The 56,826-nt window shown below is 67.8% G+C and carries 49 protein-coding genes, 1 tRNA gene and 1 pseudogene; 24 read left to right on the top strand and 27 right to left on the bottom strand.

Translation table 11 applies throughout. The features are described 5' to 3' along the window. Window positions 1–69: 69 nt before the first annotated feature. A complete protein-coding gene (locus tag HNQ05_RS11640; protein ID WP_147144757.1) occupies window positions 70–1,716 on the bottom strand; it encodes a lytic transglycosylase domain-containing protein in 1,647 nt (548 codons plus the stop codon). Between the two features lie 84 nt (window positions 1,717–1,800). Between HNQ05_RS11640 and HNQ05_RS11635 the strand changes: the two genes are divergently transcribed. The 3 genes from HNQ05_RS11635 to HNQ05_RS11625 all read left to right on the top strand — a co-directional run bounded on the left by HNQ05_RS11635 (window position 1,801) and on the right by HNQ05_RS11625 (window position 4,520). Beyond that, window positions 1,801–1,874, top strand: a tRNA-Gln gene (locus HNQ05_RS11635). Window positions 1,875–1,936: 62 nt separating this feature from the next. Continuing rightward, window positions 1,937–2,323 carry a PleD family two-component system response regulator gene (locus HNQ05_RS11630; RefSeq protein ID WP_147144756.1) on the top strand — a complete coding sequence of 129 codons (387 nt, stop codon included), beginning with the start codon at window positions 1,937–1,939 and terminating at the stop codon, window positions 2,321–2,323. Window positions 2,324–2,333: 10 nt separating this feature from the next. Beyond that, complete coding sequence (locus HNQ05_RS11625; protein WP_147144755.1) at window positions 2,334–4,520, top strand: transglycosylase domain-containing protein; 2,187 nt, start codon at window positions 2,334–2,336, stop codon at window positions 4,518–4,520. A 61-nt stretch (window positions 4,521–4,581) separates the two neighbouring features. Here the strand turns inward: HNQ05_RS11625 and HNQ05_RS11620 are convergent, their stop codons facing one another. Continuing rightward, entirely contained in the window at window positions 4,582–5,022 is a 441-nt protein-coding gene (locus HNQ05_RS11620; RefSeq protein WP_013458471.1) for a Fur family transcriptional regulator, read from the bottom strand. Window positions 5,023–5,157: 135 nt separating this feature from the next. Between HNQ05_RS11620 and HNQ05_RS11615 the strand changes: the two genes are divergently transcribed. Further along, complete coding sequence (locus HNQ05_RS11615; RefSeq protein WP_147144754.1) at window positions 5,158–5,430, top strand: septum formation initiator family protein; 273 nt, start codon at window positions 5,158–5,160, stop codon at window positions 5,428–5,430. Continuing rightward, window positions 5,414–5,695, top strand: coding sequence for a hypothetical protein (locus HNQ05_RS11610; RefSeq protein ID WP_013458473.1), 282 nt, complete (start codon window positions 5,414–5,416; stop codon window positions 5,693–5,695). Before HNQ05_RS11615 ends, HNQ05_RS11610 begins: the two co-directional genes overlap by 17 nt. A 589-nt stretch (window positions 5,696–6,284) precedes the next feature. Here the strand turns inward: HNQ05_RS11610 and HNQ05_RS11605 are convergent. From HNQ05_RS11605 to HNQ05_RS11580, 6 genes are all read right to left on the bottom strand, one after another. Then, window positions 6,285–6,614 (bottom strand): hypothetical protein, encoded by a 330-nt coding sequence (locus HNQ05_RS11605; protein WP_147144753.1) that lies wholly within the window; start codon window positions 6,612–6,614, stop codon window positions 6,285–6,287. Between the two features lie 186 nt (window positions 6,615–6,800). Next, complete coding sequence (gene dnaE / locus HNQ05_RS11600) at window positions 6,801–10,469, bottom strand: DNA polymerase III subunit alpha (protein ID WP_147144752.1); 3,669 nt, start codon at window positions 10,467–10,469, stop codon at window positions 6,801–6,803. Window positions 10,470–11,452: 983 nt separating this feature from the next. Further along, window positions 11,453–12,382: a hypothetical protein gene (locus HNQ05_RS11595; protein WP_147144751.1), complete on the bottom strand. Its 930-nt coding sequence runs from the start codon at window positions 12,380–12,382 to the stop codon at window positions 11,453–11,455. A 12-nt stretch (window positions 12,383–12,394) separates the two neighbouring features. After that, entirely contained in the window at window positions 12,395–12,691 is a 297-nt protein-coding gene (locus HNQ05_RS11590; protein ID WP_147144750.1) for a hypothetical protein, read from the bottom strand. 35 nt (window positions 12,692–12,726) lie between these two features. Beyond that, on the bottom strand, window positions 12,727–13,164 hold the full coding sequence (locus tag HNQ05_RS11585) for a hypothetical protein (RefSeq protein WP_147144749.1): 438 nt from the start codon (window positions 13,162–13,164) through the stop codon (window positions 12,727–12,729). Between the two features lie 1,014 nt (window positions 13,165–14,178). Beyond that, window positions 14,179–14,976, bottom strand: coding sequence for a class I SAM-dependent methyltransferase (locus HNQ05_RS11580; protein WP_147144748.1), 798 nt, complete (start codon window positions 14,974–14,976; stop codon window positions 14,179–14,181). Window positions 14,977–15,163: 187 nt separating this feature from the next. On the opposite strand from HNQ05_RS11580, the gene HNQ05_RS11575 reads away from it, so the two are divergent. Genes HNQ05_RS11575 through phnE form a run of 3 tightly spaced genes read left to right on the top strand, consistent with a single transcriptional unit; the run spans window position 15,164 to window position 18,416 of the window. Continuing rightward, on the top strand, window positions 15,164–16,042 hold the full coding sequence (locus HNQ05_RS11575) for a phosphate/phosphite/phosphonate ABC transporter substrate-binding protein (RefSeq protein WP_013458476.1): 879 nt from the start codon (window positions 15,164–15,166) through the stop codon (window positions 16,040–16,042). A gap of 17 nt (window positions 16,043–16,059) precedes the next feature. Further along, window positions 16,060–16,809, top strand: coding sequence for a phosphonate ABC transporter ATP-binding protein (gene phnC, locus HNQ05_RS11570; protein WP_147144747.1), 750 nt, complete (start codon window positions 16,060–16,062; stop codon window positions 16,807–16,809). After that, the gene (phnE, locus tag HNQ05_RS11565; RefSeq protein WP_147144746.1) at window positions 16,806–18,416 is read left to right on the top strand and encodes a phosphonate ABC transporter, permease protein PhnE; all 1,611 of its coding nucleotides are present in this window, start codon (window positions 16,806–16,808) and stop codon (window positions 18,414–18,416) included. The genes phnC and phnE overlap by 4 nt, the downstream gene beginning before the upstream one ends. Window positions 18,417–18,460: 44 nt before the next feature. Here the strand turns inward: phnE and HNQ05_RS11560 are convergent, their stop codons facing one another. Genes HNQ05_RS11560 through HNQ05_RS11550 form a run of 3 tightly spaced genes read right to left on the bottom strand, consistent with a single transcriptional unit; the run spans window position 18,461 to window position 21,420 of the window. After that, window positions 18,461–19,156: an ATP-binding cassette domain-containing protein gene (locus HNQ05_RS11560; protein WP_183677837.1), complete on the bottom strand. Its 696-nt coding sequence runs from the start codon at window positions 19,154–19,156 to the stop codon at window positions 18,461–18,463. Next, window positions 19,156–20,424, bottom strand: a complete 1,269-nt coding sequence (locus tag HNQ05_RS11555; RefSeq protein ID WP_183677835.1) for a hypothetical protein — start codon at window positions 20,422–20,424, stop codon at window positions 19,156–19,158. The genes HNQ05_RS11560 and HNQ05_RS11555 overlap by 1 nt, the downstream gene beginning before the upstream one ends. A gap of 54 nt (window positions 20,425–20,478) precedes the next feature. After that, complete coding sequence (locus HNQ05_RS11550; protein WP_183677833.1) at window positions 20,479–21,420, bottom strand: prohibitin family protein; 942 nt, start codon at window positions 21,418–21,420, stop codon at window positions 20,479–20,481. Between the two features lie 164 nt (window positions 21,421–21,584). On the opposite strand from HNQ05_RS11550, the gene HNQ05_RS11545 reads away from it, so the two are divergent. From HNQ05_RS11545 to HNQ05_RS11535, 3 genes are all read left to right on the top strand, one after another. Next, on the top strand, window positions 21,585–23,234 hold the full coding sequence (locus tag HNQ05_RS11545; RefSeq protein WP_147144744.1) for a carboxypeptidase regulatory-like domain-containing protein: 1,650 nt from the start codon (window positions 21,585–21,587) through the stop codon (window positions 23,232–23,234). Window positions 23,235–23,237: 3 nt separating this feature from the next. Further along, window positions 23,238–25,769, top strand: coding sequence for a S8 family serine peptidase (locus HNQ05_RS11540; protein WP_147144743.1), 2,532 nt, complete (start codon window positions 23,238–23,240; stop codon window positions 25,767–25,769). Window positions 25,770–25,858: 89 nt separating this feature from the next. Further along, a complete protein-coding gene (locus tag HNQ05_RS11535; RefSeq protein ID WP_246104057.1) occupies window positions 25,859–27,382 on the top strand; it encodes a PASTA domain-containing protein in 1,524 nt (507 codons plus the stop codon). 3 nt (window positions 27,383–27,385) lie between these two features. On the opposite strand, the gene HNQ05_RS11530 is transcribed toward HNQ05_RS11535, so the two are convergent. Next, window positions 27,386–27,736 carry a DsrE family protein gene (locus HNQ05_RS11530; protein ID WP_147144741.1) on the bottom strand — a complete coding sequence of 117 codons (351 nt, stop codon included), beginning with the start codon at window positions 27,734–27,736 and terminating at the stop codon, window positions 27,386–27,388. A 56-nt stretch (window positions 27,737–27,792) separates the two neighbouring features. Here HNQ05_RS11530 and HNQ05_RS11525 point away from each other — a divergent pair, with 56 nt between their 5' ends. From HNQ05_RS11525 to HNQ05_RS11510, 4 genes are all read left to right on the top strand, one after another. Further along, the gene (locus HNQ05_RS11525) at window positions 27,793–28,461 is read left to right on the top strand and encodes an LOG family protein (RefSeq protein WP_147144740.1); all 669 of its coding nucleotides are present in this window, start codon (window positions 27,793–27,795) and stop codon (window positions 28,459–28,461) included. Further along, the gene (rnhB, locus tag HNQ05_RS11520; RefSeq protein ID WP_147144739.1) at window positions 28,454–29,047 is read left to right on the top strand and encodes a ribonuclease HII; all 594 of its coding nucleotides are present in this window, start codon (window positions 28,454–28,456) and stop codon (window positions 29,045–29,047) included. Before HNQ05_RS11525 ends, rnhB begins: the two co-directional genes overlap by 8 nt. A 65-nt stretch (window positions 29,048–29,112) precedes the next feature. Then, window positions 29,113–29,619: a DUF4384 domain-containing protein gene (locus HNQ05_RS11515; RefSeq protein WP_147144738.1), complete on the top strand. Its 507-nt coding sequence runs from the start codon at window positions 29,113–29,115 to the stop codon at window positions 29,617–29,619. A 96-nt stretch (window positions 29,620–29,715) separates the two neighbouring features. After that, window positions 29,716–30,795 carry a TRAP transporter substrate-binding protein gene (locus HNQ05_RS11510; protein WP_147144737.1) on the top strand — a complete coding sequence of 360 codons (1,080 nt, stop codon included), beginning with the start codon at window positions 29,716–29,718 and terminating at the stop codon, window positions 30,793–30,795. 77 nt (window positions 30,796–30,872) lie between these two features. On the opposite strand, the gene HNQ05_RS11505 is transcribed toward HNQ05_RS11510, so the two are convergent. The 4 genes from HNQ05_RS11505 to HNQ05_RS11490 are packed head-to-tail and all read right to left on the bottom strand — an operon-like array spanning window position 30,873 to window position 34,996. Beyond that, the gene (locus HNQ05_RS11505; RefSeq protein ID WP_147144736.1) at window positions 30,873–32,249 is read right to left on the bottom strand and encodes a TRAP transporter large permease; all 1,377 of its coding nucleotides are present in this window, start codon (window positions 32,247–32,249) and stop codon (window positions 30,873–30,875) included. Then, window positions 32,246–32,806, bottom strand: a complete 561-nt coding sequence (locus tag HNQ05_RS11500; RefSeq protein WP_147144735.1) for a TRAP transporter small permease subunit — start codon at window positions 32,804–32,806, stop codon at window positions 32,246–32,248. The genes HNQ05_RS11505 and HNQ05_RS11500 overlap by 4 nt, the downstream gene beginning before the upstream one ends. Before the next feature lie 60 nt (window positions 32,807–32,866). Beyond that, window positions 32,867–34,096: an MFS transporter gene (locus HNQ05_RS11495; RefSeq protein ID WP_147144734.1), complete on the bottom strand. Its 1,230-nt coding sequence runs from the start codon at window positions 34,094–34,096 to the stop codon at window positions 32,867–32,869. Window positions 34,097–34,126: 30 nt separating this feature from the next. Further along, window positions 34,127–34,996, bottom strand: coding sequence for a universal stress protein (locus HNQ05_RS11490; protein ID WP_147144733.1), 870 nt, complete (start codon window positions 34,994–34,996; stop codon window positions 34,127–34,129). 124 nt (window positions 34,997–35,120) lie between these two features. On the opposite strand from HNQ05_RS11490, the gene folP reads away from it, so the two are divergent. The 4 genes from folP to folK are packed head-to-tail and all read left to right on the top strand — an operon-like array spanning window position 35,121 to window position 39,464. Next, window positions 35,121–35,891 carry a dihydropteroate synthase gene (folP, locus tag HNQ05_RS11485; protein ID WP_183677841.1) on the top strand — a complete coding sequence of 257 codons (771 nt, stop codon included), beginning with the start codon at window positions 35,121–35,123 and terminating at the stop codon, window positions 35,889–35,891. Continuing rightward, on the top strand, window positions 35,892–36,257 hold the full coding sequence (folB, locus tag HNQ05_RS11480; RefSeq protein WP_147144731.1) for a dihydroneopterin aldolase: 366 nt from the start codon (window positions 35,892–35,894) through the stop codon (window positions 36,255–36,257). 52 nt (window positions 36,258–36,309) lie between these two features. Continuing rightward, complete coding sequence (locus tag HNQ05_RS11475; RefSeq protein ID WP_147144730.1) at window positions 36,310–38,952, top strand: plasma-membrane proton-efflux P-type ATPase; 2,643 nt, start codon at window positions 36,310–36,312, stop codon at window positions 38,950–38,952. Between the two features lie 14 nt (window positions 38,953–38,966). Continuing rightward, a complete protein-coding gene (gene folK / locus HNQ05_RS11470; RefSeq protein WP_147144729.1) occupies window positions 38,967–39,464 on the top strand; it encodes a 2-amino-4-hydroxy-6-hydroxymethyldihydropteridine diphosphokinase in 498 nt (165 codons plus the stop codon). On the opposite strand, the gene HNQ05_RS11465 is transcribed toward folK, so the two are convergent. From HNQ05_RS11465 to HNQ05_RS11450, 4 genes are read right to left on the bottom strand one after another with little or no spacing between them, the layout of a single operon-like run. Further along, complete coding sequence (locus HNQ05_RS11465; protein WP_183677839.1) at window positions 39,458–40,630, bottom strand: bifunctional folylpolyglutamate synthase/dihydrofolate synthase; 1,173 nt, start codon at window positions 40,628–40,630, stop codon at window positions 39,458–39,460. The two genes, folK and HNQ05_RS11465, sit on opposite strands and share 7 nt — an antisense overlap. Before the next feature lie 35 nt (window positions 40,631–40,665). Then, window positions 40,666–41,061, bottom strand: a complete 396-nt coding sequence (perR, locus tag HNQ05_RS11460) for a manganese-dependent transcriptional regulator PerR (protein ID WP_147144727.1) — start codon at window positions 41,059–41,061, stop codon at window positions 40,666–40,668. Window positions 41,062–41,114: 53 nt separating this feature from the next. Continuing rightward, on the bottom strand, window positions 41,115–42,026 hold the full coding sequence (gene hemC / locus HNQ05_RS11455; protein ID WP_147144726.1) for a hydroxymethylbilane synthase: 912 nt from the start codon (window positions 42,024–42,026) through the stop codon (window positions 41,115–41,117). 41 nt (window positions 42,027–42,067) lie between these two features. Then, window positions 42,068–42,511 carry a hypothetical protein gene (locus tag HNQ05_RS11450; RefSeq protein ID WP_147144725.1) on the bottom strand — a complete coding sequence of 148 codons (444 nt, stop codon included), beginning with the start codon at window positions 42,509–42,511 and terminating at the stop codon, window positions 42,068–42,070. Window positions 42,512–42,640: 129 nt separating this feature from the next. Between HNQ05_RS11450 and HNQ05_RS11445 the strand changes: the two genes are divergently transcribed. Beyond that, entirely contained in the window at window positions 42,641–43,159 is a 519-nt protein-coding gene (locus tag HNQ05_RS11445; RefSeq protein WP_147144724.1) for a helix-turn-helix transcriptional regulator, read from the top strand. Here HNQ05_RS11445 and HNQ05_RS11440 read toward each other — a convergent pair. The 6 genes from HNQ05_RS11440 to HNQ05_RS11415 all read right to left on the bottom strand — a co-directional run bounded on the left by HNQ05_RS11440 (window position 43,120) and on the right by HNQ05_RS11415 (window position 51,793). Then, the gene (locus HNQ05_RS11440) at window positions 43,120–43,806 is read right to left on the bottom strand and encodes an ABC transporter ATP-binding protein (protein WP_147144723.1); all 687 of its coding nucleotides are present in this window, start codon (window positions 43,804–43,806) and stop codon (window positions 43,120–43,122) included. The two genes, HNQ05_RS11445 and HNQ05_RS11440, sit on opposite strands and share 40 nt — an antisense overlap. 19 nt (window positions 43,807–43,825) lie before the next feature. After that, entirely contained in the window at window positions 43,826–46,075 is a 2,250-nt protein-coding gene (locus HNQ05_RS11435) for an ABC transporter permease (RefSeq protein WP_147144722.1), read from the bottom strand. A gap of 6 nt (window positions 46,076–46,081) precedes the next feature. Continuing rightward, window positions 46,082–47,173: a hypothetical protein gene (locus HNQ05_RS11430; RefSeq protein WP_147144721.1), complete on the bottom strand. Its 1,092-nt coding sequence runs from the start codon at window positions 47,171–47,173 to the stop codon at window positions 46,082–46,084. Window positions 47,174–47,493: 320 nt separating this feature from the next. Next, a complete protein-coding gene (locus HNQ05_RS11425) occupies window positions 47,494–48,225 on the bottom strand; it encodes a TlpA family protein disulfide reductase (RefSeq protein ID WP_147144720.1) in 732 nt (243 codons plus the stop codon). Between the two features lie 106 nt (window positions 48,226–48,331). Continuing rightward, complete coding sequence (locus tag HNQ05_RS11420) at window positions 48,332–49,465, bottom strand: hypothetical protein (protein WP_147144719.1); 1,134 nt, start codon at window positions 49,463–49,465, stop codon at window positions 48,332–48,334. Window positions 49,466–50,035: 570 nt separating this feature from the next. Then, window positions 50,036–51,793 (bottom strand): menaquinone biosynthesis decarboxylase, encoded by a 1,758-nt coding sequence (locus HNQ05_RS11415; RefSeq protein WP_147144718.1) that lies wholly within the window; start codon window positions 51,791–51,793, stop codon window positions 50,036–50,038. 153 nt (window positions 51,794–51,946) lie between these two features. Between HNQ05_RS11415 and HNQ05_RS11410 the strand changes: the two genes are divergently transcribed. From HNQ05_RS11410 to HNQ05_RS11395, 4 genes are all read left to right on the top strand, one after another. Then, a complete protein-coding gene (locus HNQ05_RS11410) occupies window positions 51,947–53,464 on the top strand; it encodes an ABC transporter substrate-binding protein (protein WP_147144717.1) in 1,518 nt (505 codons plus the stop codon). Between the two features lie 68 nt (window positions 53,465–53,532). After that, on the top strand, window positions 53,533–54,450 hold the full coding sequence (locus tag HNQ05_RS11405; protein WP_147144716.1) for an ABC transporter permease: 918 nt from the start codon (window positions 53,533–53,535) through the stop codon (window positions 54,448–54,450). Beyond that, window positions 54,447–55,271 carry an ABC transporter permease gene (locus HNQ05_RS11400; RefSeq protein ID WP_147144715.1) on the top strand — a complete coding sequence of 275 codons (825 nt, stop codon included), beginning with the start codon at window positions 54,447–54,449 and terminating at the stop codon, window positions 55,269–55,271. Before HNQ05_RS11405 ends, HNQ05_RS11400 begins: the two co-directional genes overlap by 4 nt. 293 nt (window positions 55,272–55,564) lie before the next feature. Beyond that, complete coding sequence (locus tag HNQ05_RS11395; RefSeq protein ID WP_147144714.1) at window positions 55,565–56,725, top strand: metal-dependent hydrolase family protein; 1,161 nt, start codon at window positions 55,565–55,567, stop codon at window positions 56,723–56,725. Here the strand turns inward: HNQ05_RS11395 and HNQ05_RS11390 are convergent. Then, a pseudogene (locus HNQ05_RS11390) lies at window positions 56,722–56,826 on the bottom strand (IS481 family transposase); the annotation flags it as partial. The gene HNQ05_RS11395 and the pseudogene HNQ05_RS11390 overlap by 4 nt on opposite strands.

Below are 56,826 nucleotides of genomic sequence, written 5' to 3'. Positions count from 1 at the left end.
AGCTGGGATGACGAGGGAAGCTCGTGGCGACGAGGGGGTGGAATTGAACAACGTGTTCGAGCTACACGGTTAGCGCCCGGAACCGTAGAGCGCCTTGTAGACCGCGTAGGCCCAGAGCACCCGCTCCACGTACTCGCGCGGCTCGTCGCGCGGCTGGAAGCGCAGAAAGTCCCAGACGTCGCCACCCGCCGCCGCAAGCGCCCGCCGGGTGTAGCCCGGCCCGCCGTTGTAGCCGGTGAGGGCGCAGACGAGCTGGCGGTCGCAGGCGTCGAGCAGGCGGCGCAGGTAGTAGGCGCCGTAGCGCACCGCCGCGTCGGTATCGAAGGGGTCGCCCGGGGCCTCCCCGAGCCTGCGGGCGACGTCGGCCCAGGTGGCCGCGACGAACTGCATCAACCCCTTGGCTCCAGTGGGGCTGACCGCCTCCGGGTCGAAGCGCGACTCCACCCGCATCACCGCCCAGAGCAGCTCGGGCTCGAGTCCGAAGGCCGCCGCCTCGCGCCGTACGCGCTCGGGGTAGGCCCGCGGGTAACGCAAAGGCCAGTCACAGTGCCGGGGCAGGCCCGGTAAATCGCGCGCGAGCCTGAGCGACGCCCCCCACAGGCCGTGCCGCTGCAAGACCCCGACGATCCCCCAGGCCCCCGTCGGGTCCAGCCGCGCCGCCCACCAGCGCGCCTCGCCCAGGGCCCAGGCCTCGCGCCCCTCCCTCAGCAACTGCTCGACCGTCGCCCGCCCCGGCACCGCCGCGTTCGCGGCCGCGCACGCCTCCGGCGCGGGGGGTTCGGGCCCCTCCTTACCCGCCAGCAGCGCCAGCCCCCCCTCGAGCCGCTCGTAGGCCCAGGCCTCGAGCGCCGCGTCGCCGCGCCGGCGCGCCAGCACCCACAGCCGCAAGGTCGCGTCGTCGGCGTACTTCGAACCCCCCTGCGCGAGCTCGCGGTAGCGCGGCAGGGCCTCGGCCGTCCTCCCGGAGCGCTCCAGGAGCGCCGTCGCCCGCCAGAGCGCCTCAGGGGTACGGGCTTCCAGGTAGGCGCGCACGGCGGCGTCGCTTTGGCCCAGCGCCTCAAGCGCCCGCCCCCGCCCGTAAGCGCCCTCGGCTCCGCCCGCGGCGCGGAAGGCCGCCTCCGCCTCGGCGTAGCGTTCGAGCCTGAGCAGCAAGCGACCAAGCGCCAACCACCCTTCGCGGGCCTCCCCAGCCCAGGCGCGGTAATAGGGCAGGGCCTCGGCGTAGCGGTGCAGCCCCGCCAGCGCGCGGCCGCGCCAGACAGCCTCGCCCTCCGCCGGCAACGCCTCGAGCAGGGCCTCGTAGGCGCGGCCCGCGTAGAGCGCAGCGTAGGCCCGCCGCACCCCCGCGCCCGCCAGGCGCACCAGCGCGGCCTCGGCCTCGGGCTCGGGCAGCGCCTTGCCGTAGGCCTCCGCCGCTCCGGGCGCGTCGCCCAGCACCTCGCGCAACCGTCCCACCCAGAGCCAGTCGGAGGCGGCGTTCTCGAAGCGCGCGGCGCGCTCGGCCAGCTCGAGCCGCCGGCTGGGGGAAGACGCGGCCATGCGGGCCAGCGCCCGCGCCGCCAGGATCTGCACGTACCCCGGTTCCTCGAGCAGGCGCTCGAGCCCGCGCGCGTCCTCGGCCCGCTGCGCCTGCTCGTAGGCCCGGTACGGTTCCGGCAGCTGGGCCGCTACCGGCACCAGCAGCAGCCATCCCAGCACCACGAGCCTGCGTAACATGGACCTACTATAGGGCGGGGCGGCATGAAAAAAAGCAGGGCGTTGACGCCCGCGCACGGCGTTGCCTATGATGGGCCTTGGCTTTGGGGCGTCGTCTAAGGGTAGGACAGCGGTCTTTGGAACCGCCGGTCGTGGTTCGAATCCACGCGCCCCAGCCATTCTTGTGTTTTGGCCGTATATTGTTTTATAAGGTGACGCAGCTCAGCATTGGACGGTCGGTATGGCGGACGATGAAAAACGCGGCTTGATCGTAACTTCCCACAGCGCACTCAAGGCCTACCTCGAACTGGCCCTGGAAGACGCCGGCCTGAGGCCGGACACCGTCGAAACCCTGCACGACGGCCTTGCCTACCTCAAGGAACACACCCCGAAGTTGATCGTCCTCGACGAGCTCTCCGAAGACGGCCTCGACGCCGCCGGCTTCGTCTGGCGCGTCAAGCGCGTCAAGCGCCTGAAGCACGTGCCCACGATCCAGATCGTGCACCGGGCGAGCGAACGCGAACGCATGACGATGGAGATCTCCGGAGCCGACCACATCGTCGAGCTGCCCATCAAGAACAGCCGTTTCCGCAAGCTGCTTGAAAACCTTCTCAGCATCAGCCGGTAGACTGGGCAACGTGAAGCTGCGCCGCTACCTCCTGCTCGCGTTCCTGGCCGCCTTCCTGGGCACGGCCGTAGCGGCGGCGATCGTCGTGCGCGGCTGGACGCGCGACCTGCCCAGCCTGGACGCCCTGGAAAACCTGCGCCTGACCTCGACGACCACCGTCTTCGCCCGCGACGGCACCCCCATCGCCCAGCTGGCCAGCGAGGAGGGCGGGATCACCATCACCCGCATGCTGGTCAAGCTCGAGGACGTCTCCCCCGCCGCCGTGGCCGCGATCGTGGCCTCGGAGGACCAGCGCTTCTTCCGCCACTACGGCATCGACTGGATCCGCATCGCCGGCGCGTTTTGGCAGACGCTGCGGGGCAACCTCCAGGGGGGCTCCTCGATCAGCGTCCAGGTGATCAAGAACACCCTGCTGCGCAACCTCTCGGGCGTGCGCACCCTCGAGCGCAAGTTCAAGGAGCTGCCGCTGGCGATCCAGCTCGAGCGCCTCTACTCCAAGGAAGAGATCCTGGAGATGTACCTCAACGTCTCCTTCTGGGGCGGCAACCTCTGGGGCATCCGCGCCGCCAGCGAGGCCTACTTCGGCAAGGACCCAGCGGAGCTGACCCTGGCCGAGGGCGCTTACCTGGCGGCCCTCATCCCCGGGCCCAACGCGCGCTTCCGCGACCTGCCGCGGGTGCGCCGGCGTATGAAGGCGCTGCTCGACCAGATGGTGCGGGAGGGCTGGATCACCCGGGCCATGGCCGACGCCGCCTGGCGCGAACCCATCGTTCCGGGTGGGTGGAAGGCCGAGTACGACGCGGAGGGGAACCTGGTCTCCGCCGAGCTGCTCGACCCCGGGGCCAACTCGCTGCCCGACCTGGAGGTGGAGGTCGCCCCCCACTTCGTCTACGAGATCCGCAAGGAGCTGATCCGCCGCTTCGGCCGCGCCAAGGTCTTCGGCCAGGGCGGGCTGCGCGTCTACACCACGCTCGACGTGGAGATGCAGCGCGCCGCCGAGGAGGCCGCCCAGGCCGCGGTGAAGCGCGGCCTCCCCGAGGGCGCCCAGCTGGCGCTGGTGGGGCTCGACCCCGAGACCGGCGAGGTCTACGCGCTGCTCGGGGCGCTGCCGGGCACCGAGGGCGAGTTCAACCGCGCCACCCAGCTGGGCGACGGCAAGGGGCGCAGCCCCGGCTCGTCGATCAAGCCGTTCGTCTACACCGCTGCGCTGGGTGCCGGCTGGAGCCAGGCCAGCATGGTGGAGGACAAGGAGGTCAGCTTCCCCGACCCCACCCAGCCCGACGGCGTCTGGAAACCCAAGAACTACGACGGCACCTACCTGGACCGGGCGGTCACCATCCGCTACGCCATGGACCGCTCGCTCAACGTGCCGGCCATCCTCACCGCCGACGCCCTGGGGGTTCGCCGGCTCGCGGGCGAGCTGCAGGCCGCCGGCTTCCAGGTACCCAAGAACCCGGGCCTCTCCATCGCCATCGGCGGCGGCATCGGCGCCACGCCGCTGCAGATGGCCGCCGCCTACGCCGCCTTCGTCAACGGCGGCTGGCGCGTGGAACCGCAGCTGATCCTGCGGGTGGAGGACCAGCAGGGGCACGTGCTCTACGAGGCGCGGCCGCTGCGGCAGCGTCTCTGGAACCCCGACGTGGCCTACCTCGGCTGGGACATGCTCAAGGGCTACGTCTACGACGAGGACCCCCTGGGCCGGGGCAACCTGGCCTGGCGGGCGCGCATCCCCGGCCGGGTGGTGGGCGGCAAGACGGGCACCTCGAACAACGCCCGCGACCTCTGGTTCGCCGGGGTCACCCGCGGCATGAGCGCGGTCGTCTGGGTCGGCCGCGACGACAACCAGCCCATGCAGATGAACGGGCGCGAGCCCTCCTCGTCGGTCGTCAACCCGCCCATCTGGCGGCAGTTCGTCGAGAACGCGCTGCGGGGCCGCCCCGCGGGGGAACCCGCGGCCCCCGAGGGCCTGGTGAAGGTGCGCATGGACCTGCTCAACGGCGAGGCGAACGCCGTCGGCACCCCCGCCTACTTCCGCATCGGGCACACCCCGATGCCCAGCACCCTGCCCGTCGGGGCCTCGATCCTGATCGGACTCGAGCCCGGACGCGACTGCCTCGCCGGCCCCGGGTGGCCCCCCGAGCAGCTGCGCTGGAAGGCCGTGCCTCCCGGCGAGGTCGCCCGCTACCGCTGCGACTGACCCCCGCGAACCACGAAACCGCGGCCGGCCCAAGGGCCGGCCGCTTCACGACTTGCTCGGTTTACTGGCAGTCGGGGCAGAGTCCGCGCAGCTCGACCCGGGGATCGCCCACGAACCAGCCGGTGCGCGACTCGACGGCGCGCGCCACCTTTTCGGCGTCGAATTCGGGGAGCTCGTCCTCCATCACGTCTTCGATGCGGCCGCAGCTGGTGCAGAAGAGGTGGTGGTGCTTCTTGGTGAAACCGTCGTAGCGGGTGTGCCCCTGCTGGTCCTTGAACTCCCAGAGGAGACCGGCGTCGCGCAGCACCTGCAGGTTGAGGTAGACGGTCGAGAGGCCGATCGAGTACCCCTTCTTCTTCAGGCCCTGGTAGAGCTCCTCGGGGGTCGGGTGAACGTTCTTGCGGTCCAGGTAGGCGAGAATGCGCTCGCGGGGCAGGGTGTGGCGCAATCCGACGGCCTTTAATCGGGAGCGGTAGACTTCTTTTTCTTTTGTTTTAGCCATGCTTCGTGCCTCCAATCTCGTCAATTGTAAGTATACCTTACACTGGTTCCACCTGCCAGTGTCAAGGGTGGGGCTCTCCTTAATGAATGAAGATGCAATCCCCTGCATGCAACGGGTTCCTTATAATGAACGACGATGAAGCAAGGCATCGTCGGCCGCGTCCTCTACGTTCTCTTCGCCCTGGGTACCGCCCACCTGCTGCTGCTGGCGGGCGTGGAGGCCCAGCGCGGCTGGGCGCTGCGGCAGGAGGTCCGCATCGTGGACGGCCAGCTGGAGGCGCTCGCCGCCGAGGTGGAGGCCCTGAAGAGCGAGCTGGCCCACGCCGACGACCCCGCCTACCTCGAGGCCAAGGCGCGCGCACTTGGCTACGTCTACCCGGAAGAGGTGCTGCGTGCCCCATCCCGCTGAGGTCTTCTTCGAAGACGAAACCCTGACCGAGGGCCTCACCGACGACGAGGCCCGCGACCTGCTGGCCTGGCTGGTGGGCCTCGCCGACGAGATGGAGGGCGAGGACCCGGCCTACATCGAGCAGCTCAAACGCCTGGGCCGGCACCTGGCCCGGCTGAGCGCCCGCTGGGGCGTACCCGTGGGCGACCTGATCGACCTGGTGGAGATCGCCTGGGAGGACCCCGACCAGCCGCAGGGCCGCCCGCCGCGGCCGATGCGGGCGTAAAGGCGGTACGTGGTACGTAGTACGTGGTAGGTGGTGGGCGGATCGGGGCCGGAGCGGTAAGGGGCAGTTTGAGGGTGGCCGCAGACGCTGGACGTCTGCTGCCGACATCGTGGCCCTCCTGCCCCCCTACTGACCACCACTTGCTCGCCATCCCCGACGAGGCGCAGAGTCCCGATCTCGGGGCTCTGACCGTTGTTGCTTCAGCCGCCCCCTCGTCACCCCGGGCAAGCGGCCGCAGGCCGTGCGACCCGGGGTCTTGTCTGTTGTGCTTCCTCGTCCCCTCCTCGTCATCCCCGACGAACCGGCGCAGCCTGTGAGATCGGGGATCTTGTCGTGGTCGTTCGCCTCAGGAGAAAGCGCACCGATGCGCCGCCATAATCCTCCGCTTTTCGAGCGATCGGTCCCCTTATTCGCCCCCAGCAAGATTCCGGCTCTCGGGGGCCGCGTGGCCCCCTCGTCCGGAATGACGGATACCGGCGGTACGTGGTGCGTAGTAGATAGACGTTTGACAAGGAGGAGCGGAGCGGATAAGACCGGAAGACCGCCAGCCCATTCTTCGCCTTCCCGAGGCCGCGAAGACCCGCTGCTTTCACGCCCCTCCCCTTCTTTCGCTTCCATCACCCCTTTCGCCTTCCGCACCCCACACCCTCTTTCCGTCATCCCCGACGAGGCGTGTAGCGCCGAGATCGGGGATCTTGTCTTGGCCTTTCCCCTTCTTCACCAGCTGGGTCAAGGGAGCTAGGCGATCACGACCTAAGATCTTGTCGTTATTGGTTTCTCGCTCTTTTTTCGTCATCCCCGACGAACCGGCGCAGCCGGTGAGATCGGGGATCTTAGCGTAGCCGCGTGCGACAAACGAACCGGAGCGGCCGTCACCTTCCATACTTCGAGCGACCGATTCCTTCTCCGCGCGTTTCAAGATTCAGGACCTGCCCCGGACTTGATCCGGGACCTGTCCCGGACCCGATCCAGGATCTCGCGGGCCAGTGGCCCCCTCGCCCGGAATGACGGATAACGGCGGTACGTGGTGCGTAGTAGTTAGAAGCCGGTCCGCCCCCCAGCGGCGGACCAGCGAACGGCCCGTACGCTACAGCGCTTGGCCGGTTCAGAAGGGCACCACTTCGGCCTGGCCCTCGCCCCCCAGCTTGCCCGCGAGCAGCGCCTCGCGGTCGGGCAGCGAGCGCACCTCGAGCCCCTCCAGCTTTTCCAGCTCGGCGGTCACGCCGGGATCGACGCGCACCTCGCGCGCCTCCAGCAATGCCCACCCCCCGGGCCCGCGCACCTTCAGGTAGACGGGCACCACCCCCGGGTGCTCGTCGAGCAGGCTGCGCAGGTCGAGCAGCCGCTCGTCGTCCATCAGGCTCAGGTCGAAGCCCAGCTCGAGCACCTGGGGCAGACCTTCCAGCTCCTCGTAGAGGAAGACGTCCTGCACCATCACCCGCAGGCTCTCGCCGTCGGCGTCGGGCTCCACGTCGCAGACCGCGATGACCGGCATGTCCTCCTTGACGCGGGTCATCACCCGGTCGTAGGCGCGGCCGAAGACGACGACCTCGAGCGCCCCCGAGGCGTCGGCCAGGTTGAAGCGGGCCATCATCCCGCCCGAGCGGGTGGAGCGGCGCACGATCTGCTCCACCATTCCCGCGAGCAGTACCCGCACCCGCGACTTGGAACCCGAGTTCTGCTCGTACCAGCGGGGCAGCTCGGTGACCTGGCAGGTGGCCGCCTCGGCGAGGCCGGGGTAGTGCTCGAGCGGGTGCCCGGTCACGTAGATGCCCAGGGCTTCCTTCTCGAAGCGCAGCCGGATCACCTCTTCGAGCGGCGCGGTCTCGGGCAGCGGCGGCTCGGTGAGGCCGTCGTCGAAGAGGCCGGTGAGGCCGCCCGCGGCCTTCTGCTGCTCGGCGGCGGCCCACTTGAGCAACCCCTCCATGGCGTCGAGCATCTGCCCGCGTTCACCGAAGGCGTCGAAAGCGCCGGCCTTGATGAGCGACTCGAGCGCCCGCTTGTTGACGTGGTGCAGGTCCACCCGTCTGAGGAAGTCGGGCAGGCTCCGGTAGGGGCCGCCCTTTTCCCGCTCGGCGAGGATGCTCTCCACCGCCCCCTCGCCCACGTTCTTGACCGCCGAGAGGCCGAAGAGGATCTCGCGCCCGACGACGCGGAAGTCGGCGCCGGAGCGGTTGATGTCGGGCGGCAGCACGTGGATGCCGCCGGCCTCGGCGTCGCGGATGTACTCGGCCACCTTGTCCGAGTTGCGGCGTTCCACTGTGAGCAACGCGGCCATGAACTCGACCGGGAAGTGGGCCTTGACGTAGGCCGTCTGGTACGAGATCAGCGAGTAGGCCGCGGCGTGCGACTTGTTGAAACCGTAGTTGGCAAAGGCCTCGAGCAGGTCGAAGATGCGGCTGGCCTCGTCGGGCGGAACGCCCCGCTTCTCGGCCCCGGTGATAAAGCGGTCGCGGTGGGCTTTCAGCTCCTCGACCTTCTTCTTCCCCATCGCGCGGCGCAGCAGGTCGGCTTCGCCCAGGGTGTAGCCGGCCACGGCGCTGGCGATCTGCATAATCTGCTCCTGGTAAACGGGGATGCCGTAGGTCTCGGCCAGGATGGGCTCAAGCATCTCGGCGGCGTGGGGAAACTCGGCGTAGCTCACCGGTTCCTGCCCGTGGCGGCGGCGCAGGTAGGTGGGGATGTTGTCCATCGGCCCCGGCCGGTAGAGCGAGACGATGGCGATGATGTCGTGCAGCCGCTCGGGCTTGAAGGCCTTGACCGTGTTCGTCATTCCCGTGCCCTCGAGCTGGAAGACGCCCTTGGTGTCGCCGCGGCTCAGCATCTCGAAGGTCTTGGGGTCGTCGAGGGGCAGGCGGTCGTAGTCGAGCTCCACCCCCGCGGACTCCTTGACGATGCGCCGGGCCTCGTCCAGGAACGAGAGCGTGCGCAAACCCAGGAAGTCCATCTTGAGGAGGCCCAGGGCCTCCACCGACCCCATGTCGTACTGGGTGACGACGCCGTCGCCGCGGGTATCGCGCATCAGCGGCACCAGGTCGGTCAACGGCTCGTCGGCGATCACCACGCCGGCGGCGTGCACCGAGGCGTGGCGGTTGAGCCCCTCGAGGCGCTGGGCGATATCCAAAACCTCGCGCACCGTCTCGTCCTGACGCATCGCCGCCTTCAGCTCGGGGATCTGCTCCATCGCCTGCGCCAGCGGCAGCGGCTTGCCGAAGACGGTGGGGATCAGCTTCGCCAGCTGCTCGGCGCGCTTGTACTCGAGCCCGTAGACCCGGGCCACGTCCTTGAGCGCCGCCTTGGAGGCCAGCGTCCCGAAGGTGGCGATCTGGGCCACCTTGTCCTCGCCGTAGCGCTCGCGCACGTAGTCGATCACCTCGTCGCGGCGCACGTCCGAGAAATCGGTGTCGATGTCGGGCATGCTCACCCGCGCGGGGTTTAAAAAGCGCTCGAAGAGCAGGCCGAACTCGAGCGGGTCGATGTTGGTGATCCGGATCGCGTAGGCCACCAGGCTGCCCGCGGCGCTACCGCGCCCCGGACCCACGCTGATGCCGTGGTCCTTGGCCCAGTTGATGTAGTCCTGCACGATCAGCAGGTACCCCGGAAAACCCATCTGCTCGATCGTGCCCAGCTCGTACTCGGCCCGCGCCAGCGTGGCCCAGCCGTCCCAGTCCTGGACGTTGCGCACGTCCGGGAAGAAGTCCACCCGCTCCCGCGCCTCTCGGTCCAGCCTCGCGAGCTGCAGGATCAGGTCTTCTTCGTCCTCGGCCGGTTCGATCTCCAGCCGCGTGAGGTAAGCGCGGTAGAGCGCCGGGTTCACCCGGTCGGGGTAGCGCTCCAACAGCCCCTTGAAGGTCAGCTCGCGCAGGTACTGGTTCTCGTCGCGCCCCTCGGGCAGCGGGTAGCGCGGGATGCGGTAGGTCATCTTGTCACCCACCGGCAGCTCGACGTTGCACATCGCGGCGATCTCGGCGCTGTTGCTGAAGATCTCGTCGGGCCAGTCGGGGAGCGCCTGCTTCATCTCCTCGGGCGTCTTGACGTAGAACTCGTCGCAGGGGAACTTCCAGCGGTCCTCGTCGGCCAGCGTGGCCTTCGACTGGATGGCCAGCAGCACTTCGTGGGCGCGGGCGTCCTCCTGCTTGACGTAGTGGCCGTCGTTGGTGGCCACCATGCCTAGCCCGTACTTTTGCGCGAACTCGCGCAGCACCGCGTTGACCTTCTTCTGCTCTTCGAGGCCGTGGTCCTGGATCTCGATGAAGTAGCGGTCGCCGAAGATCTCCAGGTACTCGTTCAGCCGCTCCTCGGCCAGGTCGATCCGGTCCGCCAGGATGAACTGGGGAATCTCCGCCCCCAGGCAGCCCGAAAGCGCGATGATGCCCTCGTTGTGCTCGCGCAGAATCTCGCGGTCGATGCGCGGCTTCATGTAGAAACCCTCGAGGTAGGCGCGGCTCGCGAGCCGCACCAGGTTCTGGTAGCCCACGAAGTCCTTGGCCAGCAGGGTCAGGTGAAAGTAGCCGCCGTCGAGGCCCTTGCGCATCGTGCGGTCGAAACGGCTCTCGGCGGCCACGTAGGCCTCGTAGCCGATGATCGGCTTGACCCCCGCGGCCGTGGCCTTCTTGTAGAACTGCACCGCCCCGAAGAGGTTCCCGTGGTCCGTGGTCGCGAGCGCCGGGTCTTCCGGCGTGGTCTGCTTGACCCACTGGATCAGCTCGTCCAGCTTGGCCGCGCCGTCGAGCAACGAGAACTGGGTGTGCTGGTGCAGGTGGGCGAACTTCATGGGGTCAGTTTACCGGCCCGGGGTTCGGAATGGATGACAGCCGGCCGGCCCGGCTCGCGAGCTCGCCCGCGACCGCACCGCTGCAGAGCGCGCGAACAGGCGTGCAGCGTTTGACCGGGACGGAAGCGCTTTGGCCCTCCTGGACTCCACGCCTTCCAGAAACCGCCTCGTAGGTGGGCGTTCCATCGTCACCCCAGCGAAAGCTGGGTCCAGGTCCGGGTCGGTGGTTGGGGCTGGGCGCGGCTTTGACGCCGTTGCTGCCGTTCGTCACCGCTGTTTCCTTAGGACTCCACGAGCAACGGAGCGTACGCCGGTCTGGATTCCAGCTCGCGCGAGCCTCACGGCTCGCTTGGCTGGAATGACGAAACACCGGTCTGCAGTGGCCTTCCCCGTACGGGCGGACACCCGGATCCGCCCGTACGTTGCGCAGGGTCAGGCAACGGCACCGGCTTCCGGCACGTGGCGGGCTTGCCATCGACAAGGCTGTCTTGGCTTCTCGCCCAGCATGGACCCCGGATCTCGGCGGCAAAATGCTGCCTCGTCCGGGGAATCGGTAGTTAATTGGGTGTAGGGAGTGGCGAGCAAGAAGAGTCGATCCGACGATGCCCCGGACTTGATCCGGGGCCCATGCCGCGCCATGAACCCGCGGCTCAGCCGCCGCAGAACAACGTCTCCTCCCATTAGGGGGAGCTTATTTCTGTTCCACGAACTACGCGCGACGAGCTCTTTTTTCCTCCCCCACCAGGGGAGGTGGCGGCGAAGCCGCCGGAGGGGGGTTGCTTAAGGCGGCGGAAACGATCCCCGGCCAGGGGCAACGGAGCCGCGAAAGCCAACCCAGAAGGGGGTGCTACGCTGATGGCGTCGGTTTAAACAGCGACGCCGTCCATCTTGACGGCCCCGGCGGGGCCTTGGCCTCGCGCCGGCAGGCGCTGAGGGAAAGGAGCGCCAGGGCCAGCGCCAGGGGAACGAGCCGCAAGGTTTGGTTATTTATCATGGTTGCCTCCGGTATTGGGGGTTTTTTCGATAAGCGCAGGACCCTGAACCACCCGACCAAGACTTAACTCATACCGTTGCAAATCGTAGCCGTAGCAAGAGCTTTCGAACGAGTACAGTTTTGGATTGTCGTCAAACGTACCCCCCGCCGCCTCGCAGTTGGCCCGGGCCCAGTCGCGGGGGTACTGGAAGAGGTAGAAGGCCGTGCCTTCGCGGCCGAAGCCCTTGATGGTGGTGGAGGCCCAGCCGGAGCCCTTCTGGGTGGGGTCGCCGCCCGTGACGTCGAAGTACTCATCGCAAAACCAAGGATCTTGCACATCGGGGTACGTCATCTCTTCGGGTGGAACCCAATAACAGATCTCGGTGAAGTAGTCCCCGCCTTCCACCGGCGCCACCGCGTTCCTGAGGCTGAGCTGGACCTGGGGGAGGAAGAAGTTCTGCCACTCCTCGGCGAAGGGGTGGCTCTGCTCGAAGCGGGCGGCGGCGATGAGCTTCACCTCGGGGGGCAAGGTGGGGTCGGGGAGGGGGGCGGTGAGGGGGAGGGAGGTGATCCGGAGGAGCAGGGGGACGGGGAAGGAGCCGGGCCCTACGACCACGCGGGCGACGAGGTCGGGGGTTCTCACCTGACCGCCCTCGGGGCCGACCAGCTTGACGGCGCTCCGTGCGCCCGTGGGGACGCCCGGGAAGGCGGCGTAGACCGCGGCCAGGGCCAGGAGTACGAAGCTGTGCCGCAGCATGCGCCGACCCCAGGCGCGGGTGGCGGGGAAGACGAGGGCGAGGGCAAAGACGAAGTTCACGGCCAGCAGGGCCAGGGCCAGGAAGGCATAGCCCAACCAGGAGAGGGCGACGGTGAGGAGGTAGTAGAGGAGGAAGAGGGGGAGGAGGGTTCTTAGGCTGATGTGGGAAAGAAGATGGCGCATGCTTGGGCTTCCCTATCTACACGGTGGAAGGGGATGGTCGACGTTCCAGGTAGAAAAGTGATCGGCTTCGAACTTCACGAAAAGTTCACCATAGTCGGGGTCCGCCGTAACCTGGTCTTCGTCAGATTCGGGGATCGGCTGGTAATCTGCATCAACCACAATGCCCGTACCTCGCCGCACCCAGGTGTCTTGCTCCTCGTCGTAGAGATACATCGGCACTTCATACAAGCCGTTGCCCGGGCTCACGTCGCGCAGGTAGTAGCGATGCGTGGTAGGAATGTAAAAGTACACGCTGACCGGCTCGCTCAAAGCGGTAATTTGCCGCCCGGCAGCATCCTGTGCCGTCACAAACAGAAAGCCGTTAGAGATGATTTTGTTCCCATCGGCGTCGCGGTAGTCGCCCGGAAAGAAAGGGCGGTCGAATTCTGGGTCAAAAGCCCGTGCCCAAACTTTAGAAAAGCGACGTGACGGATCGACAATTTCAACGTCACCCACACGATAATTTCAACGTCACCCACACGATCCACCCATGACGTCCCGTCGTGCACCAATTCGGATCCCGTAGGTTCGGCGAACACCAGATCGGGCACCAGGGCGAACCGGTTGTTGTTCACCGCAACTCTCTTAACCGCCCTCAACTCGATTTCGCCGTTGTTGTATACAGCACGCACCCGAAGCTTGTCTCCAGGGCCGACGCCTTCAATGTCAGCCGCATACTGACCGACCGCACCCGTTGTCGTCTGGGTCAGGAGGACGCCGTCTTCAGACAGCACCTCCACCACGACCCCTTCTGGATAGACGTCATAGTCCAGGGAATCGTCGGGGCGAACCACGACCATTCCCGATACCCGCACCGGGGCTGGGGGCTCGGATTTACACGCGCACAACAAGAAGACGCCCATTGCAGCTATACCCAATGCTATTCTCATTTGCACTGATTCTATGTGAACAGTGTTCCCGTAGTCAAGTAGATTTGCACCTTACTTATTATTAGCGGTGATAGCGGACAATCAACGATTTCGCAAGCGCGCATGCTCACCGCTACCGCTCGCGGCACTATCGTATTGAGGTTGCCGGGGCTCTTTCGCGATTCGTCGCTCCCGCATCCCGACCAGACGTACAAACCGGGGGGTGATGTGCATCGCGTGACCCAAGTTGCTCGCAATCCCCACCGGATGCCACCTTCCGGTTCTTACTCAGGAGCGGTCCGCTCTCGCAGCTTGTCCCCGAATAAACAAGAACGGAGTCCCGTCTCTTGCGGTCAAGGTAATAACCTGCGTTCACGGGCGTATTGAAGGGGTGAACCAAGTAGGATGAAGGAGCCGTATGGGACGGTGGATCTAGCGGACGCCGCCTCAACCCATCACACCTTGGGACCCGCTTTTGCCTTCCCGCACCCAGCACCCGGGACGAGTATCGCGGCGCGCTATCCGCAGTCTCACGGTTAAGGGGCAGATGCCCGCCTACGCGGGCATGACGAAAAAGCAGACCAAAAGATGCGTAAACCGTTCAACGCACTGGCCATGTCTCATCGTAGGGTTTGTTGAGTGAGGCGGGCCCGTGCGCGGCTGCAGCGCGAACAGGAGGAACGCACAAGGTGGGGCACGGGCGCGACGGTGCGCACGGTGGAAACTGGGCGGCGCTGGAGGGACCTCTATGGTCACCTCCGCATCTGCACCAAATGCAAAATCGCGACCTGGGGGCGGAAAGCCTTTCCTTCGCAGACGCTACCCGTCATGCATCGTGAACCTGCACCGCCACCTGCTCTAGCCAGACAAGGAGCGGTTCCCGCCCTACTACTCCGGCAGCCGGGTGCTGCGCAGCATGAACTTCCAGGGAATGGGGTAGGTCTGGTCGAGGTCGGGGTAGGTTTCCCGGACCCAGGTCCACAAGCGCTCGATCGAGGGGCGGAAGACCTCGGGCGGCACCTGCCAGGTGTAAGAGTAGAGGCGCTCTTCCAGGATCTCCATCGTCTGCCGCGGGGTCCGCTCCTCGACCCACTCGGCCACGGCCTGGGTCTGGGGCTCGAGCCCCAGCTGCTCCAGCGCCCGCTCTACCTCGTCGAGCCGGCGTGTGTGCGCCCCGCGCTTGAGCTCGTACCCCATCTCGGCCAGCAGCTCCCGCCAGCGTTCCTGGATGCTCCAGTCCTCGCTGGGACCGGTGGAGACGTCCCAGCCCTCGTAGAGCACGCCCCCGGGCGCCAGGACCCTGAGCGCCTCGAGCAAGGCCCGCTGCCAGTCGGGGATCAGGTGCCAAAGGTGCACCCCGATGACCGCGTGGAAGCTGTCCTTGGCGAAGGGCAGGCTGCGCGCGTCGGCCTCGACCAGGCGCACCTTGCGTGCCACCCCGGCGATCTTGTAGCGCATCACCTCGAGCATCGCCGGGCTCACGTCCACGCCCACGAACTTGTGCCCGCGCGCGATGATGGGCACGCCCACGCGGCCGGTACCCACGCCCAGCTCGAGGAAGACCGGCTCACGGAAGCGGTCCTCCACCGGCGCGATGATGGCGGTGGCGATCCGCCCCGAAACCTCGGGCGGATGGTAGCGGGTTCGGTCGTAGGCGTAGGCCACGCGGCCAAAGTTCAACGTCATCGAGCGAGCAGCACTTCCTCTCCGGGCCAGGCTTATGACAACCCCGACGTTCAAAATGTATAATATTAAGAATTAATACTTCTGTCCAGTAAACCCTCAGGTTTTGCGTAGCCCACGCGGTTTCTCCGCGGGCAATTCCCACCCGAGTGACCGTCTCCCCCCGGCGGGCGTGGTAAAGTTAGGCGCTATGAAAAGAATATGGGTCTTGCTCCTGGTCCTCTTGGGCCTCACCGGCGTGATGGCGCAGAGCGCGCTCAAGGTTCGCATCGGCTTCAACCCCACCCAGAACTCCGACCAGCTCAGCCAGGCGGCGCAGGCGATCGCCGACTTCATCGAAGACCAGCTCGGCGGCGCGGTGGAGGTGGAGGTCTTCCTCCCCACCGAGTACCGCGGCCTGGTCGAGGCCATGCGCTCGGGCAACCTCGACTTCGCCTTCTTCCCGCCCGACGGCTACGTAATCGCCTCGCGCGAGGCCGGCGCCAAGGTGCTGCTCAAGAGCGTCCGCTTCGGCAACGCCTTCTACTGGAGCGCGATCATCGTCCGCAAGGACTCGGGCTACGACACCATCGCCGACCTGGAAGGCAAGACCATCGCCTGGGTCGACCCCAACTCGGCCGCCGGCTACGTCTTCCCGCGGGCCGCGCTGCTGGCCGCGGGCATCAACCCCGACGAGTTCTTCGGTAAACAGGTCTTCGCCGGCAAGCACGACGCCGCGGTGCTGGCGGTGCTCAACAAGTCGGTGGACGCCGCGGCGGTCTTCGCCAACGACGACCAGAACAAGTCGGGCGCCTGGACCCAGTTCCTCTCGCCCGAGGAAGCGGCGCAGATCCACGCGATCTTCTACACCAAGCCCATCCCCGGCGACACCTTCTCGGTCTCCAAGGAGTTCGCCCAGCAGTACCCGCAGCTCACCGAGAAGATCAAGGCCGCGATCATGACCTGCAAGGTCAAGGAAGGCTGCGACCTGCTCAAGAACCTCTACCGCATCGACTACATGGTTCCCGCCACCGACGCCGACTACGACGTGGTGCGCGAAGCCCGCAAGCTGCTGGGTCTCGACAAGTAGGAGGCGCGAAGGGCTCCATGATCGAAGCGAAGGGTCTCGGCGTCGTCTTTCCCAATGGAACCGAGGCGCTGCGGGACATCAACGTAACCATCGATGACGGCGAGTTCGTCGCCGTCATCGGCCTTTCGGGGGCCGGCAAGTCCACCTTCCTGCGCACCCTCAACGGGCTGGTGCGCCCCACTTCGGGAACGGTGCGCGTGGGCGGGGTCGAGGTAAACCGGCTCTCGGGCCGCTCGCTCGCGCAGTTCCGCCGTACCGTGGGCTTCATCTTCCAGCAGTTCAACCTGGTCACGCGGCTGACCGCGCTCGACAACGTGCTGCATGGGCGTTTGGGCTACCTTCCGACCTGGCGCGGCATTCTGGGCCTCTACGGCGAGCGCGACTACGCGCTCGCCGCGGGCTACCTCGAAGAGGTGGGGCTCGCGGGCAAGGAGCACGTGCGGGTGGACAACCTCTCGGGGGGTCAGCAGCAGCGGGTGGCCATCGCCCGGGCGATGGCGCAGCAGCCCCAGCTGGTCCTCGCCGACGAGCCGATGGCCAGCCTGGATCCCAGGCTCTCCGACGTGATCCTGGGCCTGCTCAAGAGCTACAACGAGGCCCACGGGGTGACGGTGCTCGTCAACATCCACGTCCTTGAGCTGGCCCGTCGCTACGCCCGCAGGGTGCTCGCCTTCAACCAGGGCCAGCTCGTCTTCGACGGCCCCACCGAAACCCTGACCGACGACCTGGCCGCGCAGATCTACGCCGGCAGCCTGGAGGCGCTATGACCTGGGTCTTCCCCGCACTGGGCGTCCTCGTCGCCGTACTCACCTCCATCTCGCGCGGCTCCGCACGCCGCTACCTTTACGCTTCGGGCCTGGGGCTGCTCGTGCTCTTTTTCGCCTTTCCCTTCTCCAGCGCCCTCGGCTACCTGAGCCGCGAAGCGGTGCACCCCACCCCGGCGGGGCTGCTGCCAAGCTACCCCTGGCTGGGGCTGATCGCGCTCGCAGGGCTGGCGGCGCTGGCGCCCTGGCCGCGGCGCCTCCACGGCTGGGTGGGCGCGCTGGCGGGGCTCGTGGTGCTGGTGCTGATCTACGGCTGGCTGGCCCGCCCGGTCTTCCTGGCCCGGGTTGTGCCGCTGCCGGGCGTAATGGAGGGAGCGATCGCCCTAGGGCTGGCGGGACTTGCGGCCCTGGCCGCTCGCGGCCGCGGACGAGTGGTGAGCCTGCTGATCGCGCTGCTGGTCGGCGGGGGGAGCTACGCCTTGCTCGCGGGACCGGCGGGGCATACCTACTTCCCGCGTCTCGAGGGGTACTACAAGCTGCTCACCCCCGTCCCCGAGACGGAAACCCGGGCGCTTATCGAACGCTACAACGCGGGGCTGGAGAAGGCCAACGCCCTCAGGGCCGAGATCGGCCTCAAGAAGCTCGAGCCTGTCGGCTCGCTCGCCGACCTGCAAGGGGGGCTGCCCAAGGACCTCGCCCGCGAGGGGGTGCGGCTGGTGCGGCCTGCGAGCCTCCGCTACGGCACCCTGGCCGCACTCTTCCTGGCCGGCCTGATGCTCGCGAGCGGCTTCTTCCTGGCCCGCAAACCCGAGCTGGCCGAGGAGGGCGATCTGACCGGCGGTCTCGTGGCCGCGGGCGTCTTCGCCGTCCTCGTGCCCTCGTTCTACGCGACCGAGTTCAGCCTGACCAGGCTGGTGAAGGGCTGGCCCTTCTTCGTCAACTTCCTCGACCGCGCCTGGCCGCCGCGCCTGGCCGATCCGGCGCACAACGTCTTTCCGCTGCAGGAGGTGGCCAGCCAGATGGCGCTCACCGTCGAGATCGCGCTGGTGGGCACCTTCCTGGCCATGCTCTTCGCCGTACCCACCAGCTTCCTGGCCGCGCGCAACCTCACCCGTGGCAGCGGCCTCACGCGGGCGGTCTTCACGCTGATGCGCGCCTTCTACAACGTCGACCGCGGCGTCGACACCCTGATCCTGGCACTCGTCTTCGTGGCCGCGGTGGGGCTGGGGCCGTTCGCCGGGGTGCTGGCCATGGCCATCCACTCGATCGCCGACCTGGGTAAGCTCTACTCCGAAGCTATCGAGAACGTGGAGAAGGGGCCCATCGAGGCGCTCGAGGCCGTGGGGGCTTCGGGCACCGGGGTGGTGCGCTGGGCCATCCTGCCGCAGGTGCTGCCGCTCTTCGTGGCCTACACCCTCTACCGCTTCGAGATCAACTTCCGCGTCTCCATCGTGCTGGGCTTCGTGGGCGCGGGCGGCATCGGCTTCTTCATCCAGAACGCCATGGCCAGCGGCATGTACGACCAGATGATCATCGGCATCATCGCCATCGTCCTGGTGGTCAACCTGATCGACTTCGGCTCCTCCTGGCTGCGCAGCAAGCTGGTCTGAGCCGCGCCGCATGCGACCGCCGCGGGCCGGCCCGCGGCGGTTTCCTAGGTCCCCGCAGCGAGGGCGCGCAACACCTCGTCCACGCCGGCACGGCCCAGATCGGTCACCCTGCCCCGGACGATAACCAGTACGCGGTCCGCCAGCCGGGCCGCCAGGTGCACGTCGTGCGTGGCCAGCAGCACCGCGTGCCCACCTTCGCGCAACCCTGCCAAACGCCGCTCCAAGCGGTCGCGCATGACCGGGTCGAGGTGCGCCTCGGGCTCGTCGAGGACGTAGAGCGGAACCACCCGGCTGAAAACGAGCGCCAGCGCCAGCTTCTCCCGCATCCCCTGGGAAAGGGCGAAGGTTGGGGTTTCCAGCTCGGCGGCCCCGAGCTCCCACCGCTCCGCCTCGGAAACGAACCGATCCTCCAGCCCGGGTTGCTCCCAGAACCGTTCGGCCAGCCGCGCGGCGGTAAGGCCCGCCAGAAAGGGCGGGAAACGGCGCTCCTCGGGCAGGCAGGCCATCCGGGTCCACTGGGCGGAAGCCTGCTCGCGGTCGAACCCCTCCACCCGCACCGAACCCACGTAGTCGGCGAGGCCACAAACCGCCTCCAGGAGCGTCGTCTTTCCTGCTCCGTTCGGGCCCACCAGCGCGACGATCTCGCCGTGCGCCACCCCGAAGCTCACCGCGTGGACCCCGCGGCCCGAACGGTAGGTGCGCGAGAAGCGCTCCACCTGCAGCACCAAGCCGGCGTCCATCAACGTCCCCCAATCCACAAGACCGCGTTGCCGAACAGAAAGACCAGCGCCCCGGCGAACCAGGCCGGACGGAGTCGCGCCAGCGGTCCCGCAACGCGGTGCAGCCACCACACCACCCCGACCCAGACGGCCATCTCCACCCCACCCAGACCGGGCACGAACACGAGCGGAAGCAGCGTCAGTGCGAGCGCCCTCAGGCGCCCGGCGAGCAAGACGCCCTCCACGCGACCGTCCTCCTCCGAACCCGCCCCCAGCCAGCCGGGAAACTTGGGCGGTTCCTGCCATACCGACCACCACAGCGACGCCACCGCCCACCACGCCAGCATTCCCCCGGGCACCCGCGCCAAGCCATAGGCCTCGGCACCCAGCGCAAAAGCAAGCGCCAGCACGGCTTGAAGCAACCCAACGTCCAGACGGTAGACCAACTGCGCCAGCGCGAACGCCGCGGGCGCGTCGCGCCAGCGGGCCAGCCAGGTCGCGGGCCGCCCTACCCCCTCGACCCGGTTCTCGCGGCTCCCCAGCGCGAGCCCCAGACCCCAAAAGGCCAGCAGACCCGCCGTAAAGTGCAGCACCGCAGGGGCGCGCAGCGCCGCGGCCGCAAGGTCGGGAAGGTGCAGCCGCGCCAGGACGAGGCGCAGCAACTCGCGGACCATCTCGTGATCGGGATCGTAGAGAATCGGGCCCTGCCCTATGTACCTCGCGGCGGCGAACGCCAGACTCCAACCCACCGCGGCCGTCGCCAGGAGGGCGAAGGGGTACCCCAGCCCACCCGCCCCGCGGACACGGACCGACAGCCAAAGCGGCACCGCAATCAGGGAGACCAGCGCGGCGGGAGGCCACCCCGCTCCCCGGACCGCGCCCCAAGCGTAGGGCCCGGCAATGACCACGGCCAAGGCAAAGACGCCCAGCGCCCGGTCCAGTCCGAGCAACGCGCGCGGCGCCGGCGACGTGCGGATCACCCACCACAACGAGCGCCCCTTCAGACTTGCGCCCAGCATCCAGGTCAAGAAAACCGCATAGGTAAGAGGTAGCACGCTGGCGTCGGCGGGGTCGAACCCCTCTTCCCCCGCCAACCGCAGCATCTCCTCCACGGCCCAGGCCACGCCCGGGGCGTAGACGAAGAGCGTCGCCGCCAGCATCAGCACGGTGAGCGTGCGGTACGGGCTGTGCCGCAGCTCTTCGCGGAACAAGAGCGCATGCCATGCGGCCAGGGCGCCGAGCCAACGCGCCCGCCGCCGCAGCCGAGCCGTCACCGTAAGCTTACGCAATGAGTCCATTTTACAACCCCGGCGCCCGGGCGCCGGGGTTTGGCTTACGGCGGCCTAACGGCTGGGTGCGGCTTCTTCCAGCTTGCGCAGATCGAGCAGGAAGTTGCCGTCGGTAGGGAGCATGATCGTCTTGATGTTGGGAGCCAGCTTCTCGGCGACGGTCAGCTGGATGACCTGCGGGTAGCGCTTCAAGGCTTCGCCGCGAAGCTCGAGCGCCTTGGCCTCGCCCTCGGCCTTGAGAATGGCCGCGTCGCGCTCGGCCTGGGCCTCGATGACGCGCCGCTGAGCGGCGATCTCAGCCTGGCGCCGGCGGTTTTCCTCGATCTGCACCTGTTGTTCGGCCGTCTGTTTCTCCTCGATCACCCGCGCCACCGTGTCAGGGATGCGGATCTCGCGCAGCAGCACCGACTCGAGGATGATGTGCTTCTGCGCCAACGCCTCCCGCAGGGCCGTGGTGACCGAGCGCTCGAGGTCGCCGCGGCGGGTGCTGATCAGCTCCGCGGCGTTGAAGAGGCCGACGGCGTCGCGCACCTTGCTGCGGATCTGCGGCACGATCATCGTCTCGCGGTAGGCCGGACCCACCTCCTTGTGCAACAGCGGGGCCCTAGCCTTCTCGATGCGGTACTGCACGGTCACGTCCACCCCGATGTCCAGACCCTCCTTGCTGCGGGCCTGGATGGGGCCGAAGCCGACCCGCCGGGCGTTGGACTTCGAGAGGGTGACCTCCTGCAGGCGCGCGTCGTAGAGCACGACCTCCTGCACGAGCGGCAGGATGAAGTGCAGCCCCTCGTCGAGGGCGTCGGGCTGCACGCCCGAGAAAACGTTGAAGACGACGCCCACGTGCCCCGCGGGGACGACCACGAAGCTGCGCGAGACCACCCCGAGGAGCAACCCGGTCAGGATCAACGCGGTGCCCAGGCTGCGGCGCCCGGGCTGGGCCAGCAGCCCGATGCCCAACACCACGGCGACCAGCGCCACGATCAGCAGTATTCCCATGCGCCCACTCTACCCCAGGGGGAGCGGTTGACATTGGGATACAAAACCACGTTTAATTTGTCTTAAAGCCTTATCATCATTGCGCGGAGGTGAAAACTGAGCAACGTTGCAGCATCGACGATCGCAGGACCCTACTTGAATCGCAGGAGGAAAGAGGTGAACGCATGAGGTTGAAACTATTCATCGGAGCACTGTTGATGTTGGTACTCGCCGCCTGCGGGGAGTTCGTGACCCCGAACGCCACGATCAGCGGTTACGTGGTGGACATGAAGGCCGGCGAGCCCGTAGCGGGCGTCAGCGTGACGATCGTGCAAACCGGCGAATCGGCCACGACGGACGCCCAGGGCTACTATTCGATCGACACCAAGCGGGGCCGGTACACCCTGGTCTTCACCAAGGACGGCTTCGCGACCTCGAAGGTGACGGGGCTCCTGACGCTCGACGAGAAGACCCTGTACAGCACCATCCTTCGCCCGGTGTTCGATCCCCAGGCCACCGTCGAACCTCCTGAGCTGAACCTCGACATTCCTGAATGGTACGAGCCCGGCCAGGAGGTCACGGTCACCGTGAGCGGTTCGGTCGCCGACCCCGACACCAACGGCTTCCAGTTCCTGGACGTGGCCCTCGGGCAGCAGGGCGGCAGCTCGGGCTACCTGAACGGCTACGTGCGCCACCAGCGCTTCTTCGACTTCGACGGCAGCGAAAAAGAAGTAACGATCGACACGACGGGCTACAACGACTTCGTCACCGTGCACGCGGTCGCCTACGACGTCAACGGCAACCGCACCGAAGCCATCGGCTACCTCTACCGCAGCCCCGACCTCGCCGCCGACGCTCCCGCCAGCCCCACCGATCTGACGGCGCAGGCGGTCACCTTCGGCGACGTGGCCGTCTTCGGCACCCTGAGCGTCCCCGGCCTCACCGGCGACGCCATCGTGAACGCCATGAAGACGGGCGACGTCGCGGCGCTGAAACGGTTGGGCGAAGCGGTGCAGAACGCCGCCAAGCAGGGGGTGGCCGCGCCCCAGGACAGCAGCCTCGACAAAGCCATCACCTGGGTGGACCTCAGCTGGTCCTACGACCCCGCGGCGACCGCGCCCGAGGCCTTCGAGATCTTCCGCAAGAACGGCGAGAACGGCACGTTCTACCGCATCGGCCGCATCGCCGCCGAGGACGCCCAGAACCTGGACGAGAACGGCGACCCGATCCCCGGTTCCTACAGCTTCCGCGACGCCACCCCCGGCACCCTTCCCGGCGTGCTGCTGACCTACCGCGTCGAGGCCGTGAACGGCGATAAGCGGGCCGCGTCGACCGAGTACAGCGTGACGCCGCTCCCCGCCTTCAAGGTGCAGGCCGTGGCCCCCGGCGACAACGTGACCGACGTGGATCTGGCCCCGGGGTACGTCATCTCGGTAGAGAACTCCTCGACGATCAACTTCCTCATGGCCATCGTCCTCGACCGCGTGCAGGTGGACGGGTTCAACATCGAGTACATCTCGCCGCTCTTCACCGTGACCGGAGCGGACGGCGAGTTCCACCCCTTCGCCAGCTACGGCATCTCGGGTATCCCCCACGGCCTGATCGAAGTGGAGGGCGGGTACAGCATCTCGGGTGAAACCCTCCAACCCTTCCACACCTACGACTGGCAGCCCTTCGCCGTGACGGCCCACCTCAACGACGACGGGGAGATGGACGCGGTCTCGATCGGCTCCGACTTCTTCGGAATCTGGGGCCCCTTCGGTGTGGAGGACGGCCCCGTAAACACCTTCGTCACCGGAGACGGCGTTACCGTCGCCGGCGCGGGGGGGAGGTAAACCATGAAGAAGCTTCTCTACCTCACCGGTTTACTCGTGTTGCTCGCAGCCTGCAGCACCGGCGTCGTCTCCCCCAAGACCGGGGCTCCGGGCGGCAACGACGGCGCACCGTCCGTGGACCTGACGAAGCAGTACGTCCTCGGGCAGGTGATCATCGGCTACCGTGACGCGGCCGACCTCGACGCGATTCTCAACGCCCTCGGCGGAAGCCTGATCGACGACTGGACGCCCCTCAAGGCCGCGCTGGTCAAGCTGCCCGACAGTATGTCCGTGGAGAAGGCGCTCGGCATCCTCGAACGCCGCGACGACGTGCGTTACGCCACCCCCAACCGCCTCGTCAAGGAACCCGAGCCCGTGAGTACGGTCAACACGACCGGCACGGGCATCGGCGCCCTGGCCGACTCACCGTACTCGGACCCCGACTTCGACAAGCAGTGGATGCACCGCCAGATGAACACCCCCGAGGCCTGGGACGCGGGCGTCACCGGTGCGGGCGTGCGCATCGCCATCCACGACGACTTCATCGACCACACCCACCCCGACCTCCAGGCCAACATCGCCTACCCCGGTTTCTACGGCACCACCGGTGAGCTGATCTGCCCCGACACCCCCCACAACGGGCTGGGCACCCACGGCACCAGCGTGGCCGGCACCGCCGCCGCCGTCGCCAACGACATCGGCGGACGCGGCATCGCCTACGGCGCCAGCATCGTCCCCATCGCCATCGACCATCCGGTCGAGGGGTACCTGACCCTTTCGGGCATCGTCTACGGGGGCTTCTTCGCCGTCGACGGTCCGAGCGCGTTCGGCTTGAGCGTTCCCGATGGCTGCGGCGGCTACACCCCGCCCCCGGGCCGTCCCTACGTGGACGTGCTCAACATGTCCTGGGGAGGCGGCGCTTACGACCAGGTGATCAAGGACCTGATGGACTGGATGCTGATGAACGGCATCGTCCTGGTCACCTCGGCGGGCAACACCCCCACCACCGGCTTCGCTGAACCCGCCTGGCACCCCGGCCTGATCACCGTCGCCGCCACCCGCGCCGACGGCCGGCGGACCGACTTCTCGAACCGCGGCGTCCACCTCGACGTGGCCGCGCCCGGCCAGAACATCTGGGTACCCACCACCCGCCAGTGCATCCTCGACGACCCCACGGGGGCAAGCTGCACCGGTGACGAGAACGACTACACCTACATCGCCGGGACCTCGTTCTCCAGCCCTGCCACCGCGGGCACGGCCGCTCTCATCCTCGAAGCCGCTGGCGGCCCCGGCAGCCTTGACGCCCGCCAGGTGCGTGCCATCCTGACCCAGACCGCCTGGGACGCCAACGCCGACACCCTGCCGGGCTTTGACGAGGACCTGGGCTGGGGCATCGTCGACGCCGGCGCGGCCGTGGCCAAAGCCCTGGCCATCGCCGGGGGCAGCGAGCCCGCCCCGGATGCGGGGGCGAACGTCTACGTCGACGTCGTCGACCTCACCACGGGCACGCCCCTACCGATGACCAGCGTCACCCTGCAACCGGTGGACGCCGACGGCAACCCCCTCCCCGACCGCCCCCTCCTGCCTACGCAGACCACCGGCACCGGCCTCTTCGGTGACGGCACCGCGATGTTCCTGCAGATCGATCCCGGTTACTACCGCGTCATGGTGGGCGGTCCGCACAAGAAGAGCGGTGTGGCCCCGGGAACGGCCGAGGGCATCGTACAGGTTTCCAGCGGTGACCATGCGTTCGTCGTGCCCCTGGACATCACCCTCCCCAGCGACCCCTACGAACCCAACGACGATACCGCCAACGCCACCCCCGTCACCGCGGGTACGACCTACAAGGGCATCCTGCAGGCCGACAGCGGAACCGACGTTGACTACTACGCGCTGAACGTGACTTCCGGCCAGACCTACGTGTTGAACACCGAGACCCTGAGCGGCAACGCGGATCTGGTGTTGACGCTGCTCGACGACGACGGCACGACCGTCATCGCCCAGAACGACAGCAACCAGGACTTCACCGACGATGCCTGGCTCGAGTACACGGCCGACGCCGACAAGACCGTTTACATCATCATTCAGGATGCGAACGGGGGCTCGAGCCCCTTCAACGCCTACGCCCTCGACATCGCCAGCCCGCTGGTGAGCGAGACCGAGCCCAACGGCTCGGCCACCGTGAGCGGCACCACCATCAGCAACGTCGACACCGCGAGCGCTCAGACGGTGGCGCTGGGTACGGTCGTGAGCGCTTCGATCGACCCGGACGGCGACGACGACATCTTCGCCGTCACCCTCACCGCCGGGACCACCCTGGTGGCGGACGTGGAAGCGTACGCGAGCGGTGCCCCCGACACCATGCTCGCGGTCTACGACAGCAACGGTGACCAGGTCGCCTTCAACGACGACTTCACCGGCCGCGAGTCGCGCCTCGAATTCACCCCCGGCACAAGCGGTACTTACTACGTGCTGGTTACCGCCTGGGACGGCGACGCCGGCGGCAGCACCACCGGCGACTACGTCCTGAGCCTGACCCTGCTCGACACGCCCTAGCATCCCAACCCGGCCCGGATGAACCGGCGGCCTCCAGGCCGCCGGTTCTTTTCATGCGTTTTTTACACCCAGGGATATACTCTATGAAGATGCCCGACCGCCTCGGACCCTACGAAACCTCGCAGCAGGAACGTCGCGAAGACTTCCTCACGGTGTGGCGGGCGCAAAGCCCCTCCGGCGCCGCGGGCCGCCTCTACTGGTTCGACGTCAAGGGCCCCGAGGCGCGCGCCGTCTTCTTCCGTTTCCGAAAGGCCCTCAAGGCGCTCTCCGCGCTGGGCGTGCTCCCCGAAGGCCTGGAGATCAGCGCCAAGCCCGGGCAGTACTACGTCTTCTGGCCCTCCTGCGACGCCCCTTCGGCGCTGCCCGCCAAGGGGCGCAAGGTCGTGCGCGAGGTGGGCCGGATCCTGGAGGCGCTCAGGCCGCTGGGGTTCGCGCTGCCGGACCTGGACCTGCGCCTGAACGAGGACGGGGTGCGGGTGGCGGCGCTCGACCCCCTGGGCGAACACGACGAGGCCGAGATCGACCGCCTTGGCGGGCGCTTTCTGCGGGCCCTGCCCTCGGCGCGGCCGGGCCGGCGAAGCCACGCCGCCTCCTGGGTGCCGGGGCTGCTCCTGGCCGTGCTGGGGCTGTGGCTCTTCGCCGCCGGCAGCGCGCGTTACCTGAACCCTCCCGAGTTCACCGTCCCCGACCTGCGCGGACAGGACCCGCGCACCGCGCTGGAGGCGGTCAAGAACATGGGGCTCAAGGTCACCTTCACCATGGCCAGCGAGCCGGACCGGCCGCGCGACCTGATCCTGGAGCAAAACCCGCCCCCGGGCACCCGGGTCAAGCCCGGGCGCACCCTCGAGCTCGTCCTCAACCGACCCAAGGACGGCCGGGTGCCCCCGCTCGCGGGGCAGCCGCTGAGCGAGGCGCAACGCACGCTCGAAGAGGCCGGCTACCTGCCGGGCGCCGCGGCCACGGGCTACAGCGAGGAGCCCGAGGGCACCGTCCTGGCCAGCGCCCCGCCTGCGGACGCGCCGCTGCCCCAGGGGGCCACGGTGCGCCTCCTCACCTCCGACGGCCCGGCGCCGCGCAAGACCGTGCTGCCCGAACTCACCGGGCTGACGCTGGAGGACGCGCGCTACCTGATCTCGGTCGCGGAGCTGCGCCTGGGCGAGGTGCGGACGCTGCCCTCCCCGCAGCCCGAGGGCACCGTGCTGGCCCAGTCGCCCCCCGCGGGCGTCGCCCTCGACGTGGGTAGCCCGGTGGTGCTGACCGTGGCCGGGCGGGGTGAGGTGCTGCTGCCCGAGCAGGGCTTCATGGCCCCGCCGGCCCCGCAGAAGGCGCCCCCCGAGACCCCGACGACGGGGCCCGAGACGCCGCCTCCGCCCGACCTCGCCCCCGGGGAGCGCATCGTCCCCATCCGGGTCCCCCTGCCCGCCAGCGGCACCCAGGCCCCGGTGCACGTGCGCCTCGTCGTCACCGACGACAACGGCGAACGCACGCCCATCGACACCTTCGCCCAGGGCGGCAGCACGCTCGAGGGGAGCGTGCGGGTGATGGGCGACGCCCGCTTCAAGCTCTACCTCGACGGCTTCCTCTACCAGGAGTGGACGAGCCGGGCCCCCTGAACTTCAAAACGTGAGGACCACGGCGCCACGGGCCAGGCGGCGGTAGAGGCTGGGGTGCCCGCGGCGCTCGTCCAGCAACCGCACCCCCGCCCGGCGCACCTGCGCGAGCACCCCGAAGGCGCGGGCGCAGTAGACGCAGACCCCGGAACGGGGCTTGAGGTCGCGCCACAGGGCGTGGTGTTTGTGGTCCGGATCCTCGAGCCGCGCGACCCAGCGGGTGGCCGCGCCGTCGAAGACGAGTTCCAGCTCCGCCCCCGCGGCCGCCGCATCGGCGGCCGTCTCCAGCGCGTTCGCCAGGCGGCCCAGGTCAGCGTGGGTATCGGTGTCGGCCAGGACGACGACGGTGAGTTCCATACCACGTTGTACGCCGGACGGCGCGCCGCCGGCGTCGGCTGGCCTACACTTGGGGTATGGAGAACGAACGCGGGGTCATCGATCGGTTGCACCACACGGACGCCTGGCGCCTGTTCCGGATCCTGGCCGAGTTCGTCGACGGCTTCGAGCTGCTCTCGGGGATCGAGGTGCCGCTGGTCTCGGTCTTCGGCTCCGCGCGCTTCGGGCCCGGCCACCCGGCCTACGCCCTGGGCGAGGACCTGGGCCGCGCGCTGGCCCGCGCCGGCTTCGGCGTGGTGACGGGGGGCGGTCCGGGGCTCATGGAGGCCGTCAACAAAGGAGCCTACGAGGCGGGCGGGGTTTCCGTGGGGCTGAACATCGAGCTGCCCCACGAGCAGCGCCCCAACCACTACCAGACCCACAGCCTGCAGTTCCGCTACTTCTTCGTGCGCAAGGTGATGTTCGTGCGCTACGCGGTGGGCTTCGTGGTGCTGCCGGGCGGCTTCGGGACCCTGGACGAGCTGACCGAGGTGCTCGTACTGCTGCAGACGGGCAAGGTCCACCCTTTCCCCCTCTTCGCCATGGACCGCAACTACTGGCAGGGGCTCGAGGCCTGGATCCGCAACACGCTGGCCGAGCACAGCGCCGTAGGCCCCCGGGATCCGGGCCTGCTGCGGCTCGCCGACCGCCCCGAAGAGGTCATCGAGGTCTTCCGAAAGGAGCTCGAAGCGCACGACCATGCTTGAGCGGGGGTTCTGGCGCCGGGGCCTCCGGGTCGCCGGGGTCGACGAGGCGGGTCGCGGGGCGCTCGCAGGGCCCCTGGTGGCCGCTGCGGTCGTGCTCCCGCCGGGACGCTACCCCTACTGCGACTCGAAGCAGCTGACGCCGCGGCGCCGCGAGCAGCTGCTCGACCACCTCCTCGACCACGCGCTCGCCTGGGGGGTGGGCACCTGCAGCGCCGCCGAGGTGGACCGACTCGGGGTGCTGCGCGCCACCCACTGCGCCGCTCGGCGGGCGCTGGCGCGCCTGCGGGTCGCGCCCCAGGCGCTCGTCACCGACTACCTCTTCCTGGAGACCGAGCTGCCCCTCCTGGCCCCCGCCCGCGCCGAGGCCCAGAGCCCCAGCGTGGCGGCCGCCTCGATCCTGGCCAAGGTGGTGCGCGACCGGATCATGGTCGGCCTGCACCACCGCTACCCCGGCTACGGCTTCGCGCGGCACAAGGGTTACGGCACACCCGAGCACCTGGCGTGCCTGGCGCGGCTGGGGCCCTGCCCGCAGCACCGCCGCCGCTTCGCGCCGGTGGCCCAGGCGGGTTTGTGGGGCCCGGCTTAAAACGCCTTAATCTTCCTGACCGCGGCTTTCATCCGCGGAGGCTAGACTGGAACTGGGGAGGTGCCATGAAAAGGATGCTTTTGCTCTTGGGGCTCGGCACCCTGCTGTCCGCGTGCACGATCACCCTCCGGCCCGGGGACGTCCAGGTGGGGGTCTCCGTCGAGTTCGGCCTGGCCGACGTGATCGCCCGCTTCGAACCCGACCGCGGAACCGGCTCCACCTACCGGGTCGGGGAGGAGGTGCAGTTCGTCGTCACCCTGCGCCGGCCCGGGTACGTGAGCCTGGTGGCCATCGATCCCGACGGCCGCACCTACGAGTTCGAACACGGCGTCTACCTGCCCGCGGGCACCCACGTGCTGCCCCTGCCCAGCATGCGCCGCCGCTACGTCGTCGACTACCCCACGGGCAAGCAGCGGGTGCGGGCGATCTACACCGACACCCGTCCGGGGAGCGTCTACTTCCGCGGCGTTTACAGCACCGACGGGTTCAACGACCGCCTGCGCCTCTACTTCAAGCAGAGCTACGCCCAGGTACGCGACGTGAAGGAAACCTATTTCTACATTGCATACTAATTCTTTCCGACGCCGTCGCAGCCGGCCTTGCGCAGGTTTCGGCTGGGACCGTATAATCGAGCCGTAACAACGCGGTACCTAAAAGGAGGGCATGGAATGAAACGTCGTGATTTTATGAAGAAGGCAGCGGCCGGCGTCGCTGCGAGCACCGTCTTCGGTCCGGTCTTCGCCCAGACCAAGAAGAAGATCCGCTGGCGCATGGCCACGAGCTGGCCCAAGTCGCTGGACACCATTTACGGCGGGGCCCAGACGATCGCCGACCGCGTGCGCGCGATGACCGACGGCAACTTCGACATCCGCGTTTACGCCGCGGGTGAAATCGTCGCGGGTCTCAAGGTCGTGGACGCCGTTCAGCAGGGCACGGTGCAGGCGGGCCACACCGCGGCGTACTACTACATCGGCAAGCATCCGGCCTTCGCCTTCGGTACGGTGCTGCCCTTCGGCCTCACCTTCCGTCAGCAGAACGCCTGGCTCTACGACGGCAACGGCAACAAACTGCTCAACGAGCTCTTCTCCGACTTCAACATGATCGGCTTCCCCGCCGGCAACACCGGCGTGCAGATGGGCGGCTGGTACCGCAAGGAGATCAACAGCCTCGCCGACCTCAAGGGCCTCAAAATGCGCATCCCCGGCCTGGGCGGCAAGGTGATGTCGCGTCTGGGCGTGACCGTGCAGGTGCTGGCCGGCGGTGACATCTTCCCGGCGCTCGAGCGCGGCGCCATCGACGCCACCGAGTGGGTCGGCCCCTACGACGACGAGAAGCTGGGCTTCTACAAGGTCGCCAAGTACTACTACTACCCCGGTTGGTGGGAGCCGGGCCCCACGCTGCACACCTTCGTCAACCTCAAGGCCTGGAACGACCTGCCCAAGGAGTACCAGCAGATCTACATGACCGCGGCCGCCGAGGCCAACCAGCAGATGCAGGTGGACTACGACTTCAAGAACCCGGCCGCCTTCAAGCGTCTGCTGGCCAAAGGCGTGAAGCTGCGCCGCTTCTCCAACGAGATCCTGGACGCCGCCCGCAAGGAGTCTTTCGCGCTCTTCGAAGAAACCGCCGCCAAGGACGCCTTCTACAAGAAGGTCTACGAAGACTGGAAGGCCTTCCGCGAGGAGATCAACCGCTGGTTCGGCACCGCCGAGGCCTCTTACGTCCAGTACGTCGCCTCGCGCTCCTAGTCGCCTACGCCCCACGACGAACCCCCGGCCGCGGCCGGGGGTTCGCTTCGCGCCGTTGCGGGCCCGGTTGACCGCTCCTAGTAGCCCGAGGAGGTCACCGTGAGCAGCCAGGTGGCGATGTGGGGGAAGACGATCATCAGGGTGAGGCCGATGATCTGGATGGCGATGAAGGGCACCGCTCCCCGGTAGATGTGCATCGTCGAGACCTCGGGGGGCGAGACCCCGCGCAGGTAGAAGAGCGAGAACCCGAAGGGCGGCGTGAGGAACGAGGTCTGCAGGTTCATCCCGATCATGATTCCGAACCAGACGAGGGCCAGGCGGGCGGGCTCGAGCGCCTCCGGGAAGAGCGGCGCCAGCAGCGTGGCCGCAGGCCCGGCGACGAGCGGGATGATGATGAAGGCGATCTCGAAGAAGTCGATGAAGAAGCCGAGGATGAAGATGATCAGGTTGACCGTGATCAGGAAGCCCACCTCGGCCCCGGGCAGGTTGAGCAGCAGGTCCTCGACCCAGATGTCGCCGTAAAGGCCGCGGAAGACGAGCGAAAAGGCGGTGGAGCCCACCAGGATCAGCATCACCATGCTGGTGAGCTTGGCCGTGGCGTCCATGGTGTCGATGAGGGCCCCCAGGTTGAAGCTGCGGTAAATCATGGCCAGCAGGATGGCCCCCAGGGCGCCGAAGGCGCCGGCCTCGGTGGGCGTAGCGATGCCTGCAAAGATGCTGCCCAGCACCAGCAGGATCAGCACCAGCGGCGGCATCATCACCAGCATGACCTCCTTGAACAGCTGCCAGCCGTGCATATCGCGCTCCTCGGGTGGCAGCGCCGGGGCGGCCTTGGGCTTGATGATCGCCACGGCCACCACGTAGAGGATGTACATCGCCGAGAGGCTGAGGCCGGGAATGAGCGAGCCCACGAAAAGGTCGCCGACGGAAACGCCCAACTGGTCGGCCAGTACGATGAGCACGATCGAAGGGGGGATCACCTGCCCCAGGGTGCCCGAGGCGGCGATCACCCCGGTGGCCAGCTCCTTGGAGTAGCCGTAACGCAGCATCACCGGTAGGCTGATCAGCCCCATGGCCACCACGGTGGCGCCGACGACGCCGGTCGCGGCGGCGAGCAGCGTGCCCACGACGACGACCGAGATCGCCAGCCCCCCGCGCAGGGGACCGAAGAGGATGCCCATCGTCTTGAGCAGGTTCTCAGCCAATCCGGAGCGCTCGAGCATCGTGCCCATGAAGATGAAGAAGGGCACGGCCAGGAGGGTGTAGTTCTCGTAGATCGCGAAGATGCGCTCGGGCAGCGCCGACATCAGATGAAAGCTCATCAGGTCTTGGGAGATGCCGATGAGCATGAAGACGAGCGCGGTGCCCGCCAAAGAGAACGCCACGGGAAAACCGGTGAAGATGAAGACGAAGGCCGCGGCGAACATCAGGGGGCCGAGCAGATCGGGGTTCATAGCGAGGGCTCCTCTTCGCTTCCGGAGGCGAGCGCAACCTGATGGCCGGTCAGCAGGGCGATGCGCTTGATCAGCTCGCTAAGGCCCTGCAGGAAGAGCAGCGCGAAGGCGACGATCAGCGCCGCCTTGATGGGGTAGCGCGGCAGCCCGCCGGGGTCGGGCGACATCTCGTGGATCTTCCACGACTCGAAGACGATCGGCCAGGCGGTCCAGAGCACCACGGCGGTGAAGGGCAGCAGGAAGAGCACGGTGCCGAAGACGTCGACCCAGGCCTTGCCGCGCTCCGACAGGCGGGAGTAGATGACGTCCACGCGCACGTGCGCGTTGTGCTTGAGGGTGTAGGCCGCGCCCCACAGGAAGACGAGCGCGAACATGTACCACTGCAGCTCGATGTAGGTGTTCGAGCTCAGGTCCACGCCGATGGTCTGCGAAAGCTTTCGCGTAACCGCGTTGTACACGCCGATGACGACCATCAGGAGCGTCAGCCAGGACACCAAGCGGCCCACGGCCTCGTTGAAGGCGTCGATAAGGCGGGAAAAGCTTAATAGGAAATCCACTCGGGGCCTCCTTCCTCGCCAGCCCCCTAATGCTACCCGCCTTGTGCATGGATATTCAACCTATCGGACGCTGCGCACCTGACGGACCAGCACGGTGCCCAGCACGAAACCGGCCGCGGCCAGCAGGAAGAGCGCGGTGTACCCGGAACCCGGCTGCGAACGGTTGAGCAGGTCCACCATGCCCCCCAGGGAGCCGGCCAGGATCTGGGGAAGGACGATCGAGGTCTGCCAGATCCCCATGTCGGTCGCGTGCGCCTCGGGCGCCCCCAGCACGTCAGTGGCCAGAGCCCAGTCCACGGCGGTGTAGGCGCCGTAACCGAGGCCGAAGAGCAGGGCGACGAAGACGAGCACGTCGTAGCGCGGAACCATCAACAGCGGGAGGATCACGAAAGCCATCACCCCACCGGCGAGGTAGATGGGACGCTTACGGCCCACCCGATCGGACCAACGCCCCGCAGGCACCGAGCTGACCGCCGCGCCCGCGGAGATGACCAGCCCCAAAAGCGCCACCGCCTGGAAGGCCTGGGCCGCGACGCGCTGGCCCCATAGCGTGAAGATGCGCACCACGTCGGCCAGGTAGTACTGCAGGTAGGTCTGCACCACGTACTGGCCGAACATCACCAAGAAGCGCGTGCCCCAGACCCAGCGGAAGTCGGGGTTCTTCCAGGGGGCCAGCATGCTCTCCACGAAGCCTTCGCGGCGGCCGGGAACGCCCCGTGCCTCGCGAATCACCAGCAGCGTCCAGCCCGCGGCGACGAGGTTGAGCCCGGCGGTGATCCAGAAGAGCAGGGGCAGGTGCGCGATCGTAAAACCCACCACCCCGGCGGCGATCTGCGCCGACACCTGCAGCGCCCCCATCCACCCCGACGCGGTGCCGCGGTGCTGGTGGGGCACCAGGTCGGGGATCAGCGCCGAGTACGGCCCTGTGGCCAGGTCGTCGGCCAGCTGCAAGACGATGTAGGCGGCGAAGAGGCTCCAGTAGCTGGGGGCGTAGGCCATCCATACCAGCGCCACCGCGGTGAGCAGCGCCCCCGCGCCCAGGTAGGGCATGCGGCGGCCCCAACGGGAGGGAAAGCGATCGGAAAGGAAGCCGAAGACAGGAGGGCCCACGAAGGCCATGACCGCGCCCACGGCGAACAGCCAGCCCAGCCGCGTGGCCTTCTCGGCCGGGTCCACCAGCTCGGCCACCCGTGCCGGTAGCAGCACCAGCAGCACCAAGAACCACTTGAAGCTGGTGGCGAACCAGTAAGCCGAAAGGCTCAGGTACCACGGGGTCGTATGGGGCCTCACTGGACCCAGTATAACGTCTGCGTCAGGGCGCTAGAGGTGCGCCGCCTCGGGTACGACAAGAAGCGGCAGGTCGGCCTTGTAGAGCAGACCGACGACGCTGCGGCCCAGCCGTGTCCAGTGGCTGCTCTTGGCCTTGGAGCCGAGCGCCAGCAGGTCCACGCCGTGCTCGTGCGAGAGCTCGAGCAGCCCTTCGATCTCCTCGCCGCGGGCGACGACGAGCGGCCCCTGGTAGTCCAGCGCCTCGCGCAGCGCCGCCTCGGCGCGGCGGTCCAGGTCGGCGGCCTCCAGCGCCTCGGGCGGCAGGTACTGGGGCACGCAGCAGCTCTGGGGACCTACGCTGACGAGGTGAAAAGCGACGAGCTCGCCCCCCGCCGCCTCGGCGAGCCGCGACGCGACGCGGAGCGCCGCCAGCGAGGCGCTGGAGTCGTCGACGGCGACGCCCAGCCGCCCCAGGCGCTCGAGAGGGCGATCGGGCCGCACCGAGAGCACGGGCACCTCGCCCCGGTGCATCAGGTAGCGGGAGACGCCGCCGCGGGCCACCCGCTCGAGCGGCGTGCTTCCCTCGGAGGCCAGCACCGCCAGCGCGTGGTGCCGCGCCTCCGCGGCCACCTCCTGGGTGGGGTTGCCGTGCGGCAGCTTCAGCTCGGCCCCCTCGGGGGCGAGGCGCTCGAGCTTCTTGTGCGCCAGCCGGCCCAGGGCCGCGCTGGCCCGTTCGAAGAGCGGTTCCAGATCCGGCTCCCACACATCGGCGAAGCGCCGCGGCGCCGAGCGCAGGTAGCCATCGGCAACCACGTGCATGGCCACGAGCGGAAGCTCCAGCGCCCGCGCCACCACCTCGGCGCTTGCGAGCACCGCTTCCGAACCCGAGCCCAGGTCAACGGCTGCGAGAACTCCGCTCATCAGGCCCTCCTTTCCTCCTGTTTCCAGCGTAGCGCAGGCGGCGGGGGACCGGTGCCCCGCGTATAATGCCGGGGTGAAACTGGAACTCCGCGGCCGCACCCTCGACCTGAGCCGCCCCCGGCTGATGGGGATCCTCAACGTTACCCCGGACTCCTTCTCCGACGGCGGGCGCTACCTGGACGTGGAGGCCGCGCGCGCCCGGGCCCGCGCCCTCAAGGACGAAGGGGCCGACCTAATCGACCTCGGCGGCGAGTCCACCCGCCCTGGCGCCGCGCCGGTGAGCGCCAGCGAGGAGAAGCGGCGGGTGCTGCCGGTGCTCGAGGCCGTCCTGGAGCTGGCCCTGCCCGTCAGCATCGACACCCGCAAACCGGAGGTCGCCCGGGAGGCGCTGCGGCTGGGGGCCCACCTGCTCAACGACGTAGGGGGCTTGCGCGACGGCCGCATGGTGCGGCTCGCCGCCGAGTACGGCGTGCCGGTGGTGATCATGCACAGCCCCGTCAACGACCCGCAGACGATGATGCAGCACGCCCGCTACGCCGACGTGGTGCGCGAGGTCGCGGGCTTCCTGCGGCACCAGGCCGAAGGCGCGCTGGCCGCCGGGGTGCCCGCGGTGGTGCTCGACCCCGGCTTCGGCTTCGGGAAGCGGCTCGAGCACAACCTCGAGCTGCTGCGGCGGCTGGACGAGATCGCCGCCCTCGGCCACCCGCTGCTCGCGGGCCTGAGCCGCAAACGCACGATCGGCGAGCTGACCGGGGTGACCGCGCCCGAGCGCCGGCTCTGCGGCAGTGTGGCCGCGCACCTGGCCGCGGCGCGGCGGGGGGCCCGGATCCTGCGGGTGCACGACGTGGCCGCGCACGCCGAGGCGCTGGCGGTCTGGAACGCAGTGGAGGGGTAGATGGGCAAGATCGCGCTCAGCGGGCTCGAGTTCTACGGAAGGCACGGCGTCAAGCCCGAAGAGGGGGCGCTGGGCGCCCGCTTCATCGTCGACGTCGAGCTGGAGATCGCCTACGAAGGCAAGGGCGACCGGCTGGCGGCCACCGTGGACTACGCCGAAGTCCACCGGCTGGTGGCCGAGGTGGTCACGGGCGAGCGCTTCTACCTGATCGAGGCCCTTGCCGACGCGCTGGCCGAACGTCTGCTGCGCGCCTTCCCCAAGGTGGAGGCGCTGGTCGTGCGGGTGCACAAGCCGCACGCGCCGCTGCCCGGGGTCTTCCGCGACGTCTACGCCGAGGTAGCGAAGAAACGTCCTGCGGGCGAATGACCCTATATAATAAAACTTGAGCGCAGTACCCTAAGGGTCGGAGGTGTCGTTTATGTCGGACACCAAGAACGCCGCTCCTTTTCGCGTAGACGAGCTGAAGGGTCTCGACCCCGAGGAGCTGGCCAAGCGACTGGCCACCTCGCTGGAAAACGGGCTGACGGCAGGCGAGGCGCAGGCGCGGCTCGAGCGGTACGGCCCCAACGAGGTCCCGGAGCGGGAAGAAAGCGTCTGGATGCGGCTGCTCAAGCGGTTCTGGGGGCCCATCCCCTGGATGATCGAGGTGGCCGCGCTGCTTTCGGCGCTGGTGGGCAAGTGGGAGGACTTCACGATCATCCTCGTCCTCCTCTTCGTCAACGCCGGAGTGGACTTCTGGCAGGAGTCGAAGGCGATCTCCGCCCTCAAGGTCCTGCAACAGCGCCTGGCGCGCAAGGCGCGGGTGCTGCGCGACGGCCGCTGGCAGGAAGTCGACGTGCGCGACCTCGTCCCCGGCGACGTGCTGCGGCTGCGGATGGGCGACCTGATCCCCGCCGACGCCGTGCTCGTCGACGAGACCTACCTGCAGGTGGACCAGTCGGCGCTCACCGGCGAGTCGCTGCCGGTCAACAAGAAGGCCGGCGACCCGCTCTACTCCGGCAGCGTCGTCAAGCAGGGGGAGGCGCGGGCCGTCGTCGTGGCCACCGGCCCCCACACCTACTTCGGGCGCACCGTGGCGCTCGTCGCCAGGGCGGAGCGCGAAGAGCGCAGCCACTTCCAGCGCGCGGTCATCCAGATCGGTGACGCGCTGATCGTGATGACGGTCGCGCTGGTGGTGATCATCCTGATCGTGGGGCTGTTCCGCCAGGAGAACCTGCTCGAGCTGCTGCGCTTCGCCCTGGTCCTCACCGTGGCCTCGATCCCGGTGGCGCTGCCCGCGGTGCTGACCGTCACTATGGCCGTCGGCGCCCTCGAGCTGGCGAAGCGGCAGACGATCGTGCGCAAGCTCGCCGCCATCGAGGAGCTGGCCGGAGTGGACGTCCTCGCCGCCGACAAGACCGGAACGCTCACCCAGAACCGCATGACGATCGAGCGCATCCGCCCCCACCCCCCCTTCCAGGCGGCCGACGTGATCTTCTACGCACTGCTGGCCTCCCGTGAGGAAAACCACGACCCCATCGAGGAACCCATCTTCAACGAGGCCAAGAAGCTCAGCCTCGACCGCCGCCTGGGCGCCTGCCAAGTCACCGACTTCGTCCCCTTCGACCCGGTGCGCAAGCGCACCGAAGCCACGGTGCGCTGCGACGGAAAGGAGCTGTGGGTCAGCAAGGGGGCCCCCCAGGTCATCCTCCAGCTCTGTGAGGAAAGCCTCGACGACGCCGAAGCGGTCAACCAGGAGCTGGAGCGGCTCGCCGAGAACGGCTTCCGGGTGCTGGGCGTGGCCGTGCGCGAGGCGGACGGCAAGACCCGCTTCGTGGGCCTCATCCCCCTCTACGACCCCCCGCGCCCCGACTCCGCCGAGGTCGTGGCCGAGGCGCGCAAGCTGGGCCTCGACGTCAAGATGATCACCGGCGACCACGTCGCCATCGCCCGCTACATCGCCCGGGTGCTGGGCATCGGCGAGCGGATCCTGGACGTGCGCGATCTGCGCGAAGCGGGAATGAAGGAGTGGCAGGTCCTCGCCGAGGTGCTCACGCGGGAGCTCTACGCCGCCTTTAAACCCGACGCCAGCGAAACCGAAGTGCAGCGCTTCGTACGTCACGTGGTCGAGGACCTGAGCGAGATTTTCGAGAAGGAACGCCTGGGCACGGTGCACCGCCACGAGTCGGAGATCATCCAGCTGGTCGAGGAATCCGATGGTTTCGCCCAGGTCTATCCCGAGGACAAGTACTTCATCGTCGACAAGTTGCAAAAGGCGGGACACTACGTGGCCATGACCGGCGACGGCGTCAACGACGCCCCCGCGCTCAAGAAGGCCGACTGCGGCATCGCCGTGGAGGGCGCCACCGACGCCGCCCGCGCCGCGGCCGACCTGGTGCTGCTGGCCCCGGGGCTCGGCGTCATCGTCAGGGCGGTCGAGCTGGCGCGCGTGATCTTCGAGCGCATGAAGAGTTACGCCATCTACCGCATCGCCGAGACCGTCCGGGTGGTGCTGCTGATGTGGGCCACGATCACCTTCTTCAACTTCTACCCGGTCACCGCACTGATGATCATTATTCTGGCGCTGCTCAACGACCTGCCCATCCTGACCATCGCTTACGACAACGCCAAGGTGGCCCGGAACCCGGTGCGCTGGAACATGCACGAGGTGCTCACGGTCTCCGGCTGGTTAGGCGTAGCGGGCCTGCTCTCCTCGTTCCTGCTCTTCTACCTCACCGTGGAGGTCTGGCAGCTGCCGCACGACCTGATCCAGACGATCTTCTTCCTCAAGCTGGTGGTGGCCGGCCACGGCACGATCTACAACACCCGTACCTACGACCGCTGGTTCTGGAGCCGGCCCTACCCCTCGGCCATCCTCTTCGGGGCGACCTTTTCCACGCGCGTCCTGGGTACTTTTATCGGCGTCTACGGCTGGTTCTTTGGAAACGTGATGACCCCGGCCGGCTGGGGTTGGGGGCTGGGCATCTGGGCTTACTCGCTGGCCTGGTTCGTCTTCAACGACGTGGTGAAGGTCTCGGTCTACCGCTACCTCGAACGCCGCGGCATCGTCGAACCCAGCTAGGTTAGGCTGGGAGCGTGACGGCTGCGCGCGCCCTCGTGGCGCTGGGTTCCAACCTGGGCGACCGCGCCGGGCACCTGCTCGGCGCGGTCGCCGCGCTCTCGCGCCTCCAAGGCTTCGAACTTAGCGCCCTCTCCCCTATCTACGAAACGGAACCGGTGGGCCCGGCAGACCAGCCGCCTTACCTCAACGCGGTGCTGGTGGGCCGCTCGGCGCTGGAACCGGAAGCGCTGCTCGCCGCGCTGCTGGAGATCGAGCGCGCCCACGGACGGGTGCGCCGGGAGTGCTGGGGCCCCCGCACCCTCGACCTGGACCTGCTCGACTTCGGGGGACGGGTGCTCGAACGCCCGGGGCTTTCGCTGCCGCATCCGCGCCTGCACGAACGCGCCTTCGTGCTGGTGCCGCTTGCGGAGGTGGCCCCGGACTGGCGCCACCCGCTCCGGGGGGCGACGGCCGCCGAGTTGCTCGCGAAGCTGGACCGCTCCGGGGTGCGGCCCTGGGAACCCGCCTACTGAGCGCCGGCTTCGGAAGCCGTACGCGCCAGCGCCGCCAGCAGGTAGAGGCTGCCCGCGACCACCACCAGCCCGCCCGGCGGACGCTCCTCCCGGGCACGCACCAGCGCCCGCCGGGGATCGGGGTCCACCCGGGCCCCGGGGAAATGCCGCTGCAGCGCCGCAGGCGCGGCCGCGCGCGGGCCCGGGTAGCGGGTCAGCCACACCCGCGCGAAGGCGGGGCGCAGGGCCGCGGCCATGGCGGCCGCGTCCTTGTCGCCCGAGGCGGCGAAGACGAGGGTCTTGGGGATGAGGGGAAAGTAGTCGGCGAGCGCGCGGGCCAGCGACCTCGCGCCGGCGGGGTTGTGGGCCCCGTCGAGGAGCAGGCGTTCGGCGGAGCGGTACTCGAGCCGGCCCGGGTGGCGCACCGCGGCCAGCCCCGCGCGCACCGCGGCCTCGCCGGCGCCCAGCCACCGGGCCGCGCGCACCGCCAGCGCCAGATTGTCCGCCTGGTGCCGGCCCATCAGCGGCGCGGCGTAGGCTCCGCCGTCCAGTACGAAGGCGACGCCGTACCCGTGGGTCTCGACGTGCGTCGGGGCCACGCGCTCGAGGCGCGCGCCCCGCGCCCGCGCCGCGGCCGCCAGAAAGGCCGCACCTGCCCCGGTCGCCGCCGTGAGGGCGGGCCGGCCCGGGCGCAGGATTCCCGCCTTCTCCCGGGCGACGTGGGCGAGGGTGGGCCCCAGCCAGTCGGTGTGGTCGAGGTCGATGTTGGTGACGATGGAAAGCGCCGGGTCGGCGGCGTTCACGGCGTCGAAACGCCCGCCCAGACCCACCTCCAGGACCGCCGTGGTGACGTTTTGCTCGGCGAAGTGGACGAGGGCCGCCGCTGCGAGCGCTTCGAAGTAGCTGGCGCTGCTGGCCTCCAGGTGGGGCGCCAGGCGGGCCAGGAGATCGTCCAGGGCTCCCGGGGCGATCGCCGCGCCGTCCACTTCGATGCGCTCGCGTACGTCCAGCAGGTGGGGGCTGGTGAACAACCCCACCCGCTCGCCGGCGGCCTGCAGCACCCGCGCGAGCGCCCGCGCGGTGCTGCCCTTGCCGTTGGTGCCGCCGACCAGGACCACGCGAAACGCCCGCTCCGGATGGTCCAGGCGGGCGAGCAGGGCGCGAATGCGCTCGAGCCCCGGGGTCATCCCCCGGCGGGCCAGGCGCTCGAGCAGCGTGCGGCTCAAGACCGCAGGGTCTGGCGGCAGGCGGGACAGAGCCCGCGGAACTCCACCTTGGCCTCGTGAATCGTGAGCTCCGGGTACGCGGCACGCGCGGGGGCGAGCAGCTCGGGGAGTTCGACCTCGAGGTCGACGATTTCACCGCAGCGCTCGCAGATCAGGTGGTGGTGCGGCACCGGGTTGGCGTCGTAGCGGGTCGCCTCGCCGGCGCGCGCCAGTACCGCGATCTGCCCTTCCGAAACCAGGGCCTCGAGGGTGCGGTAGACGGTCCCCAGGCTGATGCTGGGCACGATCTTGCGCACCTCCTGGTAGATCCAGGCGGCGTCCGGGTGGTTGCGGGCCTTCTGCACCACGTCGAGCACGGCTTTGCGTTGGCGCGTCAGGCGCTTCATCGCCATAGTGCCCCCAGTATACGGGAAATTCTGATGGTTTTCAGTAATGCGTATGAGAACTAGTTGCCTGCAGCCTCGGCCAGCACCTCGCGGCCCCCGGCCGCGAGCACGTCGCGGGCCAGCTCGAGGCCCAGCTCCCAGGCCTCCTCGGGGTCGCCTTCGATCTCCCCGCGGATCAGCGTCTTGCCGTCCAGCGAAAGCACCCCGGCGTCGAGCACCAACACGTCGTCCTCGATCTGCGCCAGCGCCCCCACCGGAGCCAGGCAGCCCGCTCCCAGACCGTGCAGGAAGCCGCGCTCGGCCAGCACCCGGGCGCGCGTGGGAGCGTGGTTGAGGCTGTAGGCCAGCTCGTCGGCCATGTCGTCGCCCTCGCGCACCTCCAGCGCCAGCGCACCCTGACCCGGCGCGGGCAGCAGAATCTCGGGGTCCACGAACTCGCCGATGCGGTTGCGCATCTCGAGGCGCAGCAACCCTGCCGCGGCCAGGATGATGCCGTCCAGACCCTCGCTCACCAGCTTCTTGAGCCGGGTGTCGATATTGCCGCGAAGCGGTACGACCTCCAGGTCGTCGCGCCAGGCCAAGAGCTGCGCCCGCCGCCGCACCGAGCTGGTGCCGATGCGCGCCCCTTTGGGCAGGTCGGCCATACGGGCCACGCTGTTGCGCCCGATGAAGACGTCGCGCGGGTCCACCCGCCGGGGCACCCCGGCGATCACCAGGCCCTCGGGCTGGGTGGTGGGCAGGTCCTTGAGCGAGTGCACGGCGATGTCGATCTCACCGCGCCGCAGGGCCTCTTCCAGCTCCCCCACGAAGACGTTCTGCTCCCGCGGATCGGCGCCGCGGTCGCCCTTGGTCTGGATCGTTTTGATCTTGAACTCGGTCTCGGGCCAGTTCTCCTTCAGCCGCTCGACCGCCCAGCGGGTTTGGGTAAGGGCAAGAAGGCTCCCGCGGGTGCCTACGACGATAACGCGCATACGCACCCCATCTTAATGGCCGCACCGCCGGCGCGCAAAGGTCAGTTGGACCACCCCACCAGCCAGACCAGCGCGTCGGGGGCTTCGATCACGTAAAGCAGGGCGCGCTTGCCGTCCATGGACTCGAAGAGGTAGCGGGTGTGCCGTTCCTGGCCCGCCTGAAAGGACTTCTGCTCGGACAGTAGGTAACCGGCCACCGCGAAGGCGTTGGCCACCTGGTGCACGTAGGCGTTCCGCAGGTTGCGGGCGATCCCCTTGGCCGTGTAGGCCTCCCAGCGGCCGTACCCCTCGAGGCCGCGCACCTTGGCCACCAGCCGTTCCACCCCCTGGCCCACGGCCCGGTACGATCCACTGGGCAGGCGGATCTGGCTGTCCAGCTTGAGCGCGGTGGCGGTGACGAGCTGAACCTCCACCAGGGTCTGGGCCGCAGCTGGCAGGCCCCCGGTCAGCACGGCGACGAATACGAACACGATCAGGCGTTTCATTGCTGTCATTCTACGGCAGGGCTTGAGGTCGCATGGGTTATTACGAGTAGCGCTCGCGGCACGGGCCTCCGCGAACCGGCGGTCGTGTCTTGGGTCCGGTCCAGGGGTCTGTTTTATAATGTATTCAAGATGAACCCGTCAGCAGGAGGGGCTTCCTGCCTCGATCCCCTGATCGCCGATGCCCTGAACCGCGTTCTGGGTGAGCTGGCGCTGGGGTTGATCGTCGACGTACCGCTTGGCAGCCTGCTCAACCAGGACCTCGCGGGCTGGGTGGCCGTCACCACCTCCACCTCGCCCCTCTACCTCGCCGACCTGCTGGAACAAGATCCCCGTGCGCTGGTGGCGGGCTGCCGCAGCGCGGACCAGCTCGCCCGCATCGTTCGCAGCCTTCCGGAGGAACCCGTAGGGGCTGCGGTCTACCACGGTCCGCCGCTGGGCCGGCTGCCCCTCACCCGTGCCGAGCGGCGGCTGCTGAAGACTTACCTGCAGGAAGACGCGCTCGAGGCCGCGGCGGAGCGGCTCGGGCTCAAAAAGAAGACCGCGGCCAACCGGCTCGCGGTCGTCAAGGAAAAGTTGGGCGTGAAAACCCACGGCCAGCTGCTGCGCGCCTACTTCGGCGGACCCGAAGGCGAGCCGTCCAGCACCTGACCGTCCACCACCCGCACCACCCGCCCGGCGCGAGCGGCGACCTCCTGGTCGTGGGTGACGATCAGCAGCGTGGGGCCGTCCGCCACGGCGGATTCCAAAAGCCCAAGGACGGCCCGGCCGGTGCGGGTGTCCAGATTGCCCGTGGGCTCGTCGGCCAGGATCAGCCGCGGTTCGATGACCAGGGCGCGGGCGATGGCCACCCGCTGCTCCTCGCCCCCCGACAGCTCGGCGGGGTAGTGTTCGGAGCGGTCGGCGAGCCCCACCCGCTCCAGCATGGCGAGCGCCCGTTCCTTTTGCTGCCGTCGGGGCACGCCCTGGTACCTGAGCGGCAGGGCGACGTTCTGCCAGGCCACGAGCTGGGGAATCAGGTTGAACGCCTGGAAGACGAAGCCGATCGTGCGGCCGCGCAGGCGCGAGCGGGCGGTGTCGCTCAGGTTGGTGACGTCTTCGCCGAAGAGCGTCACCCTGCCCGTGGTCGGCTCCTCCATCAGCCCCATCAGGTAGAGCAGGGTGCTCTTGCCCGCGCCCGAAGGCCCCATCAGCGCCACGTGCTCCCCCTCGGCGATGCGCAGGTCCACACCCCTGAGCGCGGGCACCTCGACCCTCCCCTTGCGGTAAACCTTGGTGACGTTCGCGAGTTCGATCACACGGTCCTCCTCTACCTCCTCACTCCGACCGCATCGCCTCCGCGGGGGGAACGGACACGGCCTGCCAGGCGGGGAGGGCGGCGGCCAGGGCGGAGAGCAGCGGCGCGGCCATAGGGGCGAGCAGCAGCTGCGCCCAGGGCAGGCTCCAGGTGGCCTCGTGGAGCCTAACGACCGCATACGCCGCCCCAAGTCCTAGCAAAGCGCCCAACAATCCTGCCAGCATCGCACCAATGCCCAAAGGAGCGAGCAGCTCTAGGAACATCTGCGTCTTCGTGGCTCCCGTTGCTCGGCGGATACCTAACTCACGCATACGACGCTGTACACTCACCAGGGTTTGAGCCATCAACCCTGCCCCAGCGAGAACAAGAATGGTGAAGGCCAGCAGTCGGTAAGCAGCAGCCAAACGCATGAGTACGGATCGCAGCTCAGGGACTAGGTCGTTTCGGCGCAAAGGTTGTACCGGGTGCAATCCGAAATCGAGGTGGCGTGCGGTCAGGAACTGCCCAATCTCGGTGAAGACTTGCTCGCTTGCACCAGGCTTTTTTTCGACCAGAATTTCCGCCCGTGCTCCCGGCAGCGTTCGCTTCAGATCCGCCCGCGGAAGGAGGGCTTGGTCATCAGCAGCATTGCCGGGTGCTGGTCGCGCAGCTCCTGCGAATACCCCCACGACCATCCATCTGCGTCCGAATGCGGAGAGCTCTTGGCTAAGCGCCTCCTTGGGACGTCCGTACAGGCGCTCAGCCAACCGCCGGCCTAGAGCCAATTCGCCTTCACCTGGAAGGGGCCAGCGGCCCAGGAAAGGACGCGCGCCGCCCAGTACAGGGTAGGGGCCTTCGTAAGCACGCAAGTAGGTTTCCACCTTTCCTTCAGGGCCGGTCAACTCTATTCGGTAGTTTTCGACGAAGGCGGACCGCCGTATCCCGCGTGCGAGTTCGGACGTACGCAGAGCAAGGTAGTCATTGTAGTTCAGTGGAACCGCCCCTCTCGGATCCGTTAGCGATTGCTGCCGCAGGTAGAGGAACGAGGAGTAGATTGCGGTCGAGCTCGACAGGTCGCCCACCACTCTGCGCGCATGTTCTTCCGCGGAGCTCGTGATCCCAAGCTGCGCACCGTAGGCCGCGAGGCCCAACACCAACCCTACGAAAGCGAGCGCCTGACGCCGTTGCGGCAGGCTTGAAGCGATACCCCTCACGGCACCCGCCGGGGGTTGTGACGCCGACCAGCGCGCGGCAGGATAAGCGGAAACTACAGCCAGCGCCCCGATACCTAATCCCACAAAAACAACGCTGGACAATGTCGGCGTGGCTTGCAAACCGGTTTCACGCATGAACCAACCTGCCAGCCCAAAGCCCAAGCCCACACCCAGTGTGTATCCAGCAAGGGCCCAGGCAAGCGAGCTGTAGGTCGTCTCGTGCAGCAGGTCGCGGGCAGTAGCCCCAACAGCTCGTCGAATACCCAACGCACGGATTTGCTCAAGGGCCCTTGCAAGGCTATAAGCGGAAAGGTTTACTCCTGCTGTCAGCAGCGCCGCAAGAAGCCCCCAGAGGAGCGCTCCACCGAGAACTTCTCGCAGTTGTCTGCGGAGTTCTACTCCAAAAAGGTCTGCGAGTGGTCGGGTGACATAGGGATAACCGCCTGCCTCCAACCATCGCACGATCTGTGGCCAAGCAGCCTCTAGCGCTCGCTCGCTCGAAAATTTGATGTAAACCTCCATAGGCACCGTCGGCCCTTTGAGGTCGTAAGGGACGAAGACGGTTCCGTCTACGTAGCGATCAGGGCCACCGCGCCGCGACACGGGTTCCAACACGCCAACCACATGAACCTCAACCCCACGGACCTTGATCCGCCGGCCCAGCAAATCAGCATGATCGTACCCCGCTACGGCCTCACAGCTTCCTGGCGCAAAAAGACGGCCCTTGGCCAAAGGATAGTGGCGCACGGGAAAGTACTCGGGGGTGACGGAGGCGTGGTAATAGTCGAACCGGTTGGGTGACCGCCCCCCAGAAGCGCGGAGCGCGAGCGCTTCGAACCCATCCAGCTCCGTAGCGAACGCACGCAGCGCATCCACGAAGTCCGGGGTTACAATCACGCCTCGCTGGGACCAGTCGCGCTCCAGCATCAGTACGTCTCTGCCCACCACGCGCATCAAGCTTTCTAGTTCGGACTGAGCGTGCTGGTAGGCGGACAGCCCAAGAAGGAGCAAAGCGGCTGCCAGAGCAGTCGCGGCAAGCGTGACCGCCGCGCGGAGCAAGCGAACCGTGGTGCTCATTTCCTCCTATTCGCCTTCCTCCAGCATAGTTGGGAACAGCTCAATGGGAAAGTAGTTACCTCGCTGTGGTTGGGTTGCGAAAAATCCAAAGCAGTGTACCGTACCGCTCTTGAGGATGAGGCAGGGTCTGATCGCCGCCTCACGAAAACGGATCACCTGTGCTGGCTCGTTTAACTGAATGAAGACCCAATCTGGGAAGGCCAGTCGCATTTTCTTGAGCGTATCGACCGCGGCTTCGCTTACGAGCCCATCCGGAGGAATCAGGCCCACGAGCGTTACACCGGCTTTTGCAAGAAACGGGCTTATCTTTTCTATTAGGTACCGCCCCCTCGCCCCCGGGTGACCGCTTGGGAACTCCTGAAAATCAACGACGGACCCCTGTTCATCGTGCACGATCCTCGGCCGCTTGAGCGGTTGCTCTCCCGGAGGAGCAGCCCACTCCATACCTGTAAGTTGCATCAAAAACACAGGGAGCGGCAGGTCGCCTGGCGGAGGGTGTATGCGTTCTGCGCTCAGGAGCGGCAGCGGTACGACGGATAGCGGATACCCTTTTGTAAACCGCTCCACGTCATCAAGTAGGCGCTGGGCGATTTCCGGCCGGCCCACTTCAATAAACGGGAAGTTAAAGTACACAAACTTCAACGCCCCTTCGCGATAAAGGTAGAGCCCTGGCATGTAGGCGTGTTTGCGTGCGTTCTCGGGGTCATCCACGAGCCCACAAGGAATCCTGATGCTATCCGGAGGTTCGATTCCCACTTCGCCCCCCCACACCACCGGCTCTTGTGCGCTCAGTAAGACGTAGACCGGCAGCACCTCTACGAATCGCTTGTGGAGCTTTCCAAAGTAGTCGTCGTACACTTTACGGGTAAAACCTTCTCCAAGTACATAGCCGCCATAGTCCACGACCAACAGCGCTACGGGCCCCTCGCTAGGAAGGTCGGTTTTTTCTATGTTCAGGTTGTAAACGCAGGGCAGGGTGGAAGGAGGCCGGGCCCAAAGGGGGTCTTGCCTCGGAGTAAACCAGAGGGCGGTAGCAAGTGACTGAAGCGCTGCGGTGAAAAGGTAGCCAAATACCGCATACTTCGCTATCCTATTCATTTTCCCAGGCCTCCTTCCCATCGATCGTATCCGACTTCAGCGACTAACAGTATTGCCCGTAGAAACAATCACCGCACTCCCATTGAGACCAGCAATTCACAACAAATCCCATGATGAACTGGCAGTACTCGCACTCGCGACAGAACCGAATCTGTTCACCGCACTGCTCACACTCTTCTCCCCAGCAACCCATTTTCTTTATGCCTGAATATTGCTGAGGCTGCACAGTAGCGGCAAACGTGCCAACCATTGATCCTGTTCCAGCCAAAAGCAAAAGAGCCATGATTAGAGCTTTCAGACTCAGTTTAGCATACATGGCCCTACCTCCTTCCTCTCAAGTCCTTCAGGATCCTCAGCACTTTTGTAAGTTCTGGCTGAAAACCTACGCTAGTCCACTTCACCACCCCCTCTTCTATCCACACGTGTGTCGGGGCTCCCGGGATGCCCCACTTGCGGTACAACACCCAGTCCCCCCGGCGGGTGCACTCAGGCAGGTCGGGCTTGCCGGGGGTGTTGCTCACGAGCAGCACCGGCAGCTCGCGGCAGAGACGGGCGAGGTCGTCGCGCTCCTTCTCGCACCAGGGGCAGCCCTCCTTCCAGAAGGCGACCAGGCCGGTGTAGCCCGCCAGGTCGCCTGCGAGTCGGTCGCCGGGGCGGATCTTCAGCGCGAACCTGGGCGGGTAGCTCCGGTCGTCCTGCAAAACCTGGTTGACGGATTCCGCCAGACCCGGTGTGAGCGGCTGGGTGGCGGCGACGACTTGCTGCCCCTCCTTGAGCACGACCACCGTGGGCTCGCGGTCAACGTAGAAGGTAGCACGCCAGAGGCCGCCGGGGTCGTGGAACACCTCGGCGCCTTCGGCTTGGCAGCGTTGCCCTTCGGGCAGCACCAGCACCACCCGCGCCTTCACCTTTGCGGCGGCCGCGGCGTCGTCGCAGTTCGAGGTGAAGACCAGCACCGCCCTGCCCCGTTCCACATCCAGGCCCCAGGGGACCACCTGGGCCATGGCTGCCAGGCCGGCGAGGATTAGGGCAAAAGCAATTCCGCGCTTCATGGTTGAGTTCATGGTGGACCAAGCTGGTGAGAATTACAAGGGAATTTTTCCCGGGATGTAGAGGAGGGTTTCCCTATTGGATGGCTGGCAAAGGGGGTGAACGTGGTCACGGCTCGAGGCTGCGCAACTTGTCGAAGAATTCCTCCACGTCCATCCCAACGGGAAAGTGGCTGGGTTCGTACAGCACGACGGTGAAAGTATCCACCACACGGTGCTCACGGTCGAGAACGAGCAGCGTTTCCATTTCGTGAAACTGCGTACCCGGCGCAGGCATGGCCACAAAGGCCCAGTCTGAAAAGGTCTTCTTCAGGGCAGCGAACGACTCTTCCGGGGTACCGGGGGGGACGACGCCGACGAGGCGGTACCCTAACGCAACAAAACGGGGGGCGAGCGTGCGCATGTAGTACACCTTGCGTTCGGCTGGCCCATCCGGCTCGAGCGCTACCGGGCCATCACCCTTTCGCACCACCCGGGGACGCTGCGCGGCATACGCCTCGTCGCCGGTAATGCGGAACAGCACGACCGGCCCTTCCGGCAAACCTCGCAGCACGTCGTCCAGGTCGATAGCCCGACCGTCGTGGAGAAATAGAGGATGTAAAGACGCCCGCACGTCGAGGCCGGATAGAAAGTCCACGAGGTTCTTCCGCAGCGCGTCAAGGTAGCCGCGGCCGTCCAGGCTAAGCGAGGGTATGAGGTAGCGGTAGCGCAAGACGTTCCCGTCGAACAGGTACGCTCCGCCGACCGTGTCGATCTTCTCGCGGGCGCGGTCCTGCTGGGAGGCCGAGCATTCAAAGGCAACGCGGATGCCGTAGCGGTCCAAACCTAGCGTCGTAGGTATCTTGGGTGGGGGAACGCGCAAGGACGTGGCCAGCTTTTCCCTTACCGGCGGCGAAGAGGGAAAGGGGTAGGGGTCGAACAGCACGAGGGTGAACTGCCGTGCATGGTCCACTGCGACAATGCGGTCCAGAAAGCGCAGTGTTTCCGCAGCATCATCGGGCGCTTCCGCTAGAGCCCAGACCGGGGTAAGAAGCAACGCGGTGCGCGAGCTCGAGAAAGGTTCCACCGCCGAGCCGTCCGCACCCACCAGACAAGAAACGTACCCCGGGTCGCGGCTGCGCGGATCCGAACCGTTGATGTGAAAGAAGGTCAGGGGCAGGAGGTCGGTCCCCGCCACAGCTACTGAGGCCAGCGCAGCCCACGCCAGGGCGGCCTTCAGCACATACGCTGACAGGCGCTGCATCGTACGGTCGAATGGAGATCGCACCAGACCTCGCCTCCGGTCGCATAGCACCTAATGCAGTTTCGGCACGACTGCTGCTGGTTCCTGAAACCACATGGCTGGCACCAGAAGTCGTTGGAGCAGGCCCACCACGAGGCATACGCGGGCTGTACCGGGTTCCGCTCGGAGGGCAAGGAGCCAGAAGAGGCCAGCGCCAAGACCAAAACCGCCGAGATCAGAGCGGACCAGCGTATCGCCCGGGTGAACAAAATCCGAAAGTTGCTCCAGGCCATTGCGTTCCCCCTCTCACACTGCGCGGTCGATGGGGCCAGGTTCACTACGTTCCAGAACCGGCCGGTACCCCGCCACGAAGCGCCGATCGTTGCTCGACCCGCAAACACCCATGGGGTGTACGGGTTCATTGTCCCCGAACATCATGGGAAACGACAAGGGAATTTTTCCCGGATCTCGAGGGAAATTTCCCCGAACGTTGCGGAGAGGCCGCACTTGCAATCCATTCGTGCGCCAAAGAAAGCGCTACAACTGGGAACGGAAACCGCTCAGGGCAGCGGTGCGGCCCTCGGTCAACACTCAGGAAAGCCAGCGCTCGATGAGCGGTCGCGCTCGTTCGAGCGTCTTCTCGTCCAGCCGCGCCACCTCGGGCCAGGGGCGGGCCCCCTCTTCGGGCAGCTTGCGGGTGCCGTCGAGCACCAGCGTGCGCCCCGCCTCGACCCAGGCGTCGCGGGCCGGATCCAGGTTGGCGAGCACCCACCACATCAAGGCGTCGGGATTCGCGGGGTCGATCCCGCCGTCGGCCACCAGGAGCAGCCGCACCGCCGGGTCCGCCGCGAGCCGACGCGCCAGCGCCCGCACCTGGCCGGGCCGGCGCTTTTCGATCGTCACCGCCAGCACCCCGGGCCAGGCGTGCTGGGCCGTCACCTCCGGGTGCCCGGCGGGTCCGGGCGGTACGGGCGGCGCGGCCGCGGGGCCTTCGGCCTCCAGCTTGACCGTGCCGTCGAGGATCAGCTTTCCCGAAAACCCCACCTGCGCGGGCGCGTGGTCGAGCTCGTCGGTGGGGCCCTTACTGAAAACGACGTCGCGCTCGGGGCGCAGGTGGCGCACCGCCGCGAGCAGCGCCCCGAAGCCGGGCTTGGGCGGCGCGTCGCTGGTGACGACGACCACCTTGGTGGACATCATCTGCCCCAGGCCCAAGAGCCCGCTCGCCACCTTGAAGCCCTGCCCGGCGTAGCTCTTTTCGATCTCGACGTTGACCCAGTTGTGGGCCACGCCCGCGGGCGGCATGTGGTAGTCGCGGATCTCGGGGATGACGAGCTGCGCCGCGGGCAGGAAGATGCGCTCACTGGCCTCGATGAGCCAGGCGTCCTCCATCGGCGGCGGCCCCACGACGGTGCTGGGGTAGACCGCCCCGCGGCGGTGGCTTAGGGCGGTGACGTGGAACAGCGGGTAGGGCGAGGGCGGGGTGTAGAACCCGGTGTGGTCGCCGAAAGGACCCTCGGTCACGAAGGGCTCGGCCGGATCCACGTAGCCCTCGAGCACGAACTCGGCCTCCGCGGGCACCCACAGGTCCACTGTCTTGGCCTTCACCAGCTCCACCGGCCGCCCGCGCAAGAAGCCGGCCAGGTGGTACTCGTAGAGCCCCGGCAGCTCGGGCAGCGGCGCGGTGGCCGCGTAGGTGAGGACGGGGTCGCCGCCCAGGGCCACGGCCACCTCGAGCCTCGTTCCCAGCTTGCGGGCCTTTTCGAAGTGCCTGCGCCCGGTCTTGTAGAGCTGCCAGTGCATGGCCGTGCTACGTGGCCCGAAGACCTGCATGCGGTACATTCCCACGTTGTACTCGCCGGTCTCGGGATCCCGGGTGATCACCTGGGGCAGGGTGACGAAGGGGCCGCCGTCGCCGGGCCAGCAGGTCTGCACCGGTAGCCGGCCCAGGTCGACCCGGTCACCCGTGAGCACCACCTCCTGCACCGGCGCGCGCCGCACCTTTTTGGGAAAGAGGCCTTTCAGCTCACCCAGCTTGGGCAGCATGGCCAGCGCCCCGGCGAGGCCGCCCGCGGGCTTGAGCTCCAAGAGGCGCTCTACCCGAGCCGCCAGGTCGTCGAGCGCGCGCACCCCCAGCGCCCGCGCGGTGCGCTCGGGGGTACCGAAGAGCCCGATCACCAGCGGGAAGTCGCGGTCCCGTACGTTCTCGAACAAGAGCGCCGGCCCACCGGTCTTGAAGGCCCGGTCGGCCAGCGCGGTGATCTCGAGCTCGGCGGAAACCTCCTCGGGCACGCGCACCAGCTCGCCGCGGCGCTCGAGGTCTTCCAGGTAGGCACCCAGGTTCCTGAACACGCCATCACCTTACCAGCCCCGCCTCCCCCACGGCTTCGGCGGCGAACGTCGGAAAACCGTAAGATTACCCGCCCGCGGCGTCCTGCAGAAAAACGAAAATCTTGAACGGGGTGGGCTTTCCTGATAGGCTGAATCCTCAAGGAGGGGGTAATTATGCGAAAAATAGGGATCTTGTTGGTTTTTATTCTTGCCGCGCTGCCCGCCTGGGCCGCCGGCGACACCCTGGTGATCGCCCAGGGTGTGGACGCGACCACCCTGGACCCGGTCAACCACCAGGAAACGCCCACGGGCAACGTCACCGCGCAGATCTTCGACAACTTCTACCGGCGCACGCCCGACGGCAAGTACGAACCCTGGCTGGGTGAGGCGAAAGCGCTGGACGACCTCACCTGGGAGCTGACCGTGCGCCAGGGGGTGAAGTTCCACAACGGCGAAGAGCTGAACGCCGAGGTCATCAAGTTCAACTTCGACCGCCTGCTCAACCCCGACAAGCCGCTGAAGTACAGCACCTACTTCAAGCCCATCAAGAGCGTGGAGGTGACGGGCCCCTACACCCTGAAGGTCACCACCGCGAAGCCCTTCCCGCTCTTCCTCACCCGCCTGACCTACTTCTGGGTCGTGCCCAAGCAGTACATCGAGGAAAAGGGCGACGCCTACTTCGCCAACCACCCGGTGGGCACCGGGCCCTACAAGTTCGTGCGCTGGGTCAAGGACCAGGAGATCGTGCTCGAGGCCAACGAGGACTACTGGGCGGGCAAGCCCAAGATCAAGAAGGTCGTCTTCCGGCCCATCCCCGAGGCCTCGAGCCGGGTGGCCGAGCTGATGACCGGCGGCGTGGACATCATCACCAACCTCGCCCCCGAGGCCGTGGACGTGGTGAACGGCTCGGGCGTGGCCGAAGCCCGCACCGTGCCCAGCATCCGCAACATCTTCGTGGTCCTCGACGTGAAGGGCGAGGGCCCGCTGCACGATCCTAAGGTGCGCCAGGCCCTCAACTACGCGGTGGACAAGAAGGCCATCATCGAGCACGTGCTGGGCGGAAACGGCGTGCCCGTGGGCTGCCCCCTCAACCCCTACATCTTCGGCTACGACGAAAAGCTCTGCGAACCCTTCCCCTACGACCCCGCCAAGGCCAAAGAGCTGCTCGCCGAGGCCGGCTACCCGGGCGGCTTCAGCTTCACCATGGGCAGCCCCTCGGGCCGCTACCTCAACGACCGCCAGGTCGCCGAGGCCATCGTGGGCCAGCTGGCCAAGGTGGGCGTCAAGGTCGATCTGCGGGTGCAGGAGTGGAGCAGCTACGTGGGCCAGATTCTCGAGCGCAAGATCCCCACGGACGCCTGGCTGATCGGCTGGGGCAACGCCCAGTTCGACGCCGACAACACCCTCTTCACCCTGCTCTACGGCGGCACGGTCGAGGGCGGCCCGCCGCAGACCCGCTTCAGCTACTGGGCCGACCCCGCGTTCGACAAGGCGGTGCTCGAGGCCCAGTCGGTGGTCGACCAGACCAAGCGCCAGGCGCTCTACAAGAAGGCGCTCGAACGCGTGCGCGCGGGCGCGCCCTGGATCTTCCTGCACCAGCAGAAGGACATCTACGGCGTCAACAAGCGCGTCAAGTGGCAGCCGCGTCCCGACGAGCTCATCTGGGCCTTCGACGCGGAGATCGTGAAGTAGAGGAACGATGACCGAAGCCTCGCCCCTCCCCCGCGTCTTCGGGGGAGGGGTTTAACCGGGGGCGGCCGATGCTGACCTACGTCCTGCGCAGGCTCCTTCTCGTTCTCGTCGTCGTCTGGGGGGCGGCCACGCTGGCCTTCGGGCTGCTCTACCTCTCGGGCGACCCCGTCAACCTGCTGCTGCCGCTCGACGCCAGCCCCGAGGCCCGCGAGGACCTGCGCCGCGCCTACGGCTTCGACCAGCCGCTCTACGTCCAGTACGGCCGCTACCTGATCAAGCTGACCCGGGGCGACTTCGGCACCAGCCTGCGCTCCGAGGAGCCGGCGCTGGACCTGGTGCTGGTGCGCATGGGCCCCACGCTGCTGCTCGCGGGCTGGGGGCTGGCCTTCGCCGTGGCCCTGGGGGTGCCCGCGGGGGTGCTGGCGGCGGTGCGCAAGGGCAGCCTCGCCGAGCTGGCGACGATGACGCTCGCCCTCTTGGGTCAGTCGATCCCCGTCTTCTGGCTGGGGCTGATGCTGATCCTCGTCTTCGGGCTCGAGCTCCGCTGGCTGCCCATCTCCGGCGCGGGCAGCTGGAAGCACCTGATCCTGCCCACGATCACCGTGGGCACCTTCGTGACCGCCTCCATCGCCCGCCTCACCCGCAGCGGCGTGATTCAGGAGCTGCGCAGCGACCACGTGCGCACCGCCCGCGCCAAGGGGCTGGCGGGCCGGGTGGTCGTCTACAAGCACGCCCTGCGCAACGCGGCCATTCCGGTGGTCACCATCATCGGCCTGCAGCTGGGGGCGCTGCTCTCGGGCGCGGTGATCACCGAGACCATCTTCGCCTGGCCGGGCATCGGCCGCTTCGTCCTCATCGCCGTCAGCCAGCGCGACTTCCCCGTCGTCCAGGCGACCGTGGTGGTCTTCGCGCTGCTGCTGGCGCTGGTGAACCTGATCGTCGACCTGGCCTACCTGTGGCTCGACCCGAGGGTGCGGTACGCATGAAACGGCTGCTGAAGAACCCCACCGCCCTGGCCGGCATGGCGATCATCGGCCTCTTCCTGCTCACCGCGGCGCTGGCCCCGCTGGTAAGCCCCCACGACCCGACGCTGCAGGACCTGGCGCAGCGCCTGCAGCCCCCCGGCACCGAGGGCCACCTGCTCGGCACCGACCGCCTGGGCCGCGACGTGCTCTCGCGCATCCTCTACGGCGCCCGGCTCTCGCTGCTCATCTCCATCAGCAGCGTCCTCATCGGGATGACCATCGGCGTGCCGCTGGGCCTCGTCTCCGGCTACTTCGGCGGCCGGCTCGACGACCTGCTCATGCGCCTGGGCGACATCCAGCTCTCGCTGCCCTTCATCCTGCTCGTCATCGCCATCATCGCCGCGCTGGGCCCCAGCCTCACGAACACGATCCTCACCCTGGGGGTCACCAGCTGGGTCGTCTACGCCCGGGTGGTGCGGGGCTCGGTGCTCTCGCTCAAGGAGCAGGACTTCGTCCAGGCGGCGCGGGCGCTGGGCGCGCCCACCGGGCGGATCCTGACCCGCCACCTGCTCCCCAACGCCGCGGGGCCCCTGATCGTGGTGGCGACCCTGGAGCTCGCCCGCATCATCGTCAGCGAGGCGGCCCTCAGCTTCCTGGGGCTTTCCGGCGTTCCCCCCGAGGTGCCCAGCTGGGGCCAGATGCTGGCCGACGGCCGCGAGGTGCTCTACTTCGGCGGCTGGTGGGTGGCCACCTTCCCCGGCGTGGCCATCAGCCTGGTGGTGCTGGGCATCAACCTGCTGGGCGACGCGCTGGGCGAGGTGCTGGACCCGCGGAGCAGGTGAGCGGGTGTGCAGTGCGTGGTACGAGGCGCACGGTACGCAGTGGTGAACTAAGAGATCGCGCCCGTAGCTTGTAGCCTGTGGCCCGTAGTCTGTGGTTTTGTCGCGACAGAAGCCTCCGGTCGGGTAACGACAAATGAAACTCCCTCCCCTTGGGGAGAGCCGGGGAGGAGGTTGTGGGCGCTGATGAAGCCAAAGGTTCACCTTCGACATCGCAAAAACCTACACCCCACACCCCGATTAACCCGCGACCGCGCACGGGCCCGCTGTTCGTCCTTACCCGCTACGATGAGGGCATGCAGACCTACAAGGGCACCTTTCTCGACCCGGAAGAGCTCGAGCTCTTCGAAGGCTACCTGAGCGTCGAAGACGGCCGCATCGCCGGCCTCGACCGCCGCGCCCCCGCCCGCGCCGAGGTGACGCCGCTGCCGGGCGTGGTGGTGCCGGGGTTGATCGACGCCCACGTGCACCTGACGATGTCGGGCGACCTCGACCCCACGGCCGATCTGGAAAAGGAGAGCGACGCCTTCCTGCTGGCGCGGGCGGCGGGCTACCTGCGGCGCTACCTGGCCGCAGGGGTGACCGCGGTGCGCGACCTGGGCTCGCGCGCGGGCGGCGCGGTCGGGCTGGCGCAGGCGGTGGAGCAGGGGCGGCTCGCGGGGCCGCGCATCGTCGCCGCGGGTCCCGTGATCACCCCCACGGGCGGCCACGGCTGGAAGTTCGGGCTGGAGGCCGACGGGCCCGAGGGCGTGCGCCGGGCCGCGCGGACGGTCTTCAAGCAGGGCGCGAAGGCGGTCAAGTTCATGGCCACCGGCGGGGTGATGACCCCGGGCGTCAAGGCGGGGGCCGAGATGTTCGACGAGGAAGAGATGCGCGCCGGGGTGCGCGAGGCCGAAAAGCGCGGCGCGGTGAGCGCCGCCCACGCCCAGGGGCTCGCGGGCATCAAGAACGCCGTGCGCGCGGGCGTGCGCACCATCGAGCACGGCGCCTTCGACGCCTGGGACGAGGAGGTCTTCGAGCTGATGAAGCGCCAGGGGACCGTGCTCGTGCCCACGCTGGCCGCCCCCGACGGCATCCTCCAGGGCGAGGGGCGCGTCCCCGCCTTCATGGTGGAGAAGACCCGGCCCATAGCCGAACGGCATCGCGCCAACACCTTCGAGGCCTACCGCGCGGGCGTGCCCGTCGCCGCTGGCACCGACGCCGGCACCCCGCTCAACCCCCATCCCAACCTGGCGCGCGAGCTCGAGCTGCTGGCCGAGGCGGGGCTGGAGCTCGACAGCGTCTTCAGGGCCGCCACCGTCGTGGCGGCGCGGGCGCTGGGCCGCGAGGACGAGCTCGGCCGCCTCGCCCCCGGGTACGCGGCCGACCTGGTGGCCCTGGGCGGCGACCCGCTCGAAAGCGCCACCGCCTACGCACGGCCACGGGCGACCGTGGTCCGCGGCCGCCTCGTCCTCTAGCTGTGTAGTCTCACCACGTTGTTCACACTAACCCCCAAGCGTGAGACGGGGGCCTGGTTGCCCAGGCTGCTGTGGGGGCGGTGCCAGTTGTAGTAGTGAAG

Origin of the sequence: Oceanithermus desulfurans, assembly GCF_014201675.1 — a bacterium.
GTDB lineage: Bacteria > Deinococcota > Deinococci > Deinococcales > Marinithermaceae > Oceanithermus > Oceanithermus desulfurans.
The sequence above is the reverse complement of the archived record's forward strand: the minus strand, read 5'-3'. Positions and strand labels throughout refer to the sequence as shown.

Bases quoted from the DNA above. Each gene is read 5' to 3' on its own strand.
- hemC (WP_147144726.1), bottom strand. From the start codon at position 42,026: ATGCGCGTTATCGTCGTAGGCACCCGCGGGAGCCTTCTTGCCCTTACC.
- HNQ05_RS11630 (WP_147144756.1), top strand. From the start codon at position 1,937: ATGGCGGACGATGAAAAACGCGGCTTGATCGTAACTTCCCACAGCGCA.
- HNQ05_RS11640 (WP_147144757.1), bottom strand. From the start codon at position 1,716: ATGTTACGCAGGCTCGTGGTGCTGGGATGGCTGCTGCTGGTGCCGGTA.
- HNQ05_RS11615 (WP_147144754.1), top strand. From the start codon at position 5,158: ATGAAGCAAGGCATCGTCGGCCGCGTCCTCTACGTTCTCTTCGCCCTG.
- HNQ05_RS11525 (WP_147144740.1), top strand. From the start codon at position 27,793: ATGGAGAACGAACGCGGGGTCATCGATCGGTTGCACCACACGGACGCC.
- HNQ05_RS11435 (WP_147144722.1), bottom strand. From the start codon at position 46,075: ATGAGCACCACGGTTCGCTTGCTCCGCGCGGCGGTCACGCTTGCCGCG.
- HNQ05_RS11410 (WP_147144717.1), top strand. From the start codon at position 51,947: ATGCGAAAAATAGGGATCTTGTTGGTTTTTATTCTTGCCGCGCTGCCC.
- rnhB (WP_147144739.1), top strand. From the start codon at position 28,454: ATGCTTGAGCGGGGGTTCTGGCGCCGGGGCCTCCGGGTCGCCGGGGTC.
- HNQ05_RS11595 (WP_147144751.1), bottom strand. From the start codon at position 12,382: ATGCGCCATCTTCTTTCCCACATCAGCCTAAGAACCCTCCTCCCCCTC.
- phnC (WP_147144747.1), top strand. From the start codon at position 16,060: ATGATCGAAGCGAAGGGTCTCGGCGTCGTCTTTCCCAATGGAACCGAG.
- HNQ05_RS11420 (WP_147144719.1), bottom strand. From the start codon at position 49,465: ATGCAGCGCCTGTCAGCGTATGTGCTGAAGGCCGCCCTGGCGTGGGCT.
- HNQ05_RS11505 (WP_147144736.1), bottom strand. From the start codon at position 32,249: ATGAACCCCGATCTGCTCGGCCCCCTGATGTTCGCCGCGGCCTTCGTC.
- HNQ05_RS11515 (WP_147144738.1), top strand. From the start codon at position 29,113: ATGAAAAGGATGCTTTTGCTCTTGGGGCTCGGCACCCTGCTGTCCGCG.
- dnaE (WP_147144752.1), bottom strand. From the start codon at position 10,469: ATGAAGTTCGCCCACCTGCACCAGCACACCCAGTTCTCGTTGCTCGAC.
- HNQ05_RS11405 (WP_147144716.1), top strand. From the start codon at position 53,533: ATGCTGACCTACGTCCTGCGCAGGCTCCTTCTCGTTCTCGTCGTCGTC.
- folB (WP_147144731.1), top strand. From the start codon at position 35,892: ATGGGCAAGATCGCGCTCAGCGGGCTCGAGTTCTACGGAAGGCACGGC.
- HNQ05_RS11560 (WP_183677837.1), bottom strand. From the start codon at position 19,156: ATGGACGCCGGCTTGGTGCTGCAGGTGGAGCGCTTCTCGCGCACCTAC.
- HNQ05_RS11620 (WP_013458471.1), bottom strand. From the start codon at position 5,022: ATGGCTAAAACAAAAGAAAAAGAAGTCTACCGCTCCCGATTAAAGGCC.
- HNQ05_RS11540 (WP_147144743.1), top strand. From the start codon at position 23,238: ATGAAGAAGCTTCTCTACCTCACCGGTTTACTCGTGTTGCTCGCAGCC.
- HNQ05_RS11510 (WP_147144737.1), top strand. From the start codon at position 29,716: ATGAAACGTCGTGATTTTATGAAGAAGGCAGCGGCCGGCGTCGCTGCG.
- HNQ05_RS11575 (WP_013458476.1), top strand. From the start codon at position 15,164: ATGAAAAGAATATGGGTCTTGCTCCTGGTCCTCTTGGGCCTCACCGGC.
- perR (WP_147144727.1), bottom strand. From the start codon at position 41,061: ATGGCGATGAAGCGCCTGACGCGCCAACGCAAAGCCGTGCTCGACGTG.
- HNQ05_RS11425 (WP_147144720.1), bottom strand. From the start codon at position 48,225: ATGAAGCGCGGAATTGCTTTTGCCCTAATCCTCGCCGGCCTGGCAGCC.
- HNQ05_RS11545 (WP_147144744.1), top strand. From the start codon at position 21,585: ATGAGGTTGAAACTATTCATCGGAGCACTGTTGATGTTGGTACTCGCC.
- HNQ05_RS11550 (WP_183677833.1), bottom strand. From the start codon at position 21,420: ATGGGAATACTGCTGATCGTGGCGCTGGTCGCCGTGGTGTTGGGCATC.
- HNQ05_RS11430 (WP_147144721.1), bottom strand. From the start codon at position 47,173: ATGAATAGGATAGCGAAGTATGCGGTATTTGGCTACCTTTTCACCGCA.
- HNQ05_RS11445 (WP_147144724.1), top strand. From the start codon at position 42,641: ATGAACCCGTCAGCAGGAGGGGCTTCCTGCCTCGATCCCCTGATCGCC.
- HNQ05_RS11535 (WP_246104057.1), top strand. From the start codon at position 25,859: ATGCCCGACCGCCTCGGACCCTACGAAACCTCGCAGCAGGAACGTCGC.
- HNQ05_RS11450 (WP_147144725.1), bottom strand. From the start codon at position 42,511: ATGAAACGCCTGATCGTGTTCGTATTCGTCGCCGTGCTGACCGGGGGC.
- HNQ05_RS11465 (WP_183677839.1), bottom strand. From the start codon at position 40,630: ATGACCCCGGGGCTCGAGCGCATTCGCGCCCTGCTCGCCCGCCTGGAC.
- phnE (WP_147144746.1), top strand. From the start codon at position 16,806: ATGACCTGGGTCTTCCCCGCACTGGGCGTCCTCGTCGCCGTACTCACC.
- HNQ05_RS11580 (WP_147144748.1), bottom strand. From the start codon at position 14,976: ATGACGTTGAACTTTGGCCGCGTGGCCTACGCCTACGACCGAACCCGC.
- folP (WP_183677841.1), top strand. From the start codon at position 35,121: ATGGGGATCCTCAACGTTACCCCGGACTCCTTCTCCGACGGCGGGCGC.
- HNQ05_RS11475 (WP_147144730.1), top strand. From the start codon at position 36,310: ATGTCGGACACCAAGAACGCCGCTCCTTTTCGCGTAGACGAGCTGAAG.
- HNQ05_RS11395 (WP_147144714.1), top strand. From the start codon at position 55,565: ATGCAGACCTACAAGGGCACCTTTCTCGACCCGGAAGAGCTCGAGCTC.
- HNQ05_RS11400 (WP_147144715.1), top strand. From the start codon at position 54,447: ATGAAACGGCTGCTGAAGAACCCCACCGCCCTGGCCGGCATGGCGATC.
- HNQ05_RS11530 (WP_147144741.1), bottom strand. From the start codon at position 27,736: ATGGAACTCACCGTCGTCGTCCTGGCCGACACCGATACCCACGCTGAC.
- HNQ05_RS11490 (WP_147144733.1), bottom strand. From the start codon at position 34,996: ATGAGCGGAGTTCTCGCAGCCGTTGACCTGGGCTCGGGTTCGGAAGCG.